General features: G+C 59.4%; 42 protein-coding genes and 1 tRNA gene. 21 read left to right on the top strand and 22 right to left on the bottom strand.

Going from position 1 to position 51,222, the window contains the following annotated elements; translation table 11 throughout:
- Positions 1–150: 150 nt before the first annotated feature.
- From LAP85_22925 to LAP85_22915, 3 genes are all read right to left on the bottom strand, one after another.
- Positions 151–5,238, bottom strand: coding sequence for a hypothetical protein (locus tag LAP85_22925; GenBank protein ID MBZ5499262.1), 5,088 nt, complete (start codon positions 5,236–5,238; stop codon positions 151–153).
- Between the two features lie 154 nt (positions 5,239–5,392).
- Positions 5,393–5,830: a hypothetical protein gene (locus LAP85_22920; protein MBZ5499261.1), complete on the bottom strand. Its 438-nt coding sequence runs from the start codon at positions 5,828–5,830 to the stop codon at positions 5,393–5,395.
- Positions 5,805–6,032: a helix-turn-helix transcriptional regulator gene (locus tag LAP85_22915; GenBank protein MBZ5499260.1), complete on the bottom strand. Its 228-nt coding sequence runs from the start codon at positions 6,030–6,032 to the stop codon at positions 5,805–5,807. The genes LAP85_22920 and LAP85_22915 overlap by 26 nt, the downstream gene beginning before the upstream one ends.
- A 485-nt stretch (positions 6,033–6,517) precedes the next feature.
- Here LAP85_22915 and LAP85_22910 point away from each other — a divergent pair, with 485 nt between their 5' ends.
- The 3 genes from LAP85_22910 (at position 6,518) to LAP85_22900 (ending at position 8,208) form a co-directional block, all read left to right on the top strand.
- A complete protein-coding gene (locus tag LAP85_22910) occupies positions 6,518–6,727 on the top strand; it encodes a helix-turn-helix domain-containing protein (GenBank protein MBZ5499259.1) in 210 nt (69 codons plus the stop codon).
- A gap of 89 nt (positions 6,728–6,816) precedes the next feature.
- Positions 6,817–7,899, top strand: a complete 1,083-nt coding sequence (locus LAP85_22905) for a DUF3854 domain-containing protein (protein ID MBZ5499258.1) — start codon at positions 6,817–6,819, stop codon at positions 7,897–7,899.
- A gap of 33 nt (positions 7,900–7,932) precedes the next feature.
- Positions 7,933–8,208 (top strand): tyrosine-type recombinase/integrase, encoded by a 276-nt coding sequence (locus LAP85_22900; GenBank protein MBZ5499257.1) that lies wholly within the window; start codon positions 7,933–7,935, stop codon positions 8,206–8,208.
- Here the strand turns inward: LAP85_22900 and LAP85_22895 are convergent.
- Positions 8,133–8,945 carry a hypothetical protein gene (locus LAP85_22895; protein ID MBZ5499256.1) on the bottom strand — a complete coding sequence of 271 codons (813 nt, stop codon included), beginning with the start codon at positions 8,943–8,945 and terminating at the stop codon, positions 8,133–8,135. The genes LAP85_22900 and LAP85_22895 overlap by 76 nt on opposite strands.
- A gap of 79 nt (positions 8,946–9,024) precedes the next feature.
- Positions 9,025–9,100: transfer RNA gene (locus tag LAP85_22890), tRNA-Glu, on the bottom strand.
- Positions 9,101–9,343: 243 nt separating this feature from the next.
- On the opposite strand from LAP85_22890, the gene LAP85_22885 reads away from it, so the two are divergent.
- From LAP85_22885 to LAP85_22860, 6 genes are all read left to right on the top strand, one after another.
- Positions 9,344–10,270 (top strand): DMT family transporter, encoded by a 927-nt coding sequence (locus LAP85_22885; protein ID MBZ5499255.1) that lies wholly within the window; start codon positions 9,344–9,346, stop codon positions 10,268–10,270.
- A gap of 79 nt (positions 10,271–10,349) precedes the next feature.
- Positions 10,350–11,330 carry a 4-hydroxy-3-methylbut-2-enyl diphosphate reductase gene (locus LAP85_22880; GenBank protein ID MBZ5499254.1) on the top strand — a complete coding sequence of 327 codons (981 nt, stop codon included), beginning with the start codon at positions 10,350–10,352 and terminating at the stop codon, positions 11,328–11,330.
- Positions 11,331–11,513: 183 nt separating this feature from the next.
- Positions 11,514–12,554, top strand: a complete 1,041-nt coding sequence (locus LAP85_22875; protein ID MBZ5499253.1) for an NAD-dependent epimerase/dehydratase family protein — start codon at positions 11,514–11,516, stop codon at positions 12,552–12,554.
- 31 nt (positions 12,555–12,585) lie between these two features.
- Positions 12,586–13,692 (top strand): alcohol dehydrogenase catalytic domain-containing protein, encoded by a 1,107-nt coding sequence (locus LAP85_22870; GenBank protein MBZ5499252.1) that lies wholly within the window; start codon positions 12,586–12,588, stop codon positions 13,690–13,692.
- A gap of 29 nt (positions 13,693–13,721) precedes the next feature.
- A complete protein-coding gene (locus LAP85_22865) occupies positions 13,722–14,750 on the top strand; it encodes a zinc-binding dehydrogenase (GenBank protein ID MBZ5499251.1) in 1,029 nt (342 codons plus the stop codon).
- Between the two features lie 143 nt (positions 14,751–14,893).
- Complete coding sequence (locus LAP85_22860) at positions 14,894–15,757, top strand: phytoene/squalene synthase family protein (GenBank protein MBZ5499250.1); 864 nt, start codon at positions 14,894–14,896, stop codon at positions 15,755–15,757.
- A 211-nt stretch (positions 15,758–15,968) separates the two neighbouring features.
- On the opposite strand, the gene LAP85_22855 is transcribed toward LAP85_22860, so the two are convergent.
- From LAP85_22855 to LAP85_22840, 4 genes are all read right to left on the bottom strand, one after another.
- A complete protein-coding gene (locus tag LAP85_22855) occupies positions 15,969–17,285 on the bottom strand; it encodes a TolC family protein (protein ID MBZ5499249.1) in 1,317 nt (438 codons plus the stop codon).
- Positions 17,278–18,474, bottom strand: a complete 1,197-nt coding sequence (locus LAP85_22850; GenBank protein MBZ5499248.1) for an ABC transporter permease — start codon at positions 18,472–18,474, stop codon at positions 17,278–17,280. Before LAP85_22850 ends, LAP85_22855 begins: the two co-directional genes overlap by 8 nt.
- An 82-nt stretch (positions 18,475–18,556) precedes the next feature.
- A complete protein-coding gene (locus LAP85_22845; GenBank protein ID MBZ5499247.1) occupies positions 18,557–19,513 on the bottom strand; it encodes a tetratricopeptide repeat protein in 957 nt (318 codons plus the stop codon).
- On the bottom strand, positions 19,510–20,742 hold the full coding sequence (locus LAP85_22840; GenBank protein ID MBZ5499246.1) for an efflux RND transporter periplasmic adaptor subunit: 1,233 nt from the start codon (positions 20,740–20,742) through the stop codon (positions 19,510–19,512). Before LAP85_22840 ends, LAP85_22845 begins: the two co-directional genes overlap by 4 nt.
- Before the next feature lie 219 nt (positions 20,743–20,961).
- On the opposite strand from LAP85_22840, the gene LAP85_22835 reads away from it, so the two are divergent.
- A complete protein-coding gene (locus LAP85_22835; GenBank protein MBZ5499245.1) occupies positions 20,962–21,735 on the top strand; it encodes a hypothetical protein in 774 nt (257 codons plus the stop codon).
- Positions 21,736–21,765: 30 nt separating this feature from the next.
- Here LAP85_22835 and ppk1 read toward each other — a convergent pair whose 3' ends face one another.
- Complete coding sequence (ppk1, locus tag LAP85_22830) at positions 21,766–23,880, bottom strand: polyphosphate kinase 1 (GenBank protein ID MBZ5499244.1); 2,115 nt, start codon at positions 23,878–23,880, stop codon at positions 21,766–21,768.
- The gene (locus LAP85_22825; protein MBZ5499243.1) at positions 23,877–25,430 is read right to left on the bottom strand and encodes a Ppx/GppA family phosphatase; all 1,554 of its coding nucleotides are present in this window, start codon (positions 25,428–25,430) and stop codon (positions 23,877–23,879) included. Before LAP85_22825 ends, ppk1 begins: the two co-directional genes overlap by 4 nt.
- A 145-nt stretch (positions 25,431–25,575) precedes the next feature.
- Here LAP85_22825 and sixA point away from each other — a divergent pair, with 145 nt between their 5' ends.
- Positions 25,576–26,067, top strand: coding sequence for a phosphohistidine phosphatase SixA (gene sixA / locus LAP85_22820; protein ID MBZ5499242.1), 492 nt, complete (start codon positions 25,576–25,578; stop codon positions 26,065–26,067).
- 135 nt (positions 26,068–26,202) lie between these two features.
- Here the strand turns inward: sixA and LAP85_22815 are convergent, their stop codons facing one another.
- Complete coding sequence (locus tag LAP85_22815) at positions 26,203–27,534, bottom strand: hypothetical protein (GenBank protein ID MBZ5499241.1); 1,332 nt, start codon at positions 27,532–27,534, stop codon at positions 26,203–26,205.
- 458 nt (positions 27,535–27,992) lie between these two features.
- On the opposite strand from LAP85_22815, the gene LAP85_22810 reads away from it, so the two are divergent.
- Positions 27,993–30,362: a DEAD/DEAH box helicase gene (locus LAP85_22810; GenBank protein ID MBZ5499240.1), complete on the top strand. Its 2,370-nt coding sequence runs from the start codon at positions 27,993–27,995 to the stop codon at positions 30,360–30,362.
- Positions 30,359–31,588 (top strand): ribonuclease H-like domain-containing protein, encoded by a 1,230-nt coding sequence (locus LAP85_22805; GenBank protein MBZ5499239.1) that lies wholly within the window; start codon positions 30,359–30,361, stop codon positions 31,586–31,588. The genes LAP85_22810 and LAP85_22805 overlap by 4 nt, the downstream gene beginning before the upstream one ends.
- Before the next feature lie 76 nt (positions 31,589–31,664).
- Here LAP85_22805 and LAP85_22800 read toward each other — a convergent pair whose 3' ends face one another.
- The 4 genes from LAP85_22800 to LAP85_22785 form a co-directional block, all read right to left on the bottom strand.
- Positions 31,665–33,455 (bottom strand): IS1634 family transposase, encoded by a 1,791-nt coding sequence (locus tag LAP85_22800; GenBank protein ID MBZ5499238.1) that lies wholly within the window; start codon positions 33,453–33,455, stop codon positions 31,665–31,667.
- Between the two features lie 341 nt (positions 33,456–33,796).
- Entirely contained in the window at positions 33,797–35,020 is a 1,224-nt protein-coding gene (locus LAP85_22795) for an MFS transporter (GenBank protein MBZ5499237.1), read from the bottom strand.
- A gap of 133 nt (positions 35,021–35,153) precedes the next feature.
- The gene (locus LAP85_22790; protein MBZ5499236.1) at positions 35,154–36,173 is read right to left on the bottom strand and encodes an inorganic phosphate transporter; all 1,020 of its coding nucleotides are present in this window, start codon (positions 36,171–36,173) and stop codon (positions 35,154–35,156) included.
- A 107-nt stretch (positions 36,174–36,280) separates the two neighbouring features.
- Positions 36,281–37,036 carry an energy transducer TonB gene (locus LAP85_22785; GenBank protein ID MBZ5499235.1) on the bottom strand — a complete coding sequence of 252 codons (756 nt, stop codon included), beginning with the start codon at positions 37,034–37,036 and terminating at the stop codon, positions 36,281–36,283.
- Positions 37,037–37,386: 350 nt separating this feature from the next.
- Between LAP85_22785 and LAP85_22780 the strand changes: the two genes are divergently transcribed.
- The 4 genes from LAP85_22780 to LAP85_22765 all read left to right on the top strand — a co-directional run bounded on the left by LAP85_22780 (position 37,387) and on the right by LAP85_22765 (position 41,944).
- A complete protein-coding gene (locus LAP85_22780) occupies positions 37,387–37,761 on the top strand; it encodes a BlaI/MecI/CopY family transcriptional regulator (protein MBZ5499234.1) in 375 nt (124 codons plus the stop codon).
- 168 nt (positions 37,762–37,929) lie between these two features.
- Positions 37,930–40,290, top strand: coding sequence for a M56 family metallopeptidase (locus tag LAP85_22775; protein MBZ5499233.1), 2,361 nt, complete (start codon positions 37,930–37,932; stop codon positions 40,288–40,290).
- Positions 40,291–40,423: 133 nt separating this feature from the next.
- Complete coding sequence (locus tag LAP85_22770; protein ID MBZ5499232.1) at positions 40,424–40,684, top strand: ferredoxin family protein; 261 nt, start codon at positions 40,424–40,426, stop codon at positions 40,682–40,684.
- An 87-nt stretch (positions 40,685–40,771) separates the two neighbouring features.
- Positions 40,772–41,944: a pyridoxal phosphate-dependent aminotransferase gene (locus tag LAP85_22765; GenBank protein MBZ5499231.1), complete on the top strand. Its 1,173-nt coding sequence runs from the start codon at positions 40,772–40,774 to the stop codon at positions 41,942–41,944.
- 24 nt (positions 41,945–41,968) lie between these two features.
- On the opposite strand, the gene LAP85_22760 is transcribed toward LAP85_22765, so the two are convergent.
- On the bottom strand, positions 41,969–43,588 hold the full coding sequence (locus LAP85_22760; protein MBZ5499230.1) for a hypothetical protein: 1,620 nt from the start codon (positions 43,586–43,588) through the stop codon (positions 41,969–41,971).
- A gap of 157 nt (positions 43,589–43,745) precedes the next feature.
- On the opposite strand from LAP85_22760, the gene LAP85_22755 reads away from it, so the two are divergent.
- Positions 43,746–44,534 carry an SDR family oxidoreductase gene (locus LAP85_22755; protein MBZ5499229.1) on the top strand — a complete coding sequence of 263 codons (789 nt, stop codon included), beginning with the start codon at positions 43,746–43,748 and terminating at the stop codon, positions 44,532–44,534.
- A gap of 68 nt (positions 44,535–44,602) precedes the next feature.
- Here LAP85_22755 and uppS read toward each other — a convergent pair whose 3' ends face one another.
- The 4 genes from uppS to LAP85_22735 form a co-directional block, all read right to left on the bottom strand.
- Positions 44,603–45,325, bottom strand: coding sequence for a di-trans,poly-cis-decaprenylcistransferase (gene uppS / locus LAP85_22750; GenBank protein MBZ5499228.1), 723 nt, complete (start codon positions 45,323–45,325; stop codon positions 44,603–44,605).
- A 7-nt stretch (positions 45,326–45,332) separates the two neighbouring features.
- On the bottom strand, positions 45,333–45,716 hold the full coding sequence (locus LAP85_22745) for a transcriptional regulator (GenBank protein MBZ5499227.1): 384 nt from the start codon (positions 45,714–45,716) through the stop codon (positions 45,333–45,335).
- Positions 45,709–46,314, bottom strand: a complete 606-nt coding sequence (locus LAP85_22740; protein ID MBZ5499226.1) for a hypothetical protein — start codon at positions 46,312–46,314, stop codon at positions 45,709–45,711. The genes LAP85_22745 and LAP85_22740 overlap by 8 nt, the downstream gene beginning before the upstream one ends.
- Before the next feature lie 224 nt (positions 46,315–46,538).
- Positions 46,539–47,918, bottom strand: coding sequence for a M23 family metallopeptidase (locus LAP85_22735; GenBank protein MBZ5499225.1), 1,380 nt, complete (start codon positions 47,916–47,918; stop codon positions 46,539–46,541).
- A gap of 180 nt (positions 47,919–48,098) precedes the next feature.
- On the opposite strand from LAP85_22735, the gene pcaD reads away from it, so the two are divergent.
- The 3 genes from pcaD (at position 48,099) to LAP85_22720 (ending at position 50,878) form a co-directional block, all read left to right on the top strand.
- Complete coding sequence (gene pcaD / locus LAP85_22730; GenBank protein MBZ5499224.1) at positions 48,099–48,890, top strand: 3-oxoadipate enol-lactonase; 792 nt, start codon at positions 48,099–48,101, stop codon at positions 48,888–48,890.
- 101 nt (positions 48,891–48,991) lie between these two features.
- Positions 48,992–49,141: a hypothetical protein gene (locus LAP85_22725; protein MBZ5499223.1), complete on the top strand. Its 150-nt coding sequence runs from the start codon at positions 48,992–48,994 to the stop codon at positions 49,139–49,141.
- A 111-nt stretch (positions 49,142–49,252) separates the two neighbouring features.
- On the top strand, positions 49,253–50,878 hold the full coding sequence (locus tag LAP85_22720) for an L-lactate permease (GenBank protein ID MBZ5499222.1): 1,626 nt from the start codon (positions 49,253–49,255) through the stop codon (positions 50,876–50,878).
- 151 nt (positions 50,879–51,029) lie between these two features.
- On the opposite strand, the gene groEL is transcribed toward LAP85_22720, so the two are convergent.
- Positions 51,030–51,222, bottom strand: a 193-nt coding sequence (gene groEL / locus LAP85_22715; GenBank protein ID MBZ5499221.1) for a chaperonin GroEL, incomplete at its 5' end; no start/stop codon positions are given.

The following is a 51,222-nucleotide window of genomic DNA, read 5'->3' as shown; positions in this document are numbered from 1 at the left end:
GCCTTTGATCGCTTCCACCGCTACCTTGGCCTTGAGTGTCCCATCATACCGCTTCCGCTCTCTTTTCATCGCTCGCTCCTCCGAGGCGGCAGCGATTTTACACCTTAATCACCTGTCCAGTTTTTGGGGTACACCATAGAAGGAGGCCTATTAATACACGCGGAAGGTCGATTGAACTTTAGTTACCACCCAGACATTTCCCAGGCGCGTCAGAGTCATCAAGAATGCCTCATGGCCTGTGAATGTATGGACCACGGCATTGGTTCCACCTTCCTGATAATCGACAATAATGATTTCTTGGGTGTATATGCCAAGCCTGCCAAACCGCTGCCAGAATTCCTCCCGCTCTTTCGCCGAGAGGTTCAAGACTATTCCGGGATAGCCTTTGAATTCCTGCCGCTGATCACCATCAGTGACAATTATCATCAGCTGCGCTGGCACTGACATGTCTGGCTTCTGCTCGTGCCAGTAATTGAGCCTCTCTAAAGCCGCCTGGCGAATCCGGTCTTTATCGCCGACGATTCCCGGAGGGGAAAGGGGATTCAGGTCAATCGCGTCTCCGATGCCGTCTCCGTCGGTGTCCGCGTTTGTTGGATCGGTCAGAAGGCGTTCTTCTATTGCATCTGTCAACCCATCAACGTCGCTGTCGCGGCGCAGCGCTTCGATGTTCAGCAATGAGCGGACCACGGTTTCCGGTTCGATCCCGGCATCCTTATATGTTTCGCTACTAAGATAATAAACCACAGTCAGGGCGCCGGCTGCATCCTGCAATAGAAATTGAGGGCCGTAGGCTGGGCCGGTTGCATCTCCCATGGAGTCATGAATATCGGTAAACAAGGAATTGCTCCATACTTTCAAATCGTCACTCCAGATTAGGTACAGATCCCCATAACCAAATCGTGACGCGCGATATCCGAGAAAAACGCGGCCGTCCTTCCCAGCGAGCAGACATGTCACAGCATCGAGCCAACCGGCCATGTCCTTTCCGCCCTCCCAGACCGTCTCCCACTGTCCAGGGAAATTCGTCGAATGAAAAAGTTTCTTTCCTACGCCGACAATGATGCTGCCATCGGCTATTTCTATGGCAGGAATGGCGTCGACTGTAAAAAAGCCCATTCCTTCCTCGACAGGAGCAATTACAGCAGGTGCGGACCAGGTTTCGAGATCGCGAGACGAAAGCATCACAAGCTGGCTCATGTCTCGCAGGCTGTCGTTCGGGGCCGGTGTGCCGACCGCAGCAAACAGCAGATACGTTCCGTCGTGGCGCTGAAGAATATTGAACGTCATTATCTCGCTGCTCCGGGTTCCAGCCTCTATCTTGCGCTCGGAGTATTTGCCACGCGCATCCCACGTGCCCGAGAACAATGTCCGTCCGTAAGCCGTGACCAGGTGCTTCTGTCCCCTTGAGTCCATGATCAACTGATAATGACTGAACCGCCCTTGCCGGTTCAGGAGCTTCTCCGGTGGTTCCCACGATATGCCGCCGTCTTCAGAACGGGAAACGAACAGGTTCCAGGACTCCTGAAACGCGTCATTCCGGCCTGCAAAACTTGACCAGGTTATATAGTCGGCATCGGGTGCGCGACGGTATGAGAAATCGAAAGCTCTTAAAGCCTTCTTCCCTTCATCCGCTGTGACAGCACTATCCGTAGAAAATCTTAATTTTTCAGCGCCGAAGTGAACTGATGGCCTTTTCAATACTTTAGTGACTTGTTCGATTTGTTTGCTGCTATCCGGTGGTTGCGGAGCAGTTCTGGTTTTCTGCGTGGATGCGGTCTTGCCAAAGCGGTCCACATACTTTTGCGATCCGACATACGAATGCCAGACTGTGGTGGCGGCTGCGTCCGTCGCGATCCAGCCGAGAGCTTGGATCGCCGCCTGCCGTTTCTGGAGATCGGATCCGCCAACGAGTTTTCCCAGCACCGGAACTGCAGCTGCCGACTTCATAGCACCCAGCTGCAGAATTACATGCGGGGCCTTTGATTGCACAAGGGCCTCGATCAGCGCGGTCTCAGCGGCGTGGCCGCCTATCGCCTGCAAAGCATACGCGGCAGCGGCTTGAAGGGGCAAAGACGCCTCGGGGGGAGATATCACACCTGGGCGACCCCGCTCGGATGCAAGTAATTCGATCCTCAATGCCGGGATGGCCTCCGCGATCCCAAGCGCGCCGGAGGCGACGGCGGCTTCCTCCCGAACCAGCAGATCCTCGTCCTTCAAAGCATTCACGATTGCTGCGCCGAACGAGGAAGCCGGACCGCGAGCCATGAAGGCGACGGCTTCCGATCGGACGGAGGGATTGGTATCGCGAGCTAGGCTGAGGAGTACCCGGTCGGCTTCGGCTCCCGAAATCAGGCCGGCGGCAGCAGCGGCCTTGCGTCGCACCTCAATATCGGTGTCGCTTGACATTTCGAGAAGCACTTTGGAATCACGCCGTGCAATCTCAGCGAGGGCAATGTCGAGGCGCCGCCATGCGGCGAAGTCGCGCCCTCGAATCATCTCGATCAGTTTTCCGGCTGCATGGGCATCCCCGTGCCGCCCCACCAGCATTACCGAACCCACACGAATGCCGGGCCGGTCCCAATGCGCGAGAAGTTGCCCAATAGCGCTGCCGGCGTCGAGGCGTTCCAGGGCGACGGAAGCAGCAGAGGCAAGATCGACTGTAACAGGACGCGATCTGAAGTCCTTTGTCTCCACCGGCTGTTGGCCGAGCAGTGCCGTTAGGTATTGCACAACGGCCGGATGCGCTTTGCTGTGTGGAATTCTATTGATACTGTCGAGCCTGTCGGTTTCGGGAAGGCGGTCGTACAAATCAGGGAGAAGGTCCCAGCCTTCCTGACCGGGCGTCTTATACAAAGCATCGATGACATCGCGGTAGACACGGGCGCGAACGTCCTTGTCCTGCCCGCTCTCGGCAAGCAGATCACGGACAACCTGCAGACCTTCAGCGGATCCCGTTTGAATGAGCGTCCTCAGGTCCCACGACTTCCTTTCGTGTGCGATATAGGTAGCTTTGATCTGCTGCCCGAGACCGGGAATGGGCCTTTTCTGAAGATAATCCTCAAATCTGGAAGGTCCGGCCCCTTTGCCCAATGCTGCCACCACAATCTTGTCTCCGATTTCCGATGGCCCGCGCTTCAGCCCCTCCGCAATCCATGCCTCGAATTCAGAACTCGCTGCAAGGTCCGCAATTAGATCGACCATTTCAGGCACCTGGAATTTTTCTGCCAGGACAGGAACCAGATTTACTCTGATCGACGTTCCGTTTCCTTCGCCTTTGAAACGATCATGATTCTGCAGCAGAATCCGGGCAAGGCCCTGTGCCGCGCTGAGACGATGGCTCGCCATCAGAGCTTTCATGGCGAAAATGGCCTCATCGCCATTAGGTATGGCTTTCGCAAACTCGTTCAGGACAATGTGCTCGCCTTCAGATCCGCTCGCGGCCAAACGATAATAGAGGTAATGCCGCGCAACGCTCCCCCAGTTTGCCGAGGCCTTATATAGATCTGGAGCGGCGCTGTCTCCTTCCATTCGCAGGATTGCCTCCAGGATGTCGCGCTTGGCGAAGTGCTCCTTGCGGCTCAGCTCGCTTCTCAAGGAGGGGAGAGCCTCCGGCGCGGAAATCTCGGCGAGCGCGCGGGCTGCCGCGGCACTGAGAACGGCGCTTTCCGAGGCAAGCAGCTTTGTCAATCCCGACACGGATTTGCGGTCACGCCGCAATCCCAGTTCTCGAATAATCAGCGGCTGGTACAGACTCGGGTGATCCATGAGAGAACGGAGAGTGCCCGTGGTTTCGGCAGTATTGACCCTGAGCAGTCCCCAGGCGCGTTCATTTATGGGGGTCGCGGAATCCAAAAGACGGACAGCAACCTGATTGTTTTTGGCAAATGCGTCCAGTACGGCGTTGGAAGTTATGAGCCTGTCCTGCAACAACCAAACCTGCTCAGGATCGACCTCCGCATTGGGATCCGGACCGACGCTCAGCATAAAGTAATTTTGCGGCACCCCGAGGGGGAACCGCGACGGATGTCCCTTTTGAGACGCGCCGACTTCCTGGCTTGCGCCGATCACGGCGGCGATGCGCTCCTCCTGAACATGCGCCGCCTCAAGAAGACCCTTGATTTCAGCAGCCGGTTTATTTACTAAGATCTTTCCCAGCGTCTGGGCCACACCGAACCAGTCCTCGGGATCCTTGGGTATCTTGAGCTGGCCTGCAAGCACTGCGGGTGCATCAGGTTCCTGCACCTGCAAGAGAAGCTCGAGCGGGCTCCGCCGGCCTGTGCCTGCGATCATCTCTATTACTGTGCTGCGTATCCGGGATGGGGAGAGCATTGCCATTGCCAGCGCCTCAGCGGTCGGCGATTCCCCCTGGCCCAGCAGCCGGTCCGAGCGTGCATGAAGCAAGGGTATGGCTTCATACGCTCCAACGGCGGCAATGCGCTGTGTCAGTGCCGATACAGCCTCCCGCGTGCCATAGCCGGACATGCCGTCCAGCTTGAACAAAGCCGCAGGCCCTTCGTGCGCAGGAAGATTGCTGTCGAGCCGCAGTCTGTTCTCAAGCGCGATGCTATTTACAGCACCGCCGGATATGGACTCTGATCTGGATGCCATCAAAAGGTCGGCCAGCTTCAATCCATCCGCATGAGCCATGTTACGAAGCAATTTGGAAACATCTGTACTGACTTCCTGCAGTGGCGAGACCGGGTCGTTGACTTCGTCGACAAGGTATGCGGCAGCAAGCGGTTGATCTATCCGCACAAGAAGACCTGCCGCCTCCAGCGCAAGATAGCTTGATTCGTTTCTCAATAGACTGATGACTTCTTCAGTCCGCGGCGGCGTCCACAAGGCTTCTGGCCACTTGGAACGGGCAATTGCTTCAACCGCAGACGAAGCCAACTGCTCATTCCGCAGCGCCATGAACAGGGGGCCGAATTTTCGCGGGTCGTCGATTCCTCCAAGGATCTCAGCGGCCTTTGCAGCCCGCACGGTGTCGGCGGATGCCATTACCCCGATCAACCGAGCAACGATGCTACGTCCTATTTTTTCGAGCACGGCGCAAGCAGCCGGTCCATATTCCTCCGATGTCATGAGCCTGATGAGGTCGACAGTTGCAGCGTCCCCCGATCTCTGGATCTTTCGAGTCGCTTCCACGAGACTCTTGACATCCTTTACCTCTTTGAGGATTGTCTCCGTCTGGCCGGAAACAGATACAGTTTGCCGTAAGCCGCCGGCAGTCGCCAAAATATTATATCCAAACACCAAAACGAGGCACCAAATTGGAATAGTGCGCATCTTGCCCGTCTCCTACAACTTGACATATGAACAGTATGCTCGACGGCTTGATCTATATGGTGATTCTGCACTTTTGGAATGACGCCAATTGGATTTCATCGATCTACTCTCCGATTTCCCGCTCCGTTTTTCTATTACCTATGTAGGCGGCGATTACGTATAGCACGACCACCAGGCCGGTAATCGCGGCGACAAGAACAAGCCTCCAGAGAATCTCGTCAGCCGAACTGAGATGATATTTATAAACAGTGAATGCCGTACCAACCGCAACGCATACGAGATAAAGCACCGCAACCGCCGACGCGCTCATTTTGGGCACCGTTACACCGCCATAGTAAAGGATGGCCCCGAGGACCAAGAGTACATTTATGGTCATCAGCGCAGCCAGGTCGAGAAACTGGCTGAGCGGCTGATTCAGCACAAACTGCCGCCAGCAGACGTCAAGCCAGAGCGCGGCAATTGTCAGGAGGTAAAGTCCCGTGCAAATCTTTCGCGTAATGGCAAGGTTGCGCTCGTCAACTCGAAGCCCCGGACCTTTCATCCTTTTCTTCCTCCCAAAACAGCTGGTCCAAAGTCCTGCCCAATACCTTCGCAATTCGGATGCACAGCCCCAGCGATGGATTAAATTTTTTCTTTTCAATCAAGCCTACGGTTTGTCGCGAAGCCTGAACTCTGTCGGCTAAATCCTGTTGAGAAAATCCCTTCTCAACTCGCGCCAACTTGAGCCGCATGTTGATTTCCATTGCCGCCCCTCTCGTAAGTCTCATGTAAGCTAATTTGGCTAAAATGTCAATAATATATTACATAATGATCACAATAATGTTCTTTGGGCGTAACGAATTGGGTGAAAAATTGGTGAAAAATCGACTTGACATTTTTCCCAGAGAGCAACTACCTTGAGTTTGCAGCACATGATTTGTTCTTAGGGGTGGACGGGCCATGCGAGCGCGCCCGATGATCAATTCCTGATCACTCTTTCAACTTGGCGCGAGCGGGCTCCAAAATCAACCAGCTGGTGATTGGCGAAGCTCTATCTGCGTAATCTGAAAACACGTCCCGCAACCCTGTGGAGGCGGTGCCCGGATCAGCAATCTAATCGTCTTCATTCAACCCTGTGAATGCCTTGCTGCTTGAATCAACAGCCTCTCCTACTGAGACGTACTCATCGAAATCCCGACCACGCAAGCACGCTGGAATCAGGACGGGCAGGCGCCGCCTGGCTGGGGCCGTGCTGGACGTGGCTGGCGCAGCGGAGTTGCTGGGAGTGACTGAGAAGGTGATTCGTGCCCGGGCGGCGAGGATGCTGCTTCCTCATCGGCGCTGGGGCGGCCGGTTGGTCTTTGTCAGGAAGGAGATCGAAGAGTTCTTCCAGTCGCTACCCGGTTGTTCCAAAGACGCGGCTCTCCAAAACGTCGAAGCGAGGCGTGGCGGGTCGTAAGCACGGGAAGATCCGCCTTCTTCGCAGGACAATCTGCTCATGAATTCTGGATACAAATTCTCGGTCTCTTGCCTGATGGATTGCGGCGCATGAATCTCACCAGAGCCGACCTCCTGGCTCTCGAGAAAAGCTACATCACTCCCGAACTCGCCCTGGCTGCCGGCCTGGCAAGGGTCACATCTGCTGAGGGTGCCGCGCTTGTCGGCAGGAACGGATCCGGAGACTACGCCGGAATCAGCTTTCCAAACATCTGGCCCGGCGACCCGGCACCACGCGAGTTCATGCTCCGCGTCGACCATCCGGAACTGGAAGCCAAGGCGGACGGTACGTTTCGTGAAAAGACGAAATACCTGGCGCCGCCCGGGCGTGCAAATCTGCTCTATGTCCCGCCAGGCGTGACAGCCGGGATGCTGGCGGAGGTGAGTCTCCCGATCATCATTTGCGAAGGGGCGAAGAAAGCGCTCGCACTCTGGAGGCTGGCGACTTCGGAAATTGGCAGGCCGCGTTTCCTTCCGGTCGCGATCAGTGGAGTGTGGAACTGGCGAGGGACGGTGGGGCGCGAACCCGGCCCCGACGGCGTGCGGCGGGCCGTCAAAGGACCTATCCCCGACCTTGCGCGGATTCCCTGGCAGGAGCGCTCAGCGTACATCGTCTTCGATAGCGACAAGCACCGAAACGAGTCCGTGCGCGCGGCCGAGCGCAACCTTGCATTGGAACTGAAATCCCGCGGCGCCCGCATGCTGATCGTGGACCTCCGCGACCTCCCGGGACTCGACAAAACCGGCGCAGACGATTTCCTGGCGCATCCGGATGGCGGACCAGAAGCGCTGCTGCATCTGATTGCCGGGGCTAAGGAGTTTTCGCCGGACCTGATCGGGCTCATGCACAACGACTATGGCAACGCCCGGAGGATTGCATCCCTCTACGGCGACGACCTGAGGTACTGCCACAAACTCAGGAAGTGGCTCGTGTGGGACGGTCACCGGTGGGCAGTGGACGAGGAAGGCCTTGCCGAGAAGCACGCGAAGCTCGCCATGCTCGAATTCCTGCGCCAGGCTGTCGAGGCGAAGAATGAAGGCGCAGAGGGCTTTGCGCGTGCCAGCCTGAACCAGCGCATGCTGAGAAGCGCGCTCGAATCGGCCCAGACCGAGCTCACAGTTGCAGTCGAGTAGCTCGACAGTCACTACCTTTCGATTCAGAATATCTTGAGGATCGCTGCCAAGCGGGCCGGTCTTACGGGGATTTCTCCGCATGTCTGCCGCCATACTTTCGCCAGCCGCCTGGCAATGGCAGGCGTGGACCTGCGAACGATTCAGGAGTTGGGCCGATGGGCGAGTCTGGCAATGGTTCAGCGCTATTCGAACATCAGCGAAGGGCACAAGGCGGAGGCGATTGAAAAACTGTCTCAGGGTTTCACAACGACGGCCGATGCGGGCGAAGTCGTGGAGATTGCTAATCGTATGAAAATGCCGGCCAGATAGACAAACGATTCGGCCTCAGCATAGCTTATCGATGGCTTTGAGGTCCTGGTTCCATGCCGGAACTCATGGGCATATTCACAATACCATCGCAGAAATACTTTATATTCATCAGAGGCGTTCACCTTGCTTAAAAACAGCTCTCGATTGGCGTCCAGGCCCTTGTCATTTCCGGCAATAACATTCGATAGGGATTCCAGAGCGTCAAAGGCATCAGTAACCACATCCGCCAACAGCCTCGGATCCGAACGGGACCCGAGCAGGTGGCTAAGCGCCTTTTCGAATGGTAAGAGCACGGTCTGATAACGTTGCTCCCTGAGCCATGCAAGCGAATCGTTCACTAACTTTTCATCTAAAAGCCGAGCCCCGATTGGGAGGAAAGCGCCGTTTACCCAAGCAAGGTTCAAATCGAGTTCGCTTTCACTTAGCAGGTTAATTACTTGTTCATCTATGAGATAGGCCTGATTTCCCGCGACCGCTCTTATTCCCTCGATCGCCTGGAGCGTCCGGTTGAACTCATGGTTCGTCAGCTTAGAGAGAGTCCGATTGTGAAAATGCTCATTTATCGAAAACAGTTCGCCTAACTTGTTCGCAGCGCCTCGGCAGGCCTTCTCCCACCCCACTATGTTCCCAACCCAGCCTTGCTCAGCTATTGAATTATGCACTCTATTCACAAAGCGCCGCCTTGCCTCTTCAATTGGTACCTCGATATTGAATCTCTCGTGGAATTTGTCAGTCATGGGAGCACGTGTCCGCAGAAACCTTGGAAAATTCCCCACCCATTTCCACACCCGCGATTTTGGGAAAACCTGTAAGTCCTGGTAGCGCTACAGGGATTCGAACCCTGGTTTGATGGCTGAGAACCACCCGTCCTAGTCCCCTAGACGATAGCGCCTCTGCGGAACTGGCGCATACTACCAAACCAGGCCGCGATGCGTCAACCGGAAGTGCCTGCTCTTTCTGCGATTCCGAAGCTGCACACCCTGCCTGTATCCAAGAAATTTCTGCGCAAATGGCGCTGAGATCGCGGAGCTTGTCCTCGCGCTTCTCCTCACGCAGGACCGATGTCGGCGGTGGCTAAGGTTTCTGGTTGCCGACAATTCCGTGCTAGCATCAGCGCTGGCAGCGGGGTTGTCGGTTGAAGAGATATTCGGCACTGCTAGTGATCTTAGGGGCGGCGCTCTGGGGCACGGATGCTTTGTTCCGCCGTCCGCTGACGGGCGTGTTGTCTCCGCTGACGATCGTGCTGCTGGAGCACTGCGTCCTCTCCCTGGTGATGCTTCCCGTCGTACTCAGATTCCGCAGTGAGTTTCTCCATCTCAGCGGACGCGATTACGCAGCGCTGCTCTTCATCGCGCTCGGCGGGTCGGTCGCGGCCACAAGCTTGTTCACACTTGCAGTGAAATACGGCAACCCGAGCGTGGTCATCCTCCTGCAAAAGACGCAACCCCTGTTCACGGTGCTGCTGGCACGGATATTTCTGGGGGAACGCCCGGCGCGATGGTTCTGGCCATGCTTTGCCGCCGCCATAGCCGGCGCATATCTGATGTCGACTCCGGATTGGCATACGGGCCTCCCGCTGAACCCCGGCCACCCGGCGATTGTTCTGAGCGCGATCGCCGCCGCCGCGCTCTGGGGGAGTGCAACAGTTTGCGGCCGTTGCGTAGTGTCGAAGATCTCAACGCCATTTTTGACGGCGCTGCGTTTTCTCTTTGCCCTCCCCGCGCTCGTAATCCTCTACTACCTGCAACCTGGCATGCAACGCGGACTCCCGTCCGGTCTTTCCTCAGTTTCCGGTGTCGTCGGGATGGCACTGATCCCCGGTCTGGCCGCGCTGCTGATCTATTACAAAGGACTGCAGTCGACCATTGCCTCGATTGCCTCGATCTGTGAACTGGCTTTCCCGGTCACGGCTGTGGCCGTGAACTGGATGATCCTTGATGTCCGGCTGTCGGGTATTCAGCTTTTGGGCTCCATCGTCCTGATTGCTTCGGTAACTGTCCTGGCCTGTATGCACGCGCGCGAACAGAACGCAACGGCGGGCCCTAAGCTTATTCGCTCCTAGAAATTGCAGAATCCTGAAGACCGACATCTACGGCACGGGGTAAGGGTAAAAGGCCTTGCCATAGCGAAAACCTGAGAATATGATTTGGGGCGACATGAGTGAGAGTAACGGTCTGCAGGGAAAAGTGTTGCTGGCATTCCCGCGCGGATTTTGTGCGGGAGTGGTCAGGGCGATCGATATCGTGAACCTTGCCCTGGCACGCTTCGGCCTGCCTCTTTACGTCAGACGCGAGATAGTCCACAACAAATATGTCGTCAACGAGTTGAGGCAGAAGGGTACGATTTTCATAGATCACCTCGAGGAGGTTCCGCCCGGAAACCGCGTTATTTTCAGCGCCCACGGGGTCTCTCCCGAGGTAAGAGCGGAGGCACAGCGACGCCAGCTGAAAGTCATCGACGCCACCTGCCCGCTTGTGACCAAAGTGCACCTGGAAGCGATCAAATATGCCCGTGAAGGCTACACCATTATCCTGATTGGCCACGCGGATCATGATGAAGTCATCGGCACACTCGGCGAAGCTCCGGGCTCCATCAGAGTCCTCGCTTCTGCCGAGGAAGTGGATAGCCTGGAGGTGCCGGACCCCGACATGGTGGCTTACCTGACCCAGACCACATTGAGCCTGGATGACACCAGGCACATTATCGAGCGGCTGAGACACAGATTTCCCAAGATCCACGGCCCGTCATCCGAAGATATCTGCTATGCGACCCAAAACCGACAGGCGGCTGTGCTCGAGTTGGCAAAGAAGGCGGAGGTCATTCTGGTTGTGGGTTCCGCCAACAGCTCCAACTCCCGTCGCCTGGTCGAAGTAGCTCAGAGCCAGGGAGCGCCCGCTTATCTCATCGACGATATCGAAAGCATCCGGCCCGGCTGGCTCACGGGAATTCGCAGCGTCGGCCTGACGGCGGGAGCCTCTGCGCCCGAAGGGCTCGTCGAAAGAGTGCTGCGTTATTTGAGCGCAGTCGGTTACCCTGAGGTCGAGATCGTGGGCAGTATCAGCGAAGATGTGGAGTTCGCACTGCCGCCCGAGCTGGCACGCCCGGAGAGGGTGCCCGGATGAATGGCCGTGTGGGCGGGTCTTCCGGCATCCGAAATTGCGTCGAACCAGACGTCGCGTTTCAGCAGTTTGCAATCGGCCCATGATCGCTCGCCGATCTGCACTGACAGAAAATAGTCGTGCGCATCGAGAGCCGGACAGCGTAAAGTATCGACGCGCATTCAGGCAGGAACCCAGGGAGTCGTGATGCCCGACGATTTCACATTCGTGACCGGCGCGACCGGATTCATCGGCAGCCACGTGGTTCGTCTGCTGCGCATGCGGGGAGACCGCGTGCACATCCTCGCGCGCCAATCGAGTCCTGCGCACAACGTCGAAGGGCTGGGCTGCGAAATCGTTGTGGGGGACCTCAGGGAAGCAAGTTCTCTGGTGCGGTGCGTGCAGGGGTGTCGCTGGGTTTATCACATCGCGGCCGACTATCGTCTCTGGGCTCGAAACCCTCAGGAGATTTATGAGAGTAACGTAGCCGGGACCAGGAACCTGTTGTCGGCCTGTTGTGAAGCTGGAGTCGAGAAAGTAATTTACACCAGCACAGTCGGGGCGATCGGCATGCGGGCGGATGGCGTCCCTACCGACGAGGACACGCCCGTAGCACTTGACGACATGATCGGCCACTACAAACGGTCGAAATTCATGGCCGAACAGGTCGCGCACGAGTTCGCGCATGAAGGCCTCCCGGTGGTGATCGTCAATCCAACCACACCTGTGGGCACGGGAGATATCAAGCCGACGCCGACAGGAAAGGTGATTCTCGATTTTCTGCGTGGGCGTTTGCCGGCTTATGTGGACACCGGGCTGAACATCGTGGATGTAGAAGATGTGGCACAGGGTCACCTCCTGGCCGAGCGCAAGGGGCGGATCGGACAGAGGTACATATTGGGCGGAGAAAACATGAGTCTTCGGGAGATCCTGCAGACTCTCGCGCACATCTGCGGCCGGCGCATGCCCAGGCTCCCGATGCCATGGACGGTGGCCTTAATCGCCGCCTATATGAACCAGTTTTTCCTGGGAACCATCCTCCGCCGGGAACCGTCCATCCCTTTGGACGGCGTCAGGATGGCTCGGTACAAGATGTATGTCAGCAGCGACAAGGCGCGCCGCGAACTGGGTTACGATCCCAGGCCCGCCGAGCAGGCTCTGCGCAAAGCCGTCGAATATTTCCGTCACGGCTGGCATCCGGGTTCGGCACAGGATCGCATCTCGAACCTGCGCGCCGGGACAGCATGATTCCGGGCGAGGCACCCGAGGTTGGAACTCGATGCGGAAACTGAATGCTGTTGTTAGCGAGACCGATCCGATCAAGCTGGCTGTGCCGGCCGAGATGCGGGCGGCGGTCTATCGCGGAGCGAATCGCATGACGCTTGAGACGGTTCCGGTGCCGCAGATCGCGGATCGGGAGCTGCTGGTCCGCGTTCACTCGTGCGGGGTCTGCGGCACGGATCTCAAGAAGATTGAATTGGGCCTGGTGAAACCGCCCAGGATCTTCGGCCACGAGATTGCCGGAACGGTCGTCCGCGCGGGCAGGCGGATGACCAGGTTCGCGCCCGGGGATCGTGTGGCGGTGTATCACCATGTTCCCTGCCGGCACTGCTTCTATTGCCGGAAGAAATTCTTCTCGCAGTGTGAGCATTACCGGCGTACCGGCACGACCGCCGGCTTCGAACCTGCCGGCGGCGGATTCGCCGCATATGTACGGGTTATGGATTGGATCGTGGATGCAGGAACGGTCGCGCTGCCGAATGGTGTCGGCTTCGAGGAAGCCAGCTTCCTGGAGCCTCTCAATACCTGCCTCAAAGCCCTGGAGACCGCGGCGCTGGAGGCAGGAGAGGTCGTGGTCATTTTCGGACAGGGGCCTGTGGGGCTCCTCTTGATGCAGGCGTCTGTGATCGAGGGTGCCCAGGTAATCGGGCTCGATTTCATTCAGAGTCGTCTCGAAATATCGAAGCAACTGGGTGCCCGGTCGGCCTTGAATCCCAAGCATGACGACATCGGGTCGGCCATTGCGGCACTCACCGACGGCCGCGGGGCAGATCTGGCCATTATCGCGACTGCAGATTCGCGGACCATCAGTGCCGCGCAGGGCCTGGTGCGCAGGGGCGGGCGGATTCTGCTGTTCGCCAATACCGTTCCGGGTGAAATGATTCCCGTCGACGCATCGCGCATCTGCGTGGAGGAAAAACAGTTGATCGGCAGCTATAGTTCCTCGGTGGAGTTGCAGGAGAAAGCCGCCGACCTGATATTCAGCAGAAGGATCAACGTCGCGCGGCTCATCAGCCACCGCCTGCCATTGGAGCGGTTCGCTGAGGCGATCCACGTTGCATCTCATCCGTCAGAGGACTCACTAAAGGTCATAGTACAGCCATGAGAGAACTGATCAAGGTTACTAGGGAGAAGATGACTGCGGCGGTTCTGTATGGGAAGCGGGACGTCCGCATAGAACAGATCCCGATCCCTCGTGTCGCACACGGCGAGGTCCTGGTCAGAATCAGAGCCGCCCTGACTTGCGGCACGGATTTGAAGGTCTACCGCCAGGGCTTTCATGCGCGCATGATCGCGCCACCGTCGGTTTTCGGCCATGAGTTGGCTGGAGTCGTCGAGGAGGTGGGACCGGGGGTTGAAAGCTTCACTCCCGGCATGAGGGTGGTGGCGGCCAACTCGGCTCCCTGCAACAACTGCTTCTTCTGCAGAAAACACCTGGCGAACCTGTGCCAGGATCTGCAGTTCCTGAACGGGGCTTACGCCGAGTTCATCAAGATTCCCGAACGGATCGTGCGCCAGAATCTGTTGATCCTGCCTGACAATCTCAGCTTCAGCGAAGCGGCGATGGTGGAGCCGCTGGCATGCGTTCTGCGTGGTATCGAAGAGACCGGGATCGCCGAAGGCGACATGGTCGTGATCATCGGCATGGGTCCCATCGGCCTCATGTTCGTGCAGCTGCTCAAAAACCTCGGCGCAATCGTGATCGCCGCAGGCAAGAGACCCAATCAGCTCGCACTCGCCGCCAGAATGGGCGCCGATTATGTCGTCGATTCCACACACTCGAACGTGATCGAGCAGGTGCGCAACTTCACAGACGGCCGGCGCGGAGCGGATGTGGTCATTGAGGCCGTCGGCTCGAGAGAGACCTGGCAGCAGGCCATGGGCATGGTGCGCCGCGGGGGTACCATCAACCTGTTCGGCGGGTGTCCGTCGGGCACGCACATCCCGCTCGACAGCACACTCATTCATTACTCGGAGATCACGATCAAGGCGACTTTTCACCACACGCCGCGTCACATCCATGAAGCGCTGGAAACCGTTCGGCAGGGCCAGGTGCGCGCCGCGTCCCTCATCACCGGCGAGGAGAGTCTCGCATCTTTGGGCACTGTGTTGGAACGGCTCCTGAACCGGAACGGCGACCTGAAGATCGCCATCATTCCCTGAACGCTGATGCCTCGTGCAGACAGCAACGAAGTTGATGCGGAAGCCTCGCAGTGCGCAATTGTGTTTGCGCCCGGCTGTCCCTGTCCGCTGTCGCGCCTGGCAACGACCACAGCAAGCTGCCGCACCCCAGGGACGGAGGCCGCTTGAATCCTGAGATTGCCGCATCCTATCGCAGTGCCGAGGCGGTCGCGCGCAGTCGCGCGCGCAACTTCTATTACGCCTTCGCCGTGCTCCCGTCCGAGAAGAGGCGCGCCTTCTGCGCCGTCTACTCCTTTATGCGCTACTGCGACGACATTTCCGACGGATCAGGAGCCCTGGACGACAAGCGCAGGGCACTGGAGATGTGGCGCGCGCAACTGAACGCCGCGGTGAAAGGGGAATTCGACGGGTCCCCGATTCTCCCTGCCTTCCACGACTCGGTCCGGAGATATTCCATCCCCGCCGACTATTTCCATTGGATCATCGACGGCGCTGAGATGGATCTCACCATCAGCCACTACGAAACCTTTGCGGATCTTTACCGGTACTGCTTCAACGTCGCATCCGCCGTGGGTCTGGTCTGCCTGCAGATTTTCGGCTACACGGAGGAGCGCGCCAGAAAACTCGCCGAGCACTGCGGCATCGCGTTCCAACTCACCAACATTCTCCGCGACATCAAGGAGGACGCCGGCCTGGGCCGCATTTATCTTCCCGCAGAGGACCTCGAGAGGTTTCATTACGCCCCTGACGACCTGCGGCGTGGCGTCTTCGACGCGCGCTTCCAGGAACTCATGACCTTTGAAACCGACCGGGCCTCGCAATACTACACGCAGGCGCGCGCCCTGCTCCCCCTGGTCCATGCCCCCAGCCGGCCGGCACTGTGGGCGATGATGCAGATATACGAGCGCCTGCTCAGGAAGATCGTCCAGCGCCGGTTTGACGTCTTCGGCCCGGCCATCCGCCTCTCCGCTGCGGAAAAAACCGCCATCGCACTGAGAGCGCTCTCTATGCGATTCTTCCACATCTAGATGGTAGCCCTGAATTATTCATGAAAGTGTGACCGAAATGCAGTTTTGGACGCGGAAAAACGCCGGCCGACGCCGACCGTTCCGTCCTGGTCGGCGTGCAGGAACTTTTGCCGCGCCGCAGGCGCGACCGCGGATGCCGGAGGTTGGGTTTCCCGGAAGCCCCCAAATCGCCAACCAGTCCAATCCAAAATCCGCAGTCCCAAATCCAAATTCAAAAGAGGGCGGCGAGGGAACCCGTAGCCTGCAGGAGTGCCACTTGCCGCTCGAGGAGTGCTTTCTCGGCCTCTGTCGCAGCAGCCAGTTTTTCCAGGAGCTGGGCACGGGCGGCGTCCAGAGCTCCGGGCTCGATGCGTCCCGCCTCCATTAAAGTCTCGCTGACCTTGAGCTTCTCTTCGTAAGCAGCCACTTCGAGGTGCGCCAGCTCGGCTGCGCCACTCGCAATGCGCAGATCGCTCGCGCTCCGTTCCAGGCTCAGCTTCAGATCGGACTTCAGGCGCTGCAGCCGGAGGCGGGCCACTTCGACATCCTGGCGGCTCTGCGCTATGCGTGCCTCGGTGCGGAATCCGTTGAACAACGGCACTTGAATCGAAAGGCCCAGAATGTAGTTGTTTCTCGTGAAGCGGTTGAAATAGTCCTGATAATTGTTTGCCCGGCTGAAGAGCGCGTATTGGCTGACGAGTGTAAGCTGCGGATAGCGCTCGGCCCTCTCAACCTCGACATGGAATTCCTTCGCACGCAGGGTGGCTTCGGCCTCCCGGATCTCAGGGTGGATTTCCAGAGCTCTCTGATAGAGGAGGTCCGGTGAAAGTGTCAGCAGCTCGCTCTTGATCTCAGGTGTCTCCGTCCGGATCGCTTCGTTCTCGGGAATCCCGGTGAGCTCCCGCAGGCCGGCCTCGGCCAGGCGCACTCGTTCCTGCATGACGAGCAGCTGCTGCTCGAGACTCGCGGCCGCAATTTTCGCCAGAGTAAGATCGACTGGGCGAGCCTTCCCGGCCTGCAACAGCGCCTCGGTGATCTGCCGGCTTTTTAACGCAGTCCCGCGCTGTTGTTCCAATAGAGGAATAGCCAGCCGTGCCTGGTGGAGTTCGCTGTAGAGCAGGATCGTCCTGGCCACCAGTCCGTTGCGCGCGCCATCCGGGCCCGCCTGGCTCGCTATGTTCCCCTGCTCAGCCTCCCGAACGAGATTCTTGTTTTTCTTGCTGAGAACCGACTGGCTCGCTCCCAGTTGGATGATCGAGGGCGCCGAACCCTCTATGCTGAGAGGAAAACCGGTATTGTAAGCGAGGCCGGTGCCGGTCACGATTTGTGGCAGGTTCAGGGATCGTGTCTCACGGAGCGCTTCTCCCGCCCTGGCCGCCTCCGCCTGCGCCAGATATACTTCCGGCCCGCGCGCCAATGCCAGACGAACAGCCTCGCGCAGCGTGAGTGTACGCCCGGCCTTGGCAGCCTCCTGCCCCACATATTCCGAAGCCGAAGCCGAGGCGCAAATTGCCAGCAGCGAGATGAGAAGTCCTGAAAATTTATTCATAGCGCAGCGCCTCCGTAGGATCCAGTTTTGCAGCACGATTGGCCGGAATGAGTCCGGAAGTTATGCCGACGGTGAAGGAGAGCAGAAAGGCCAGCACTATCGAGATCCACGAAATGGGGATGTTGAAGCCCGTGAACCAATTGGCAAGCAGCGGCCCGGAGACGCCGAGCAGAATGCCCAAGCCCCCCCCGATGCTGGCCATATAAGTGGACTCGGCCAGAAATTGATAGAGGATCTCGCGACGCCTGGCGCCTACCGCCATCCTGACGCCGATTTCTTTCGTCCGTTCCGTCACCGATACCAGCATGATGTTCATGATGCCGATGCCGCTGATCACCAGAGAAATGGTGCCGATCAGGAAGAGAACGATGGTTATGGCCGTCGCGATGCGTCCGGCCGCGCGCAGGATCTCGGCCAGATTCTCGACGCGGTAGGAAGTGCCCGCGCGGTGCCGTGATTCCACCAACTGCTGAATCCGCCGGGTTACCGACGGAACCGATTCGGTGCGCCGGGCTGAAGCATAAATCTGGTCCAGTTTGTCGTTGTTGTCGAACTGCTGCATGATGGGGATCGGGATCAGGGCCGAGTACGTCGAGACCTCGGAGGTTCCGAAAGTCTCGACGCCTTCCCTGAAAACGCCAATCGTCTCGAACCTGACATGGAACAGCCGGATGCTTTTGCCGCGCACGTCCAGAGTGCCGAAAAGCCGTACCGCAAGATCTTCCGTGAGCAGACAAACTTTGTTGAAGGATCTCTCGTCAGAGTCGTCGAAGAACCTCCCCGCGAGAATGCGGAGATTCCTCACCCTCAAGTAATCCGGCGTCGTGCCGATGACCGTGATCTCCCTCTCTCTCCCGCGCAGGGACAGGCGGTCATATTTGACGACGATACCCGTGGCATCAGCAACGCCGGGGAGTAGTTGGACTGCGTTGAGGTCCCCCAGGGTCAGATCGTCCGCACGGCTTTTGGTGCCGGAAACCGTATTGCCGGCTTCATAGTAGAGATAGATCAGGTTGGAGCCGACGCCCTGGATCTGCTGCAGAATATATTCCTTGGAAGTCAGGGCGATCGTCACCACCAGGATGATGGATGCAGTGCCGATGGTCATCCCGAGCATAGTGAGGCCCGCGCGCAGCTTGTTGGCAAGCAGGCTCTCGTAAGCAACGCTTGCGGATTCGACCACGTTCATAATCGGACCTTACACCCACATCGTAACCACGCCAAGTTTTTCGTGTGTTTCGTGCGCTGCTTGGCCGCAACAACGCATGGGATTACCGGATCTGCGCCAGGGCGTCCTTGGATCTTGAATAATCCGGATCAAAACCGAGAGAGGTCTGGAACGCCTGGCGTGCCTCCGCCTTCTGACCCTGCGCCAGGTACGCCTGCCCGAGCCAATAGTTGACTTCTTCGAAGGAAGGATCATTTTCAGTCAGCGGCCCCGCGGCAAGTTCCTGCAATACCTGCAGGGCGCCGGGAACGTTTCGATGAAGGGCGACCTGCGCCGCAGCAAGGATCAGCCGGGCCCCGCGCAGCGATCCATCCAAGGCGAGCGCTTTTTGCGCACTCGCCTCGGCGCCTTCATAATCGCGGCGCTGCAGCAGAAACCCGGCCAGATCCGCGTGCCCGCCGGCATCGTTCGGAAACTTCAGAGTCGCCTGGATCAGTTCCTGGCGCGCCCGATCCCATTCCTTGTCGTTCTGGTAGATCTCGGCGCGCGCCGTATAGCCGAGCCGCGGTGACAGTCTGGCAATTGCCTCGGCTTGAGCCGCCGCCTTTTCCCTGCCGCCCCCAAGGAAGCCGGGAGCCTGGGCATAGAATTCGAGCAGGTCGAAACGGATATCCACGTTGGCCGGGGACAACTGCGCGGCGGTTTCAAACTCCTTCCGCGCCTTCCCCGCCGATGGGATCGCACTGAGCCAGGAGTGTTGCGCTTTGTTACCATAGGCGCGGGCGAGCCAGAGATGATTCTGGCCTTTTTGGGGATCGAGCTCGACTGCCCTGTCAAATTCCTGCACAGCTAAGTCCCAGCGCCGCAACTTCAGGCAGGTCTTGCCATACCAGATGCGCAGATCGACATCTTTGGGACTCTGCCGGATCAAGCTGGACAGAAGATCCGCCGCACCTTGAAACTTGCCGCGCTCATACAGTTCTCTGGCGGCGTCGACACCCTGAACGTCGCCGCGCAGGGGCAGCAGCATCAGCAGGCCGAGCAGGATCGCAGCTTTCATCTTGTTTTGGCCGTCACCTTGAGGCTGTCACTGATCAGCATGTCGCCCGGATCGATGACTTTCTCACCCGGAGAAAGACCGCCGGTGATCTCGATCCGGGTGTTGGTGCTGCGCCCGGTCTCGACGTAATGCTTCACGGCTTTGCCCCCATCGATGGTCCAGACAAACTCCTTTGCTCCTTCGGGGAAAACGACGCTACGCGGGAGTGATGTGACCGCAGGCCCGTTGGGCGCTTCGATCTCGACGTCGACGTTGATGTTGGGTATGAGCGTGCCTTTGGCATTATCGATGCTGCACAACACTTCGGCAACGGAGCGAGTGCCCAACGCCACCACTTGCGCGGGCAATCGCATTACCAGTCCCTGCCACTGTTCCAGCGGATGAGCGTCCCAGCGGACCAAAACCTTCTCTCCGACCGCAACCTGGCCGATGTCGGGTTCATCCACATAGGCCCTTAGGCGCAAGTGCGTCAGATCGGCAAGCAGGCCGATCGCATCTCCCGTGTTGAGGTAGGCGCCATCCTTGATGTTCAGCTGAAACAAGGTCCCATCTTCGGGGGCGCGGACGACCAGCCGTTCCCTGGACAGGTTGAGATACTGGAGGCGCGCCTGGGCAGCCTCGACCCGGGACTGAGCACGACGGCGGTCCGGATCACCGTACCTTTTTCTCAGGTCTTCCTGCCGCATCTGGGCGGCCCTGAGCGCCTGTTCGGCTTCGGCCAGGGCGTGCCGGCTTTGTTCCACCTCATAGCGCGAGATGGCTTCGCGTTCGAGCAGCCATTCATTGGTCTGGAGGATCTTGCGCGCGTTGTCGCGTGCCAGCTGAGCACGGGTCGCCTCGGCCTCGGCCTGATTCAGCTCCTCAGGCGCCGGCCCGCGCTGGACGTCGTGGAGATCCAGTTGCGCCGCATCGAGCTCAGCCTGGGCAACGGCCTGCTGGGAGGGCAGCGATGGGTCCTCGATGCGCACGATTTCTTGCCCCTTCTTTAATGGCGCCCCTTCGTGCACGTCAGTCCGGCGGCAGATCCCTGACAGCGGTGCTCTCAACTCGGTGACCCTGTCCGCCTCGATCTTGCCGTTGGTGGTGATGCTGCGATGAAGCGCGGCGAGCTGGACCTCGACGACATCGACCGGTTCGGCTCGAGTGAAGGCTCCTGCTGTCCAGAGAATCGCGGCCACCACCACCAGAGTCGGAAGACCCACGATCAGCAAAATCAACACTTTTCTCATGTTACGTCAATATATCCGATGACGGGGTACGGTTCAACCTTTCCCGACCTCCGACATTCGACCCCGGGCCTCAGATTTGAGGCCCTGGCGGCATAGCGGGTGGGAAGATGACTGACATTCCATCACTCAGATGATGGAGGCAGACCTCCATGGTCGGAGGCTGGATGTCAGACGCCGGAGAACCGGTTCTTTGCCTTTACATGCAACGCAGGCGGTCCTATGCTTCGGTTCATGTTGCTGATCGCCACGGCTCTGTCAGAGGAAATGGAGACCGTACTGAAGCTGTGCACCCGGAGGACGAAGATCCGGACTACAGGTGTGCCCCTCTGGACAGGGATGCGTGCGGGTGAGACGCTGCATCTGCTCAAGCTCGGCGTGGGGCCTGTTCATTCGGCCTCTGTGCTCGAGCGGGCCCTCGCCGGGCTGCAGCCTACACGGATATTGGTTACCGGTTACGCCGGTGCGCTCGACCCCGAACTGAAGCAGGGGGAACTGGTTGTAGTGGATCGCGCCGACATGCTCTCGGAGGAATCCCGGGGAGTTCCTCTGGGTCAGATTGGTCTTGGGGGCGGCTGGCCGCTCGCCGGGGCGGAGCAACTCCTCTCCCGGGCGCATGCCGCCGGTCTGGCCGTACGCCGCGGCGCTACTCTGACCTCTCCCTGCATCATCGGCACTCCGGAGCACAAGCGGGTTCTGTTCCAAAGATTCCACGCGGCGATCGTCGACATGGAGACCGCCGCGCTGGCCCGGATCGCCTCGGCCCGGGGCATTCCGCTCAGTTGCGTGCGCGCCGTGAGCGATACGGCCGATGACGACTTCCTCGCTTCCCTTTCCTACAGCCCCGGCTCGGGCTCCCTTCGACGCGCGGCAAGGACCCTGGCCGCCGGCGGCTGGCTGCGCCGCTACAGTCAATGGCGCGAGCGGTCCGCTGCGGCGCGCGCGAGCCTCAGCCGCTTCCTGGCCTGCTACCTGGACAAGTTGAATGACGAATGAAGAACTCGTCCTTGGTCCATTGTCGGGCTTTCACGGCTGTTTCCTCTCGAGCGGAACAAAGCGGACCGGCGGGATCGAGCGAATCCGCTCGCGTTCCTCCAATAGAACCTGATAGAGGTATTCCTGGGCACGAACCGGTTCCGCCTCACCCTGCGTGATTCGGGCGTAGCGACCGTCTGACAGCAGCAGGCGGGCTTTCCGGTTGTCGGCAAACTGGGCTTCGAGAGCCTGGATGGCGCGTTCCCGTGTCGCCTCCTGAAGCAGAGGGACCATCAGTTCCACACGCCGGTCCAGGTTGCGTGGCATCCAATCAGCGCTGGAGACATACACTTCCGCCTCCCCGCCATTGCGGAACAGGAAGGCTCGGCTGTGTTCGAGATAGCGGTCGACGATCGAGACCACGCGTATGTTTTCGCTCAAGGAGAGCACGCCGGGCCGCAAACAGCAGATGCCGCGCACGTTCAGCTTGATGGGGACGCCGGCGGCGCTTGCGGCATAAAGCTCCTCGATTATCACCTGGTCCACCAGCGAGTTCATCTGCGCCAAAATCCCCGACCTCTGCCCGGATCGGGCCCGATCCGCCTCCCTCCGGATCAGGGTCAGAATCGATTCCCGCATGCCGATCGGAGCCATCGTGAGGTGGTGGAACATCGGGGGCTCGGAGTAACCGGTGATTGCGTTGAAGAATCCCGATGCGTCCCGGCCGATGTCGTCGGCCGCCGTGAGCAGGCCAAAGTCGGTGTAGAGCCGGGCAGTTTTTTCATTATAGTTCCCGGTCCCGAGATGAACGTAGCGACGGATTCCCTCCGGCTCGCGCCGCACGATAAGCGCGACTTTCGCATGTGCTTTCAGCCCCGCGAGTCCGTAGAGGACGTGCGCTCCGGCCTGCTCCAGGTCCCGCGCCCAGCCGATGTTGCGTTCCTCGTCGAAGCGCGCGGTCAGTTCGACGAGTACGGTCACTTCCTTTCCTCTCTCGGCGGCCCGGATCAGAGCGGTCAAAACCGGTGACCCGGCTCCGCTCGTGCGGTATAGGGTCTGTTTGACGGCGAGCACGTCGGGATCCTCGGCTGCGGCTTGCAGGAATTCGATCACAGGATCGAAGGAGTCATAGGGATGGTGAAGCAGGATGTCGCGATCACGGAGGATGTCGAAGATGCCGCGCTCCACCGCCAGGGCCACGGGCGCCAATGGCGGTTGCGGCCGGTAGTGCAGCCTCTCGTAACCCGGCATGTCGGCCAGGCTCAGCAGGGGGCGCGGATCGAGCGCCCCGCGGCTGGGCATGAGCATCGTCTCGTCGACATCCAGTCCCTGGCGGATGCGCAGCAGGAGGCCCGGGCTCATGTTCTCCTCGTACTCCAGCCGCATCGGCCTCGCGCTCTGCCGTTTGCGCAGTTCGGACTCGAGCATGCGCATGTAGTCGTGCCAACCTTCATCGTCGAGTTCGAACTGCGCATCACGTGTGAGTCGAAAACACGCCGCCTCCAGAATCTCGTAACCCAGAAAGAGAGTCCCTACCCGGTCCTTGATGACATCGCTCAACCAGCAAAAGCGGATTGCATCGCCGTCCGGAAGACGGATAAGCCCAGGCATTCGGCCGGGCACCTGGACAATCGCCAGGCGCTGCTCGGATTCCGGCTGCCCGGCGGAGCGCAGCAGCACCGCCAGATTCAATGCCAGGTTCGGCAGGTGCGGAAATGGGTCCGCTCCGGCGATCGCGATCGGAGTCAAAACCGGATAAACCTCTCCTTCAAAGTACCAATCGAGATGTTTGTGCTGAGCCGGGCTCAGCCCGCCGGTGGGCAGGATTTGAATCCCTTCGCGGGCCAATGCCGGCAGCAACTCTTCCCGATAGAGGCGCGAACTCTCCTCCTGAAATGCGCGCGCTGCCGCAAGCACAGCCTCCAGCTGCTGGTACGGGGTCAGCCCGGCCGGGTCCGGGTTGTGGTCTCCCTCCTCGATGAGGCGATGGACGGAGGCAACCCGCACCATGAAAAACTCGTCGAGGTTGGAATGAAAAATGCAGTAGAAACGCAGGCGCTCAAGAAGTGGATTCAGCGGATCCTGCGCTTCCTCGAGCACCCGGCGATTGAACTCCAGCCAGCTCAGCTCCCGATTGAAAAACTTGTGCGGCGGCTCGCCGTTCATGGATGGGTCGACCCTTCACGCAGCACGATCTTCCTGCCGAAGACCTGGATGAAAAAATCGCTCCGGCTGGCCAGCGCCAGCCGCTCCATGGTGAGATCCGACATGGTGCGGGCCAGCAGCACCAGTTGATCGCCTTCCCGCGTTACCTTCAGATCCGCCAGTTTCTGCCGGTGCTCCTTGTCCAGGGAGTTGGCGACTCTCAGGATGGCTCCCAGCTTGGAAACAATCATGCGCTCGTCACGGTCCAGCGCCATGAATGGCGCATGACTCTGCTGAGGCAAAGCGCGCCGATGATAGCGGGCTATGTTCGCAATGATCTCCAGTTCCTTGCGCCGCAGGCCGAAGAGATCCGACTGAGAGATGAGGTAGTAGGAGTGCTTGTGGTGACTGCGCGAGCTGATGAACAGCCCGATGTCATGCAGGAGCGCGGCTACCTGCAAATACAGGCGATGCGTCTCGGTCATGTGCTGCTCGCCTCTGAGGTTCTCAAAGAGAAGCTCAGCCAACTCTTTGACGCGATCGGCATGCCCTTCATCGTACTGATACTTACGGCCCAGCCCGCGCGCCGCAGAGAGGATCTGGTGGCTGAGATTGGTCAGGCGGTCTTTTTCCGCCGTGGGTATGAGGTCGAGAAGAATCCCGAGCCGGATGCTGGCGTCGCTGATGATCACGCTTTGAGCCGATGTCGCCATCAGCAGCGCCAGATAGGTCAGCGAAGCCGGGACCAGGGTCTCCGCATCGAGGTAGGAAAGAGAGTATTTGCGCACCAACTGGTCGATGGTCAGCTTGGAGACCGAGTCGACGAACTCCCCAAACTTCTCACGGGGCAGTTCCAGGGCGCCCTGGTCACGTTTCACGCCCAGGGCGATGCGCGCCGCCAGCCGCACGTCGCCGCCGACCGCGACGTAGTTCGCCGCTTGCTGAATCGGCAAGGTGCGCCGGATACCGGTTACGATGTTGGCAATCTGGGCTTTCAACAGCCGTATTTCCTGCGCGTGGGAACCGGCTGCAGCCCCGACACTGGCGCGCAACCGGATCGATCCCAGGGGAAAGGTTCCCGATTGCAGGAGTTCGCCGTTGGTTAACATCGTCACGTCTGCGCTGCCGCCGCCCGCCTCCACCAGGAGAGTCTGCCCCTGGCTTACATCGGGGCCGCCGCGCAGCGATTCCAGCACCGCAGTATATGTGAGCCGGTTCTCCTCCGATCCGTCGATCACCTCGATGTCCAAGCCGGTACTCATAAGCACACGATCGAGAAAGGTGTCCCTGTTGTAAGCTTCGCGCACGGCGCTCGTGGCAACGGCCCGGTACCGGACTACTCCGTACGTGTCCATTATCTTTTTGAAATCGCGCAACGCCTCGCAGGTAGCCCGGATTGAATCTTCGCCGACAGAGCCATCCGTGAATGTGTCCTTTCCGAGTTGCACCCCCTTCTTGAGCGCATCGAGGATGTGCAGCCTGCCTTCGGATGTCACCTCGGCAACATCCATGCGGATGGAACTGGCGCCGATGTCGATGGCGGCGAGCAGATTGTTGGGCGAATCTGCCATAATTTGCCTGCAAGCTGATGTGCTGATCTTACAGGACCCGCGCCGCTTTGTGAATCGCAGGTATCAGGATCGATACCGACCGGCAACCTCTCCTTGCGAGTGGGCCCAGGTGATGCTACAAGACAGTCGTGGGGGGATGAAAAGGATGATTCTCTATATCGTACGACACGCCATCGCAGTGCAGGGCACCGGGGTCGCAGACGCCGACCGGGAACTGACCAGGGAAGGGATCGAGAAGATGAAGAAGGCTGCGGCGGGCCTGCGCGCCGCCGAGGCCATCCCCGAGGTTGTGCTCAGCAGCCCGCTCGTCCGGGCCCGCCAGACCGCAGAGATCCTGATCGAGGCCTTTGCCGGCAAGCCCTCGTTGAAACTGGTACCCGCGCTCGCCCCGTCCGGAAATCGACCCGAGCTCTACAGGGAGATCCGCAGGCACGAGGGGGCCGGAGCCGTCATGCTCGTCGGGCATCAGCCCTCGTTGGGAGAGACTGCCGGTGAAATCGCCTGGGGACCTTCAGGCTGTGCTCTGGACCTGAAGAAGGGCGGAGCCTGCGCCCTCGAAATCGAGAAACTTACGCAGGAGCCGCGCGGCACGCTACTCTGGCTCATGCCCCCCGCAATCCTGCGCAAGCTCGCCTGAATCCTTCCGGATTTTTAACTCGGGAAAAGGACCGCTCCGACCTCCAGGATCGCGCATGATCAGGCGGAATCCTGGAGGTCTTGACGATCTGTGCGGCCGGCAATGAACACCACAACCCCAGCCTGCCGAAACTCGTCACTTGAAAACATAGATCTCGAGCAGGAGGTCCTTGACGGAACTGTTGGTGTATTCTACCCAGTCTCGTACCCGAACCTTCACATAACGCCCCAAACCCGTCTTGATGGCAAAAGTGAAACCCTGGACCAGATTCCCTGAGCTGTCACCAAGGTCGATGCTGTCCGTGGAGTAGGTGAAGCTGCGAAGATTGTCCAGGCTTATCGTGTCGAAACTGCCCGCATTTTGCGGAGCGATCACACCGATCGTGTGAAACATCGCTCCCTGCTGCGAGGTCAGCCATCTGCCTGTCGTGACATTCTGATCCGATTGGAAAAGCACGTCCCAGGGTGTCTCGTAGTACGGGTCCGCTGCAGAGGTCTCGTCGCGGAAGTAGTCGACGACGGGGATGTCTGCGTCCAAAGAGTAGCCTTGCGGGAGATACATGAGAGTGTTGCGCCGCAGAGAGTCCAGGTAGGCAGGCACAAGCGTCGCAAATTGGACTCCCGTCGGAGTCGGGGTCTGCAGCAACGCCAGGATCGCCACGGGGCTTGACGAGGAAGCGACAGCCATCCCCTTGAATTTCGTGATTCCGGGAAAAAACGCAGCTTGATCAAGAAATCCGACTGCTTTTTTGGATGTTGTCGGATTGGTGCCGCTCAGCACCAGGCTGGCCGATTGGGGGTACTGGACAGCATCGTTAGATAGTGGAGCCTTGGTCTCCCACAAGTCGATAGTCACGGCGTTCGACACATCTGAGAGATTTACCATCGCAAAGCCGGTGAGGAGCGATGGGGATTTGGTCTTGTCGATTTCCACCGGAAATGTCCAGGAAACAGTAGGCTGGCTGGTGGGAACACTCACCGTATCGATGATGTCATACCCTCCCTGCGAGTTTCTCGAAAGTACTTCAAAGTACACCGTGATCGCTACCTCACCCTGGTCGGCGAATTCCAGATGGTTCGCCGGGACCTCAAGGTTTCTGATGATGGCAAATCCGCTCGCAAGACTCCCGGTTCCCAGAGTTTCAACCCGCACAGTCTGGGACATGCCCAGAAGGGGGGTGTAGGAACTGACATTCAGAGCGTTGCCCGACACCGGGTCCTTGATTGCGACCGTCCAGGGAGTACCGTCGTCCTTATAAAAGAGGACGGAAACCTTGGTAAGCACCGTATTAGGCCACGGGCTGATATTCGTGATGTCGAATTTAGTACGGTAACGGATGCCATCTCCCTGATCGCCGTCGACCACGTGTGGCACCACTTTATCTCCGCTTGCCAGTGCCGGAACGGCGCGCAAAAAAGGGATGAGAAGAATTGTAAGGATAGCGGTATGGATCTGCCTCTTAGTCATGGCTACTCCTTGTCAGCATTGTGATCAATTGCCTGCTCTCAATCTTTCAGATTCCAGAAAGGAGCAAGAGGTTCAGATATTTCCACTGTCGACCCACGATTTCAACCTCCAGATGTTGGTTTTGCGATTCTCGTCACATCCTCACCGGGGATCACGAAACCCATGAAAACCATTCTCGAACGCTTGGTACCACTTACCAGCAGATTCTTGCCATTTAGGCAGGAAAAGCAAAAAAAAGATCAACGCAGAGATCGTGGAGAAAAATCGTGCAGACGCAAAAATCCTTCGCGGCCCCTGCGCCCTCTGCGTTGAGGGTTCAGGCTGCGGATATTCCGCACCGTTTATTACGTGGTTTCAGGTGTGATCGCGGCCGTCGGGCCGCGACGTAGGCTCTGCGGTGATATTCTTGCCAAGCGCGTGGATCTTATGATAGGTTTGGTGAAACAAAGGTGAAAATTATGGATTCTCGTCCTTCCGGACGCCACAGCACGGCCCTCATCGGTGTGGGCGAAGTGATCGCCGAACTGGCCTCAAGGGACCGCTCCGACGAGGTGATCACTGCCGTTCATCAGATTCCGGCACGCGAGGCTCAATGGGCCCCGATGCCTGAATGGGTCAGGCCGGAACTGGCGGATGCTTATCGGGCAAAAGGGGTCGTGCAGCTCTACTCGCACCAGGCGGAGGCGGCGGAGCGCGTGCGCAAGGGCAGAAACGTCGTGGTGGTAACGCCGACGGCATCGGGCAAGACTCTCTGCTACAACCTGCCCGTTCTGAACGCGGTGCTGGAGAATCCGGACACGCGTGCGCTCTACCTGTTCCCCACGAAAGCGCTTTCTCAGGACCAGTTGGAGGAACTGCAGGATCTGGGACGGAGGACGGGAGACCGGTGGGGTGTTTTCACTTATGACGGCGACACCCCGAGCGACGCGCGTCGCGCCATTCGCCAGCAGGGGCATGTGGTCATCACCAATCCGGACATGCTGCACACCGGGATTCTGCCCCACCACACCCGCTGGACGCGCCTGTTCGAAAACCTCCGCTACATCGTGATCGACGAACTGCACACCTACCGGGGCGTGTTCGGGAGCCACCTCGCCAACGTCCTCCGCAGGCTGCGGCGCATCGCGCGTTTCTACGGGCAGTCACCGCAGTTCATCTGCTCGTCGGCAACCATCGCCAATCCAGGCGAGCTTGCCTGCCGGCTGCTCGAAGAAGACGTCGAGGTCATCGATGCCAACGGAGCGCCTTCGGCCCAGAAACATCTCGTTTTTTACAACCCTCCTGTGGTCAACCGCTTCCTCGGCATCCGGCGCAGCTACATAAACGAGAGCTATCGCCTGGCACAGGAGTTCCTGAAGCGCGGATTGCAGACCATCGTGTTCGCCAACAGCCGGCTGCACACGGAAGTCCTGCTCACCTACTTGAAGCAGGCCAACCCGCAACCGCCGGGCCAGGCTGAGATCATCCGCGGCTACCGGGGCGGATACTTGCCGCTGGAGCGGCGGGAGATCGAGCGCGGACTGCGCACAGGCCAGATCCGGGGCGTGGTAGCCACCAACGCCCTGGAGCTCGGCATCGATGTCGGCTCGCTCGACGTGGCGGTTCTGGCCGGGTATCCCGGCACGATCGCCTCGACCTGGCAGCGTGCGGGGCGTGCCGGCAGGCGCAGTGGTGCATCGTGCGCCGTCCTGGTCGCTTCCTCGCGGCCGCTGGACCAGTTTATCGTGAAGCATCCCGATTACTTCTTCGGCAGTTCGCCCGAGCATGCCTACATCCAGCCGGACAATCTGGAGATCCTCGTCAATCACCTCAAGTGTGCCGCATTCGAGCTGCCGCTGGCGCATGACGAGGCCTTCGGCGCCGTGGACCTTGCGGAGCTGTGCGAGCGGCTTTGCGAAGCCGGCTATCTCCACAAGAGTGGAGAATACTGGCACTGGACCCAGGAGGCGTATCCCGCCGATACCGTCAGCCTGAGGTCCATCACTTCCGACAACTTCGTTATCATCGACGAAACGGATGCTCCGGAGGTGATCGGAGAGATCGACTTTTCCGGCGCCCTCACCACGGTCCATCCCAAGGCGATCTATCTCCACGGCGGGCAGCAGTATCATGTCGAGCGGCTGGAATTCGATCAACGCAAGGCCTATGTCAAGCGAGTCGAGGTGGACTACTTCACGGATGCGATCCGCTACACGCAGATTCGGCCGTTAGACATTGCGGAAGAGGCGTGCGTCGCCGGACCCGCCGTGCGCCGGCACGGCGACGTGCAGGTGCGCTCGCAGGTCGTCGGCTTCAAAAAGATCAAGTTCTTCACGCTTGAAAACGTCGGCGCCGGCAAGCTCGAGCTGCCCGAAAACGAGATGCATACCACGGCATACTGGATCACCATCAGCCAGGAGCTCCTGGCGGCTCTGCCTTTTTCGATTTCCGAAAGGCAGGACGGCATGTTCGGTCTCCTTCACGCCCTCGAATCCATCGCCTGCCTCCTGTTGATGTGCGACCAGCGCGATCTCGGGGCGACGATCGGGGAAGGCGCCCCTCCGGCCGCGAGTGGCATCGAATGGCCGAACCCACCCGTAGCCGGCGGCAAGGATCAGACGGAAGAGTTTTTCAAACCGACGTTGTATCTGTACGATGCCTATCCCGGCGGCATCGGCTTGAGCGAACCGTTGTATCGTATTCATGACCAGCTCGTGCGCCGGACGCGCGAGCTGATTTCAGGTTGCGCCTGCGAAAGCGGCTGCCCTTCCTGCGTCGGCCCCGCCGGTGAGACCGGAGCACGAGCCAAGGAGGCCGCGCTGGCAATTCTCGATCGTCTGTGCCCATGATCTTCGACAAGTTCTCCCACATTGCCGCGCTGCGCCCTCGCGCCGAGGCGGGAAAACCAGCCGGAACCCCAGCGGAAGAAGATACGCACGCGCGTCTGGTTCGCTTACCGGGTGCGGAACTGCGCACCACCCTCCATGGCTGCCATCTCGCCGTGACGTGCCGCTTTCCAAGCCCCGGACCTTGCCGGATCGGGCCGCGGGCCCAGCGCCTGCTGGCACCGAATCCGACATCAGAGGTCGGCGATCCAAGCCATTGGATCTTCCTTGACACGGAGACTACCGGTCTGTCGGGCGGCACAGGCACCTATGCGTTTCTGGTCGGCCTGGCGTGGTGGGACGGAGACGGCTTTGTCGTCGAGCAACTCTTCATGCGGGATCACAGCGAAGAGGCTTCGCTGTTGCTGGATCTCTCGCACCGGCTTGTTGAAAGGGACATACTGGTCACATTCAACGGCAAGAGTTTCGACTGGCCGTTGCTGGAAACTCGTTATCGCATGACACGCGCCGCCGCCGTCGAGAGGCCTGCCGCACATCTCGATCTGCTTCATCCGGCCCGGCAACTGTGGCGTTTGCGCCTGAAATCGGTGGCACTGGCGGAACTCGAAAAACAGGTGCTGCAGTTTGAACGCGGGCCCGACATCCCATCCCATTCGATTCCGGGAAGATATTTCGATTTCCTGCGCGGCGGCCCCGAAGAGCCGATCATCGAAGTCTTCCGTCATAATCAGATGGACCTGCGCGGTCTTGCCGCTTTGGCGGCGCGGATCACGAGTCTGCTCGAGGGGCCCGAAAACAGTGGCGGCGACGCAGGCGAGCTCTATGGCGTTTCCAGGATGCTCCACCGGCATGGAGAAGAGTTGCTGGCGCAGGAAGGGTATCAGCGCGCTTTGACCTGCGGCCTGCCGCAGGAAGCGGATCGCATGGCGCGGCGTGAGCTGGCGCTGCTGGCCAGGCGGCACGGCGACTTCGACCGGGCCACTGCGCTGTGGGAAACGCTGCTGGACGACTCAATCGACGGCATCCGGGCCTACGAGCAGCTTGCCATCTACTATGAGCACCGCGCGCGCGAGCCCGAGCGCGCACAGGCGCTGGCGCGTTCTGCTCTGACCCGGCTGCGCGAGGCTTACCTGGCGGGGCGCCTCGAGGCGCACCAATACAGGCGCTGGCACGCTGCCTTCCGCCATCGCCTCGACCGCCTCCAGGCCCGTCTCAACAAGCAGTCTTAGCCCGACTTTGACAACTGGGGGGTGTGACGGCAGGTAAGTCATTGAAAACATTAGAAGCGACCCCCGAAAGTCTTCACTACACGTTCATCTTCAGCTTGGTCATCTTGGGCTTCTTGTCCAGGAGTTCCGGCCTTGGCTGAGGAGGTAGTTTCAGGTCCAATCTGGAGAGCAACAGAAGGTGCTCTTTGTCCGGTTCGGTATATCTCGGCAACCGCAGCTCTCTGCCATCCGTCGTCGGCAGATGAACATCCACCAATTGGATCACCGCAAACTTTTCCAGAACCGACCGCACGGTCAGACCAGGAGCCAGGGCTTTCAAGCGCTGCTGCAAGGTTACTTGAAGGCAGTACGAAAGGAAGGCCACGAAGATGTGCGCTTCAATCCTTTCATCTTTCTGGTGGTAGATGGGACGTAAGGAAAGATCCATCTTGAGGGTCTTGAACGCCTGTTCAACCTCGACGAGTTGGATGTAGTACTTCCATAACGTGGCTGGATCCTCACCGGTTAAATTCGAGCGCAGCAAGTATTGTCCTTCCTGTTTGCGAACCTTGCGGAGCTTGTCTTTGCACAAGCTGAAGCGAAACGTTTCCGATGTGACCGCTTGATGCAGCGCAGGCAATGATAGTTCAACTAACCGGGCGGCATTGCCGGCATCCTTTTTGGCCGCTCCGATTTTCATCAGCAGCCGGTCGCGATCCAATTTCTGGCCGCTAAGTTCACGGAGCCGGTTCCAGTATTGCTTCAGTCGGCGGCGGCGCATGGCGCGCTCTTTCGCCTGCCGGCTCGTACTGCACGCAAGCACGTACAATTCCTGGTCTTGCTTGAGCAGCTTGACACTCAAGCTGGCGCGCACCTTTTCCCAAGGCAATGGCAGTAGCTGTGCTTCGAGCTTGTTCAGCCGTCCTTTCGGTGTTCCCACCAGATAATAGATCGGGGTTTCCGATTGCCGCATTTCCGTCAGCACTTCTTCCGTCGGAATGCCACGGTCCATGATCCACACGCGGCGGGCTTTGCCATACTGACTTTCGATCCTGTTGAGAAACTGCCGCAGCGTGGTGCGATCGCTGGTGTTTCCATCCATCACTTCGTAACAGAGCGGAAAGCCTCCCGGTGTCACCACCAGGGCAATGACCACCTGCACGCAATCGGAGCGCTTATCGCGGCTATATCCGTAACGTCTCTTCCCCGCGTGCGGAGGATCGCACTCAAAATAGGTGCTGGTCAGGTCGTACAGCAGAACATCAAAGCCCGCATTGAACAGATCCTGCCAGCGCTGCTTCAGGAAGGCAAACATTCCCTCTTTGTGCTTCACCAACATATCCAGGCATCGATAGAGATTCTGATAGGGAACGACTTCTCCTTCCTCGCCAAGCAGGTCCCCCACGGCGCTCTTGCCGTACCAGTCGCGGTGCAACCGCCACTCACTCCCGGGTTGGATCAGCCGATAGGAGACCAGAATCTTCAATACGTTCAACCATCGAGTCCCTTCGCGGCTCTCCGGCAGCTTCCCGGCCCAATAGCGATCCAGTTGCAACTGGTCCCATAAAAGCAAGGCCAGCCAGCAGGCTCCCCATTGCCGCGGCCGATGCAGTCGCATCTGATTCACATGAACGTGAATCACGTCGTGATCATTCGACTGTACCTTTCGATCTTCGGGGAACAGGGAGATCTTGCGGGGTGTCTTTTTGCCGTTCTCCAAAATCTCAATCGAGCGCCACCAGGCTTCCATCTGGCTGTCATTGATCTCGCCAAGGTATAGAACATGTTTCTGCGCAACGCGGCCGCCGGCGATGCGGTGATTCTCGACGATGCTCCAGTAGCGGTGTTCTTTGCCGTCCTTGATGCGTTTGGTCATTCGCAGGAACATGCTGCTATTGTCTACAGACAGATCGCCACTGCAAGGGGGTAGGTCTTCACTACACGCGCTTTTGGCGGGTTTTGAGGGGTGCCTCTGTTGATTCAAAAAGACTTATGGGGACGGCACCCCCTCATTTTTGTGATTTTTGCGGCCCAGTTGTCAAAGTCGGGTTAGCCCATGCAATGCATGGTGCGGCAGAACTGCAGCCAACCATTCTCAACGCGGAGTTCGCTGAGGTCGCAGAGACCAGGGAACATTTGGGATTCTTGCCCGCCGCGCAATGATCTGATGGTCATGAATACGAAGTCCGCGAAATCGCTTCCGGGCACGCAGTCGCCGCCGAAGGACGTTCAGGTCAGTTCGCGGTTGCGGGTTTCGGGAATAAACAGCGCCAGTATGCCGGCAAAGAGGAAAGAGCCTGCAGCAAGGAAAAAGGCGAAGCCCAGCCCGCGCCCGCCGCTCAATGCGCCGATGAAATAAGGCGCCGCAGCACTGACGCCCCTGCCGAGATTGTAGGTCAGCCCCTGGGCGCTGGCCCGCACTGAAGTGGGAAAGATCTCAGCCGTGATCGCGCCGAAGCCGCTGAAATATCCGGTGCCGAAGAAGCCGACGAGCGGGCCGATCAACAGCAGTGAGACCGGGTCACGGGTGTGGGCGTAAAGCGGGACGAGCGCCGCAGCTACGAAAATGTAGCCTGCGTAAACCCACTTGCGTCCGAGCCAATCGCTGATATAGCCAAATGAAACGTACCCCAGCCACGTCCCCACCTGCATGAAAATGACCCATTTCGAGGTGGTGCTGATGTCCAGACCCGTGCCACCCTGATCGGGGGGGAGCGACAGGAAGGATGGAATCCATGTGAATAGCCCCCACCAAGCGAACATGGTGCCGGCATTGGCAGCCGTAGTAACAATCAGATCTCGCCGGTGCTCACCGCGCCAAAGGGCGAGGAGCCCAGCCAAAGGCGAAGAGCCCCCCAGTTGTCTCCGGGATCGTCGCCAGATTTCGGGCTCGGGCACATAAAGAAAGATCCAGAATGCCGCCAATGCGGGCAGGATCCCCGCGAAAAAGACCGCGCGCCAGCCGAACCGGGGCAGCACAACCCACGCGAGTGCCGCCGCCAATCCGTAGCCGATGGCCCAGGAGCTCTGCATGACGCCGAGCGCCTTGCCGCGATGCTGAGCCGGCCAGGTCTCTGCAACCAACGCGGCGCCGCATGCCCATTCCCCTCCCATGCCCAGCCCGAGAAAGATCCGGAAGAAAGCCAGTTGATAGATATTTTGGGACAAGCCGCACGCCGCCGTGAACAGCGAATAGATCAGGATGCTCGTCATCATGGCGCGCGCGCGCCCGATGCGGTCGGCGAGGATTCCGAAAAAAATGCCGCCGAAAGCAGAGGCTCCAAGCGTGAGCGAGGCCATCAGCCCCCCGGTTGCCTTCGTCATGCCCAGGTCTCCCATCATGTAAGACAGGACTATGGAGTAGAGCATGATGTCCATGCTGTCGAGCATCCAACCCAGGGAAGCGGCCAGAAGAGCGCGCTTTTGGACCACGGTGGCTTCAGTCAACCACATCGGACGCCTTCCCTTTCGGATTTTGGACTGCATATTCTGGATCTAGATGCCGGCACAGACAGGGGCCGGCTGCAGATCGGGATCCTGGTGCAATCCAAAGTCCGCAATCCAAAATATTCTCGCAAGCCACGGCTCAGGCACGAATCAAGGGGCGCAGAAAATACTCCAGCAGGGCTCCGAACAGGGCCGAGCAGGGTATGGTCAGAACCCAGGCCCACATGATGTTGCGGGCAATGCCCCAGCGCACCGCGGAGCGACGCCGCGTGGAGCCGGCGCCCACGATCGCCCCCGTGATCGTGTGGGTGGTGCTGAGGGGTATCCCGAGCATGGAAAGAAAAACGATCGTCACACCGCCACCGGTCTCGGCGCAGAAGCCTCCGATCGGCTGCAGTTTGGTCAAGCGCATCCCGAGGGTTTTGACGATGCGCCAACCGCCCAGGTAGGTTCCTAATGCGATGGCGGAAAAACAGGCGACGATGACCCATGGGGGAGGGTCAATGGAATCACCCATCAAGGGGGCCGATAAATGGTGGGTCGAGATCAGCAGTGCCGCGATGATCCCCACCGTTTTCTGGGCGTCATTCATCCCGTGGCTGAAACTGAAAATGGAAGCCGAGATGAGCTGCCCGCGCCGGAAGATGTGATCCACCCTGCGTGGAGTGGAATTACGGCAGAACCAATTGATCAGGAGCATCATCCCGCGGCCAAGAACCAGCCCGACCAGGGGTGCGATCACGATAAAGGGGATAACCTTGATGAAGCCCTCCGGCTTGAGCGCGACCAGACCCGCCTTGGCCACCGCGGCGCCGCCAAAACCGCCGACCAGCGCGTGCGACGAGCTTGACGGCAAGGCGCAGTACCAGGTGATGACGTTCCAGATAATCGCCCCCAGCAGGCCGAATGCCACCAGATACGGGTCGAGAAACTCTTGATGCACGATGTCCCGGCCGATGGTAGTGGCCACTCTGTCATTTACGATAAACGCGGCGGAAAAATTGCACGTGGCGGCCAGAAGGACCGCGGCACGCGGCGACAAAACGTGTGTCGAAACCACGGTCGCGATGGAATTGGCGGCATCGTGGAAACCATTGAGAAAATCAAATCCCAAAGCAACGATGATCACCGCGATGATGAGTATTAATTGACTGTCCATCCCCATTCCGGCACACAGGTTGACTCATCCACCCTTCGAGCACCGGGCGTACTTATAACAGATTGTCCGGATGGGAAAATAGAAGAAAATGCAAGCGGAGATCCCCGCTACTTCAGCTTGAAAACCACGGTAACGCTGGCTACCACCGGGATCGGCTCGCCGTTGAGCAGAGTCGGGGAATACTTCCACTGCCTTACGGCGCGCACCGCATCTTCAATAAGCAGTGGATGGCCCCGGACCACCTTCACATCAGTGACATTCCCCTCCTCGTCCACGGTAACCTCGAGGGAAACCACGTCTTCAACGTGGGCTCTTCTTGCCAGATCCGGGTATGCGGGCAGCACCTTCCTGATCAACTTCGATTCCTGGACCGAGCCGCCGACCGGTTGCGGCATGCGTCGCGGCGCAGGCGGCGGAGGCACCGGTGGTGGAGGAGACATTAGCCCAATTCCGCTGGGGAAAATTCCCGTTCCAGCCGGACCAGCAATGCCTGAGATTCCCGGGCCGAATCCAAAAATTCCCAGCGCAACCTCAACCATGGGCAGTTCATTGCCTGGCGCCGGAATGCCCTTCGGCACACTGTCCGGGGAGAACTGCGTAGTCCAGGACACATTTGCCCGGTACTCAGCCTTGAGGCGAGCGGAATTATTCTGATGCGGGATCGGAGGGGGCAGGGGCGGAGGTGGCTCAGGCGGAGCGATGAGAATAGTGAGCAGGTCGTTCTCCGGCAGCAGGCGGAAAAACAGCAGCGGCAGCACCACCATCAGCGCGATGATCAGACCGTGGATGAAGACCGACAGCAGCAGCGCCAGCAGCCGCTCTCTGACGCTCCGGCAGCCATTGCCTTCCAGAGATTCAAACATAGCTCCCCCTTTCCGACGCCACAGAACACTGCCACGGGCGTCGCTGCAGAATCGATTTCACTGTCGCGGTTCAAACTCAGGACGGATCCGATTTCTTGTTCCTGTCTGTTTAGACACTCTGCAGAATGCGAAGTTCCGGAGGAAGGTGCCGGAAGTCGGAATGATAGCGGATTCCCGTGCACAACAGATTGGGATTACCAGCCCGGCTTTCGAATGCCTGGCCTGTCTCGAACAGCTTTCATTCTGGCCCATGACTCCCCGCCGCCGGGGGCAATCCTGCCCAGCCCCTGGGCTTCATTTCTTCTGATTTTTTTCTTGACAAGAGGTACATATAGTACTAATTATTTAGAATGCGACGAAAAAGCCCGACTCTGACGGAACAGGAACTCGAGATCATGAAGGTCGTCTGGGAGCTCGGCACTGCCACGGTTCGTGATGTCTACGAGACCCTGCTGGCGCGGCGGAGGATCGCCTACACGACCGTCATGACCATGATGAAAATCATGGAAGAAAAGCAGTATTTAAAGCGGCGGCTCGAGGGGCGCGCCTTCGTCTACGAGGGGACGCGGCCCAAGAAGCAGATGATTCGCGAAATGGTGAGCGAGTTCATCAATCGCGTCTTCAACGGCTCCGCCGAGCCGTTGCTGGCCCATCTAGTCGAAGACCGCCGCCTGTCGGAAAGAGAGCTGAAGCACATTGCCAGAATGATCCGGGACAACCAATAGGCCCCAAGGACCCGGCCGGCGTTGCGTGGCACGCCATCCGCGACGCCAGTGGCCCAGCTTCGATTTCGGATTTTTTGAGCTTGGATCTTGCATCGCGGATCGGTTGAGAAAGAGGCAAACCGAGAGCCGACGTTTTTCCAATCCAAAACCCGAAATCCAGATAAGGCTATGACCCCACAAATGTGGTTGGAGAACCTGGCAGCATACAGCTTGCAGGTCGCTGCCCTGATCATCGCCGGCACCGGGCTCGTCTACCTCTTCCGGCTGAAAGCGCCGGCCGTGCTGCTGGCCTTCTGGCAGGCTTTGCTCGCCGTCTGCTTGCTGTTGCCCGCTTTCCAGCCTTGGCGGCAGGTCCGGCATGCACTGGAAGGCGCCGCCCAACCGATGGGAATAATATATTCCCTGCCGGTTTTCCCGGAGCCGGACACCGTTCCGCCGGTGCCTGCAATGACCCGCGTGCGATCGATACCCTTCCCCACCTATGAGATCATTGCCTTGACCCTCGGGGCCGGCGCGGTGCTGCGACTGCTGTGGCTGGCTGTGGGCCTGATGCGCCTGCGCCATTATCAGAACAAGTCGCGCAGGCTCTCGGCGCTTCCGGAGTCGATCCTGGACATGCAATGGCGCGTTGGGGTTTCCCCGGAGATCTTCCTCTCGGGGCACATCGACACTCCGGTAACCTTCGGCTGGCGCCGGCCGGCCGTGCTATTTCCGGAGTCCTTCACGGAAATGACGGAGAGCATGCAGCGGCCGATAGCCTGCCATGAGTTGCTGCACGTAGAGCGGCGTGACTGGCTGTTTATCGTGCTCGAAGAAATTCTCCGTTCGATGTTCTGGTTCCATCCCGCCGTCTGGTGGGCGCTGGGAAGAATTCACCTCAGCCGCGAACAGGTGGTGGATCGCGAGGTATTGAGAGTCACGGGCGCGCGGGGTCCTTACCTGGAGTCCCTGCTCCACATAGCGTCGCTGCGGGGCCGGCCTGCGGCCGTACCGGCTCCGCTGCTTCTAAAGGAACGTCACCTGGTACAACGAGTGGCACTCATGCTAAAGGAGTCCAAGATGAGCAAATCAAGGTTGATCTTCAGCCTCGTGGCGATCGCTGCCTTTCTGCTCTGGACCGGCACCTTCGCCGCGGGCTGGTTCCCGCTGACAGCGCCGCCGGTGACGGCACCACCGCCTGCTGCACTCATGACGATGCAACCATCCGCTCCGGTGACGGCACCGGGCGCTGCGACCGTTACGGCGCCGACCCCCGTCAGCCCACCCGCCCGAACGGCGACTCCTGCACCCAAGGCTCCACAACAGGAGCCGATGCGCGTCGGCGCCGATGTCCAGGCTTCGAAGCTGATTTACAAGGTCGACCCGGTTTATCCCGAACAGGCCCGACAGGCCAAAGTTGAAGGGATCGTTAATTTGGAGGTGATGGTCGATGAGCAGGGGAATGTGGCATCGGTAAGAGTGATTCAAGGCTACCCACTGCTCGACCAGGCCGCCATGGACGCCGTAAGACAATGGCGCTATTCCCCAACGATTCTGAACGGTCAGGCCGTCCGGGTACTGGCGACCGTGCAGGTGCCCGTCGGTCCCTTATCCACTTCAGCCCGGCCGCTGGTTTCGCCGACAATCATCTTCACAGCGGGCGATTCGTCATTGCCGGTAATCAACCCGGCAGTGCGGCCTCCGCAAGGCGAACCCATGCGCGTCGGCGGCAACGTCCAGGAGTCGAAGATTATCAGGAAGGTCGATCCGATCTATCCCGAACTGGCGCGGCGGGCGAGGGTGGAACAGATGGTAATGCTGGAGTTGAGGATAAACGAGGAGGGATTGGTATCGAGTGTGAGGCTGATCAAAGGTCATCCCCTGCTCGACCGGGCCGCTATCGATGCCGTGATGCAGTGGGCCTACTCCCCAACCTACTCGAATGGCCAGGCCATCCCGGTCATCGCGACCGCCACGGTGATTTTCAGCCTGAGTCAGCGGTACACGCTGGACACAGATGGATATATCAAAGATTCGGAAGGCGTTCCCGTGTCCATCTCTGCGCTGAGAGAAAACAAAGGCTTGATTCAGGTCACCCCTGCCCCTCAAACCTCGTTCGACTCGATCCAGCAGACACTGGTCTATCTTCAAGCTCAAGGAGTCGATAATGTGCGGCTCAATTCCCAGGCTTATGTCTTCACCGCAGGCCGCCTTTTCTACCTCGCCTCCGATACTGTTACTAATCCGCCGGCTCCCGACCAGATAGTCCTGCCTCCGGTTCTCGACATCAACATCGATCAACTGGCCAAAATTGCCGAGACCTCCGGGCGCCTGCCGAGCTTCGGGGGCAACGCAACGACGGCAATCAACTTTACCGTGTGCGTGGATGAAGCAGGCCGGATCGTTGCCGTTCTAGCGCCGGGGGGTCCGTTTGACGTACCCGAAGTTGTGACCGCGCTGAAGCAGGCCCGTGTCGTCACACCGGGGCGCCACGGCAACATTCCTGTTCCGACCGCTACCAAGATAGCCATCCGCGTCTCGCTCAAGTAAAAATACCGCACCTGGAACGGCGAGTGACGAATGATGACTTTTCATTCGGCACTCGCCATTCGTCAGTTTCTTCTCCTCCTCCGCGCCCGTCTGCGCTAGTATCATTAGTGACAGGAATTGGCGAGGAGCGACCATGACTTACATCATCGCTGAACCGTGCATCAACGTGAAAGACACGGCCTGCGTCGACGTCTGCCCCGTCGATTGCATTCATCCGCGCAAAGACGAGGCCGGGTTTGCCGACGCTACTCAGCTCTATATCAATCCCGACGAGTGCATCGACTGCGGGGCGTGCGAGCCGGCCTGTCCGGTCGCGGCCATCTTCCCGGAAGAGGAAGTTCCGGAAAAATGGAAAAGCTACATCCAGATCAATTACGATTACTGGAAAAAGTAGCGCGGAATTAAACTACGAAGGACTCGAAAGACACGAAAGACCTTTTTCGTGTCTTTCGTGTTTTTCGTGGTTATTTGATGGGACCCAATGTTTTCCAAAGTGGCTTCGCGCCTGCACGGCGAAACGAATCCCCTTTACGCGCTGCGCGACGAAATCGCCCGTGAGGGCCACTCGATCCTGGACCTGACTTCGGGCAATGTTACCGAGCACGGCATTTTGTTTCCGCAACCCCTGCTGGAGGAGATCCTGACGGAAGCCTCCCGCCGGTCCCGCATTTACCGGCCGGATTCATTCGGCGGGAGGCCGGCGCGCGAGGCTGTCTCCCGCTACTACCTGGCGCAGGACATCGTCATTCCTCCGGCGCAAATCCTGCTGACGCCCGGGACCAGTCTTTCGTACTGGTACAGCTTCAAGCTCCTGGCTGACGAAGGGGACGAAATCCTCTGCCCCCGTCCATCCTATCCGTTGTTCGACTATATTGCAGCCCTCAGCGGCGTGGCCCTGATTCCTTACCGGCTGGACGAGGAGCGGCAATGGGCCATCAACATGCAAGACCTCGAAAACAACATCTCGACCCGGACGCGCGCCCTGGTGGTGATATCGCCTCACAACCCGACCGGACATGTCACGACGCGCGACGAACTCGACGCGCTGGCCGAGCTTGCTGTGCGTCACAATCTCGCGGTCATCGCCGATGAGGTTTTCAACGAGTTCCTCATGGAGCGCAGAATCCTGCCACGCCCGGCTGCAGGCCGCGCACCGCTGGTGCTGACGCTCAACGGCTTTTCCAAGATGTTTGCCCTTCCCGGGATCAAGTTCGGCTGGATGGGGGTGACGGGAGAGGCCGAAAGGGTGCGACACGCGCTGCGCGCCCTGGAACTGATCTCCGACACATTTCTCCCGGTGAACGAAATGGTTCAGGCGGCGGCACCTGATATCATGCAGCAAGGCCGGCTGTTTCTCACCGGGTACGCGGATGAAATCCGCAGGCGGTGGGATATCACCCGGCGATTTCTCGATCAGGCACGGCACTGCAGTTACCGCGCTCCCGACGGCGGTTTCTTCGTAACGCTGCGGCTGGAGCGCGATGAAGAGGCCGCGGCCGAAGCCATCTTACGTGGAATTCACACTCTGATACACCCTGGCTATTTCTATGATATCGAGCCCCACCATCTGGTGTTCAGCTTTGCCGTCGAGCCCGAGTTACTGCGATCTATCTTCCCCCGCCTGTTTCCGATGCTCGAGAATCAAAATTTCTGACCCGAGATACGCGGTCACGGAAATCTAATAACTCTGCGAGAGGCTTTGCACAATCCTGAGCAGTGCCTGGAGCCTCATATCGTCAGGCATCAGCCTCACGTAGCGAAGTGCCCCGTCGAAGTTGTCCAGCGCCAGTTCTGCGACGAGCGCCATTTCGAGCTGATCCGCGGCGCTGGCGCCGATCCTCATGCCTGCCGGTCCCGTAGGGGGCGGATTCATTGCCGCTTTGTCTTTTTCTTCCTCGCGCAACTGCTGCACCACAAGTAATCCCTTCTGCAGAAGGTCGGCGCTGACTTCGCCTTCACAGTTGCGATAGGTGCGCAGCAGGTTCTGGATGGTAGAGGAGCGTCTCTGCAGCGGCTCGACTTTCATGACCAGCTGCGAAGCTGAATCGAGGGCCATGGAGGCCAGATCCGGATCTTCGAGGTTGGCCCTGGTCGCCAGGGTGATCAGCTCGTTGATCCGATCCGGACTGGTCGCTGCCTCCGCGAGCTTTTGGCTGACGAAGGCGGGATCTTTCGTCAACTTTCCGCGCAGGCTCTGGTACAAGTCGGCACCCGGCGAAGTGAGACCGCTGGAGGAAGTGATCCGGGAAGTCCCTCTGCCGTCCAGCGAATAGCTGAGGGTCACCGCATCCTGCGTGCCTCTGACCGGATTCAGTATGCCGTCGATTCCACCGACGCGATCCAGCTTGTTCCTAAGCCCCGGGATCGCATCCAATGTCTTCATCGTAAGGTCCGGGCGCCCCATAAGGCTGCGACAGATATCGACCACGGCCGCTTCCGCCGGTGTCAGCTGCAAGGATTGATCTCCGATGGTCACGGTCCCGCCCGCATTGGGGGTCACCTGCTTTTGCAGCGACGGCACGAGCTGGTTCAGCGCCTGCATATAGCGATTGGGATCAATATTGGGCAGCATGCGCACGAAACCGAGGTAGCTCGAAAGCCCGCGTGCATCCGGCTCATGCTGCCTGAAATCGGCGAGTGCCTGATCCACAATCCTCAGAGCTTCCGGTCTGTTGCCGGATTGACTGAACTGCGCGGCCAGGCGGCCGTTGGTGGCATAATCGGACCCTTGAGCCGCTTGCTCCCTCAAGAGTGTCAAGGCCTGTTCCGGATTCTGGACTGTCGTCTGCATGGCGAGCTGGTTCACAAACTGCTTATCGTTCTGTTCCTGGATCCTTTTGGCATCCGGACCGAGAGATGAGGGGGGATCGGGCCACTGCCGCCAGAGAACGATGGCCTGCTCGGAATCCGATTGCGCTAAGGATCTCAGCAGGGACTGTGCGCCCGACGTGCAGCGCTGGTAGGTTTGCAGGTCTGATGCGTCCCGCGCCGAAGATCGCAGCCACCCATACAGATCCTCGATTGCCGCCGGCGCTTTCGTCCGGTTGAGCCGAATCCAGCTTTGAGAGAGTTGCGAGAAAGCGCTTGGATCCTGACTTCGGCGGGCAAGGTCCGTCGCTTCCTGCAGGGCGGTGCGCGCATTTTTCAACTGTTCGACACTCACGCGCAGCTGGTGTGCCGTCCGCTTCAGGTCTTTAGCCTGGCTGTCTATGGCAACGACTCTGCCCTGCCCCGACAACGAAGGAACCAGCAATCCGGTAAGACACAGAAGACTGCAAAGAATGCGGGGATAACTCATCACTTGCCTCCCGAAGGTCGCTTCTCAGAGTGCTCCCGAGTGATTCATCTCTTGCTTAACTGCTTTTCGCTTATCATGCTCAAGTTTACAATATGGACTGTGATTCTCATCCGATATTTCGAGGTTGGTCGGAAAGATCCGCGAGATTGAGGCCTCTATGAGCAAAATCCAGATGTTGGAAGGTCAGTACGCGCTCGTTACCGGCGCCAGCCGCGGGATCGGGCGCGCAATCGCAGAGAGTCTGGCGGGCGCCGGCAGCAACATCGCCGTCACCGCACGCAATCTCGAGGAGTGCCGGACAGTGGCGAGAGATATCGGCCGCGAACTCGGGGTGCAGGCCATCGGGTTGCAGGCCGACGTCTCACGCCGCGAGAGCATTCACGAGCTTTTTGAGCAACTGCGGGCCTGGTCCTCCGGCCGGCTCGACATCCTGGTCTGCAATGCCGGCTATCCCATGCGGCCCGAGATCTGGAACACCCCGCTGCATGCCACTCCCGCTGAAAAGCTGCAGGCATGGTATCTCGACATTTTCGGCACCGACGCCATGGGCGCGGTCTTCTGCACCTTTGAAGCCCTGCCGTGGATGACGGCACGCCGAAGCGGCAGGATCATCTATATTTCCTCCACTCCGGCGCTAGAGGGATTCCAGGGCACTCCTTATACCCTGGCAAAGGCTGCGGTGCTGGGGCTGATGCGAGACGTGGCGCGCGAGTACGGAAAGGACAACGTCCGCGCCAATGCCCTGGCGCTGGGCAATATCCGGACGCCGGCAACCTTCGATCAACTGAATGATGAAAGCCGGAACGCCCTTGCCGCCGAATCTCCCCTGAAGCGCTGGGGTAACACCGAGGAGGTCGGCAGGGCAGCACTCTTCCTGGCTTCCGATCTCTCCAGCTTTGTCACCGGCCAGGTTCTCATCGTGGATGGCGGCACCGTGCGCCGCTAGGCGGCAAGCAGTCAGGGGAAAAACCGCTCGTCCTCATTCTGATTCCTGACTCTCGGCTCCTGCTTTTATCAGACAAGGGCGCCGGTAACGCAGGGCAGCGCGCCAAACTTGCGCGTGCGGGAATGGTAGTCGTCCAAGGCTTCCTGGAGGTCGCTTTCGTCGAAGTCCGGCCAAAGCCGCGGACAAAAGTGGAGCTCCGCATAGGCAGCCTGCCAGAGCAGAAAATTGGACAGCCGCTGTTCACCCGCCGTTCGAATCACCAGGTCGGGATCCGGTACGTCCCGTGAAGTCAGGGTGTTGGTAAACATCTGCTCGTCGATGTCCTCCGGCATCAGTGTTCGTGAGGCCACCTGCTGCGCAAGGGCCTGCACAGCCTCGACGACTTCATGTCGGGAGCCATAGTCGAGCGCCAGCCGCAGATGCAGCCGAGTACAGCCGCGCGTGGCACTTTCCACCTGGGAAAGAGCCGTCACAACCGCCGGAGAAATGCGGTCGCGCCTGCCGAATGCCGACAGCCGGATGCCGTTTTCGACCATGGACTGAGTCTCCTCAGCCACATATTTGAGAAAGAGGCGGAAGAGCGTCTGGACCTCCTGCGGCGGGCGCTTCCAGTTCTCACTGGAGAACGCAAACAAGGTCAGAACCGGGATTTCGAGCCGGCACGCCGCTTCCACCGTGCGCCGTACTGCGCGGGCACCCGCTTCATGTCCTCGCCAGCGCGGCCATCCGCGCTGCTCCGCCCATCGGCCGTTTCCATCCATGATGATTGCCACGTGACGAATCGAATTCATATTTCTCTCAACTGTGCGATGGCAGGGGATTGATTTGCGCCCGGAGAGATCCGGCAGCGCGACTACGTACGCGTCCCAGGTCAGGCAGAAGGCCCGAAAGCTTTTCGAGGTACTCTTCCAGCGCCAGACGTCCTTCCGGGCTCAGCCTGTATGTGCTCTTGGGCTTTCGGTCCTCGAACCGCTTATCGCAGATCACATAGCCCGCCTGCTCCAGCCTGCGCGCCTGAACGCTGAGGTTCCCGTCCGTGGTGCGGAGCAACTCGCGCAGTTCGGTGAAGCTGAGCGATTCCTGTACCACCAGGGCGGAGAGAATACCCAGGCGCAACCGCTCATGGATCATAGGATCCAACTCGCTGGGAGTGGGTCTTGCCGATTTGTGCTTTCTAACCATTGTGCCTCCAGGCGATGTATGCGCCGAACACCAGATGCAGCCAGCCGAAGCCTACCGCCAGCCAGACCAGGCCGAAGCTCTGCGGCGCCAAAGCCGCGGCCGCGGCCGTCGCCAACAGCGAAAGGCCGAGATAGCGCACCGGAGCAACTGAGACTAGACCCCCGTTGGTGATCGCGGCGCCGTAGCACCCGAGCCAGATGGCGGGCAGCCAGCCCAGGTTTTGAGTGCGGACGGCGAGGTTGGTGAGAACACCCCCCACAAACAGCGCCGGGCATAGACTCCAGAGGAGCTTGCGGATCAGGGGCGGCTGAAGCCGGGTCCGGGTCTGCCGCGACTTGCGATATATGCCGTAGGAGACGATCGCAAGCGAAACGACGAGCACGATCCCCCACACTTCGAGCGCCGGCTGCTGCACCGACTTGTCTCCCCAGGGGGCCCCCGTAACCAGCAGGTTGACCGCCACACCGGCAAAAGTCGTGACGCCGGCCGCCATCAGTCCCTTGCCCGGGACCGCAGTGAACCTTCCGGCGGCATCCAGGGTCTTGCGGATGTACTGGAGATTTTCGTGAGCCATTTCCGTACTGGATGGTTCAACCACAGCAGCCCTCCGGAGTGGTAAGTCCTTATGTACCACGAGGTGGAATGTTTGGTCAAGTACTTTATGAAATAAAGTTAAGGCGGAGCTGATTTGGGATTTGGGATGTGGGATTTTTCAAGGGTTGACTTCCTGCAAGACTCTACCTGCCGGCAGCGGCAGGTGTCTCCAATCCGAAATCCAAAATGAAGGTGGATCCGCAACCTGAATTCTTGAGTTCGACCGGGTTATTCGGAGAAATGGAAACCCGGGCCCAGCTTGCGCGCAATCCGGTCGTTGATCCAATGGCCGTCCCACCACTCCACCGGGTTGACCGGCAAGCCATCGAGGATCACAGCGAAGTGCAAATGGTCGCCCCCGGCGAGACCGGTTTCTCCTGTCTGGCCGATGATGTCGCCACGTGCGACCTTCTGGCCCTCGGCAACGCCGATGGACGAAAGATGCCCGTAAAGGCTCATGACGCCGCAGCCGTGGTCCACAATGACGGAATTTCCATAGATGCCGAAATATTTTGCCTGCACCACCACGCCGTCGTTCGCCGCCGGTACGGGCGCATGACGCGTAACCGCCAGATCGTAGCCAAGGTGGGTCTGGTGATCGACGATCTTGCCCTTGTAGCTGTAGGTTCTGTAGTCGGCAAAGCCGGCCATCACCTTGCCATTTTTCATCGATAGGAACGGCTTGTTCCAAAGCAGTTCCGGGCGCGACTTCTTCGCCAGATCTTTGAGCAGCTCGGCGTCTTTCTGACGCAGATCGACGTTGATGGCAAGATAGTTGCCGAGCATATCGCCGCGGTCCTGGACCTCCGGCGTCTGCGCCATAATCTCGGGGACGACCTTGCCGATGAATGCATCCGATAAATCGACCGTGTCTTCCTTGAACTTCTTGGGAAAAAACTGGTCAATGAAATTCAGCTCCGCCTGGTTTTCGGCTGCATCGACCGCCACGATGCGAGCATCGGGGGCGTTCATATCGAAGGGGATGGCAAAAAAGGCAAAGCGCTCTCCCTTGCTCCCGCCGGGCAGCGGGTAGCCCGGGAACCACCAGTTGCCCGCGCGCACTCCGTCCCGGACGGAAGATTCACCGACTCGATAAACGACGGCTTCACACCCTCCCTGGGCGACATAGGTCTGCGTGGAGATCACTTGCAGCGAAGGGGGAGATAGACGTACGGGAAGGATAATCTCCTGACTGGCGGCGCCGGGATGCCGCAGCCAGGTCCCGGCACGGCCTGCCGTCACCCGGATGCTTGCCTGGCCGGCTTTGAGCCAGCTTATGGTCTCGCGCCCCACCTGCACCGTGATGGTATCGCGCGCGGTGCGAGCACCCCAGAAGACCAGAGCGGATGGATAGGCATAGTCTTTCTCGGCCAGGCTTTCGACTCGTTCACCCTGCACGAATTCGATCTTCACGTGGCTCAATCCCCGCCCTGGCTCGCTGATCTCAACCGTGACCGGCGTGCGCTTGCCGATAACGGGGACTGCCGGGCGGATGTGGATCCCGGGGGGAGGACCGACACGCAAGAGCCCGATGCCAATCGCTACAACCACCGCCACGCCCCCCAGAAGCAGGATTCCTCGTGGCAATAAACCTCTCTTCTCAGCCATTTCTTTCATTGCCGACAGTCTGCGCCTCCCTGAAAGACATCCATGGTAGCACAGGGCCGCCCGCGTGAGTATGTTGTGGATCTTCAGTACGCCAAAATCCAAAATCTGAGCGCCGGAACTCTGCTATGATTTGAGGGTTCGGATGACATTCCCTGCTGCCTTTTCTCCGAGGATCCAGATATGAAGATTACGGTTCACGGTAATCAGGTCAACTACAGGCTTGACGGTCCCCCTTCGGCGCCCGTAATCATGCTCAGCCATTCGCTCGCCACCAACCTGACGGCGTGGGATCCGCAAGTAGATGCCTTGACTCGGAGTTTCCGTGTGCTTTGCTACGACACACTCGGGCACGGCGGTACCGATGTGCGCCCGGGCCCTTACACGCTCGATCAGCTCGCCGGGCAGGCAGGAGGTCTGCTCGACGCGCTTGGCATCGAGCGCGTCCATTTTCTAGGCCTGTCCATGGGGGGAATGATAGGGCAAACGCTGGCCCTGATGCGGCCGCAGTCTCTGACAAGCCTGATACTCTGCGGCGCCTCGAGCCGCATCCCCCCTGAGGCTCAGCCGCTATGGCAGGAGCGCATCAAGATTGCGGAGTCGGAAGGGATGGCGCCGCTGATCGAGCCGACGATCGGTCGCTGGTTTACGCCTTCCTTTCGTGCAACCCATGCGGAGGTCGTCGAGCGCGTGCGCGGCATGATCCGCGCAACAAGCCCGCTCGGCTACTCGGCGTGTTGTCATGCGATCGCAGCCCTCAATCTTACGGCCCGGATCCACACCATCAGGATACCGACCCTCCTCATTGTCGGTGAACAGGATCAGGGCATGCCGGTGGCTGTGTCCCGTGCCATCCATGACGAGATTGCCGGGTCGGAGCTTGTGATCCTGCCGTCGGCTTCTCACCTGTCGAATCTGGAACAAACCGTGGCCTTCAACCTCGCGGTGACATCTTATCTCGATCGGCTCGAATAGGCGGAGCGCTGTCCGGTGCTCCCCTTCACTGTAATAAGGGCTCCCCAACCTGTATCTTAATAGTAAGCGGGGTTATGGAACCGCGATCAGGAGGATAGCCGGTGATCAGTAAGAAAAGAGCATTTGGGTTCGTTGCCGGAGCAGCGGTGGCAGCGGCTGCAACGCTGCTTCTGGTGCCCCAATCGGGGAGAAGATTCCGCCGCACTTTGTGGCGCAAAGCCAAGACACTTTCGCGGATCGTGGGCAAGTAGGGCTGACCGACTTCAAAATCCGCGAAGCATCCGGCAGCGCGACAGAATTGCGATCCAGGCGTACCGAATTCGGTTGAGATTTCCGCTGCAGCTAACTATCTTGCAGCTACCATGTGGCAACACAACTACACGCCGATCGCGGGAAATCTCGGGATCTCGGCCCTGGTCGCCGCCCTGCCGATATTTTCGCTGCTCTATCTTCTGGCATGGAAGCGCAAGCCTGCCTGGATCGCCGGTTTGGCCGGGATAGCAGCTGCCGCACTCGTAGCCCTGCTTGCCTACCGCATGCCTGCAGGCACAATGTTGACTGCGACCGCTTACGGGGCGGCGTTCGGACTGTTTCCGATCGGCTGGGTTGTCTTCAGCGCCATTCTCCTGTACAACATCACGGTTGAGACGGGGCAGTTCGGCATCGTCAGGGATTCCGTGGCCGCAGTAACAGAAGACCGCCGACTTCAGGCCTTGCTCATCGCCTTTGCCTTCGGCGCATTCATCGAAGGGGCTGCGGGTTTCGGGACGCCGGTTGCGGTCTCTTCAGCAATGCTGGCAGGACTCGGCTTCCCTCCTTTTTATGCCGCCTCGATCTGTCTGCTGGCAAACACTGCACCCGTCGCCTTCGGCTCGATCGGGATTCCAATCCTGACCCTGGCGGGGGTGACGGGCCTGCCGTTGGGCCGACTGAGTGCAGGGGTGGGGCGGATCTGCGCCCCCATCTCGCTGATTATCCCCTCCTATCTGGTCGCGGTCATGGGAGGGAGGCGCGGCCTGAGGGGCGTCTTGCCGGCAGCGGCGCTGTGCGGCGCATCTTTCGCATGCGTCCAACTTCTGGTCTCGAACCTGGTGGGTCCTCAACTGACGGATCTGCTGAGTTCGTTGGCCGCGATGGGCTCTCTGGGGGTGCTTCTGGCTATGTGGAGACCCAAGGACCAGTTTCACCTCAAGGGTAACGTCCCCGCTTCCGCGCCGGCCCACACGCATTCCGGATGGGAGCTGTTTCAGGCCTGGGGACCCTATATGCTTCTGGTTATATGCGTCCTGCTTTGGGGCTGGGCGCCGGTTCAGAGTCGCTTGAACGCGGTCAATGTTTCGTTTTTCTGGCCTGGGCTGCACAATGCCATCCAGCGAGTTCCGCCGGCCGTGCCTTCACCCGTCCCCTACGCCGCACCTTTCAATCTCAACTGGCTTTCCGCCTCGGGCACGGCATGCCTCGTGGCCGCGGTTTTGTCGGCGTTGTGGTTGCGCATGTCGCCGGCGCGATTCGGGCGCGTCGTGTGGAGGACCGCAAGACAGCTGGCGTTTTCCGAACTTACCATCGCTTCCGTTCTGGCACTTGCTTTCCTGATGAACTACTCGGGGGCCACGGCTACACTCGGGCTTGCCTTTGCAGCAACCGGAGACTTGTTCCCCTTCTTCAGCGCATTGCTGGGATGGCTGGGAGTGTTCCTGACGGGTTCCGACACGTCCGCGAACGCGCTCTTCGGCAACCTGCAGGTGGTGACGGCCGGGCGGCTGGGCCTCAATCCCATTCTGATGGCGGCATCCAACTCGAGCGGCGGTGTCATGGGGAAAATGATCAGCCTGCAGAGCATCGCCGTCGCTGCAGCGGCAACCGGCTTGCGCCCGGAGGATGAATCGAAGCTTTTCCGCTTCACCTTGCGGCACAGCATCGCGCTGGCCTCCATCATCGGCCTGATCACGATGCTCTACGCCTACGTGGTATCTGGGTGGACCCCCTGAAATGGAGGAGCCCGGAGTCAGAACAAAGACAAAAGATATCGCTTTATTTGACCCATCCGCGTCTTTTTCTCCTGACTCCAGAAAGGAAGGGCTCGGGGAGTTATTTGCTCCACGAGCCCTTAGTACTGCACCGAGAATTGTTGGGACAGGCTTAGTACATGTCGCCCATGCCGCCACCACCACCCGGCATCGGCGGCGCCTTCTTCTCTTCCTTGATCTCTGAGACCAGGGCTTCGGTCGTCAACAACAGGGCCGCAATCGACGCTGCGTTCTGCAGCGCCGTGCGCGTCACCTTCGTCGGATCGATCACCCCGGCGCTCACCAGGTCCTCGTACTTCTCGGTC

The sequence above is a fragment of the Terriglobia bacterium genome, assembly GCA_020072565.1.
Classification (GTDB): domain Bacteria; phylum Acidobacteriota; class UBA6911; order UBA6911; family UBA6911; genus JAFNAG01.
The sequence above is the reverse complement of the archived record's forward strand: the minus strand, read 5'-3'. Positions and strand labels throughout refer to the sequence as shown.

What these genes read in the sequence shown, in the direction of transcription:
- sixA (MBZ5499242.1), top strand. Translation starts at nt 25,576, where the DNA reads ATGATTCTCTATATCGTACGACACGCCATCGCAGTGCAGGGCACCGGG.
- LAP85_22765 (MBZ5499231.1), top strand. Translation starts at nt 40,772, where the DNA reads ATGTTTTCCAAAGTGGCTTCGCGCCTGCACGGCGAAACGAATCCCCTT.
- LAP85_22780 (MBZ5499234.1), top strand. Translation starts at nt 37,387, where the DNA reads ATGCGACGAAAAAGCCCGACTCTGACGGAACAGGAACTCGAGATCATG.
- LAP85_22825 (MBZ5499243.1), bottom strand. Translation starts at nt 25,430, where the DNA reads ATGGCAGATTCGCCCAACAATCTGCTCGCCGCCATCGACATCGGCGCC.
- LAP85_22855 (MBZ5499249.1), bottom strand. Translation starts at nt 17,285, where the DNA reads ATGAATAAATTTTCAGGACTTCTCATCTCGCTGCTGGCAATTTGCGCC.
- LAP85_22865 (MBZ5499251.1), top strand. Translation starts at nt 13,722, where the DNA reads ATGACTGCGGCGGTTCTGTATGGGAAGCGGGACGTCCGCATAGAACAG.
- LAP85_22850 (MBZ5499248.1), bottom strand. Translation starts at nt 18,474, where the DNA reads ATGAACGTGGTCGAATCCGCAAGCGTTGCTTACGAGAGCCTGCTTGCC.
- LAP85_22720 (MBZ5499222.1), top strand. Translation starts at nt 49,253, where the DNA reads ATGTGGCAACACAACTACACGCCGATCGCGGGAAATCTCGGGATCTCG.
- LAP85_22920 (MBZ5499261.1), bottom strand. Translation starts at nt 5,830, where the DNA reads ATGAAAGGTCCGGGGCTTCGAGTTGACGAGCGCAACCTTGCCATTACG.
- ppk1 (MBZ5499244.1), bottom strand. Translation starts at nt 23,880, where the DNA reads ATGAACGGCGAGCCGCCGCACAAGTTTTTCAATCGGGAGCTGAGCTGG.
- LAP85_22800 (MBZ5499238.1), bottom strand. Translation starts at nt 33,455, where the DNA reads ATGTTCCTGCGAATGACCAAACGCATCAAGGACGGCAAAGAACACCGC.
- LAP85_22755 (MBZ5499229.1), top strand. Translation starts at nt 43,746, where the DNA reads ATGAGCAAAATCCAGATGTTGGAAGGTCAGTACGCGCTCGTTACCGGC.
- LAP85_22845 (MBZ5499247.1), bottom strand. Translation starts at nt 19,513, where the DNA reads ATGAAAGCTGCGATCCTGCTCGGCCTGCTGATGCTGCTGCCCCTGCGC.
- LAP85_22815 (MBZ5499241.1), bottom strand. Translation starts at nt 27,534, where the DNA reads ATGACTAAGAGGCAGATCCATACCGCTATCCTTACAATTCTTCTCATC.
- uppS (MBZ5499228.1), bottom strand. Translation starts at nt 45,325, where the DNA reads ATGAATTCGATTCGTCACGTGGCAATCATCATGGATGGAAACGGCCGA.
- LAP85_22840 (MBZ5499246.1), bottom strand. Translation starts at nt 20,742, where the DNA reads ATGAGAAAAGTGTTGATTTTGCTGATCGTGGGTCTTCCGACTCTGGTG.
- LAP85_22735 (MBZ5499225.1), bottom strand. Translation starts at nt 47,918, where the DNA reads ATGGCTGAGAAGAGAGGTTTATTGCCACGAGGAATCCTGCTTCTGGGG.
- LAP85_22790 (MBZ5499236.1), bottom strand. Translation starts at nt 36,173, where the DNA reads ATGGACAGTCAATTAATACTCATCATCGCGGTGATCATCGTTGCTTTG.
- LAP85_22875 (MBZ5499253.1), top strand. Translation starts at nt 11,514, where the DNA reads ATGCCCGACGATTTCACATTCGTGACCGGCGCGACCGGATTCATCGGC.
- LAP85_22905 (MBZ5499258.1), top strand. Translation starts at nt 6,817, where the DNA reads ATGAATCTCACCAGAGCCGACCTCCTGGCTCTCGAGAAAAGCTACATC.
- LAP85_22760 (MBZ5499230.1), bottom strand. Translation starts at nt 43,588, where the DNA reads ATGAGTTATCCCCGCATTCTTTGCAGTCTTCTGTGTCTTACCGGATTG.
- LAP85_22785 (MBZ5499235.1), bottom strand. Translation starts at nt 37,036, where the DNA reads ATGTTTGAATCTCTGGAAGGCAATGGCTGCCGGAGCGTCAGAGAGCGG.
- LAP85_22880 (MBZ5499254.1), top strand. Translation starts at nt 10,350, where the DNA reads ATGATTTGGGGCGACATGAGTGAGAGTAACGGTCTGCAGGGAAAAGTG.
- LAP85_22795 (MBZ5499237.1), bottom strand. Translation starts at nt 35,020, where the DNA reads ATGTGGTTGACTGAAGCCACCGTGGTCCAAAAGCGCGCTCTTCTGGCC.
- LAP85_22870 (MBZ5499252.1), top strand. Translation starts at nt 12,586, where the DNA reads ATGCGGAAACTGAATGCTGTTGTTAGCGAGACCGATCCGATCAAGCTG.
- LAP85_22745 (MBZ5499227.1), bottom strand. Translation starts at nt 45,716, where the DNA reads ATGGTTAGAAAGCACAAATCGGCAAGACCCACTCCCAGCGAGTTGGAT.
- LAP85_22895 (MBZ5499256.1), bottom strand. Translation starts at nt 8,945, where the DNA reads ATGACTGACAAATTCCACGAGAGATTCAATATCGAGGTACCAATTGAA.
- LAP85_22915 (MBZ5499260.1), bottom strand. Translation starts at nt 6,032, where the DNA reads ATGGAAATCAACATGCGGCTCAAGTTGGCGCGAGTTGAGAAGGGATTT.
- LAP85_22770 (MBZ5499232.1), top strand. Translation starts at nt 40,424, where the DNA reads ATGACTTACATCATCGCTGAACCGTGCATCAACGTGAAAGACACGGCC.
- LAP85_22805 (MBZ5499239.1), top strand. Translation starts at nt 30,359, where the DNA reads ATGATCTTCGACAAGTTCTCCCACATTGCCGCGCTGCGCCCTCGCGCC.
- LAP85_22775 (MBZ5499233.1), top strand. Translation starts at nt 37,930, where the DNA reads ATGACCCCACAAATGTGGTTGGAGAACCTGGCAGCATACAGCTTGCAG.
- LAP85_22835 (MBZ5499245.1), top strand. Translation starts at nt 20,962, where the DNA reads ATGCTTCGGTTCATGTTGCTGATCGCCACGGCTCTGTCAGAGGAAATG.
- LAP85_22810 (MBZ5499240.1), top strand. Translation starts at nt 27,993, where the DNA reads ATGGATTCTCGTCCTTCCGGACGCCACAGCACGGCCCTCATCGGTGTG.
- pcaD (MBZ5499224.1), top strand. Translation starts at nt 48,099, where the DNA reads ATGAAGATTACGGTTCACGGTAATCAGGTCAACTACAGGCTTGACGGT.